This window comes from Ruegeria sp. BHSA191, from assembly GCF_059613325.1.
The window spans coordinates 55549-110821 of record NZ_JBXWSH010000002.1 but is presented as its reverse complement, the minus strand read 5'-3'; the positions used below and the strand labels follow the sequence as shown (position 1 = coordinate 110821).

Sequence of the window (55273 nt, the reverse complement as noted above, 5' to 3'; positions counted from 1 at the left end):
TGGCGGGCGGAGCCAACGGCATGGCGTTGGCCTGCGACCTGCGCATCGCGGTGCCGGAGGCCAAGATCTTCTATCCGGTGATGCGGCTGGGGTTTCTGCCGCAGCCGTCGGACGTGCTGCGCATGAAGGCGCTGATCGGGCCGGCACGGACCAAGCTGATCCTGATGGCCGGGCAGAAGATCACGGCCGACGAGGCCCTGGCCTTTGGTCTGGTCGACCGGGTGGTGGCCCGCGACATGCTGTTGCAGACCGCGCGTGAGCTGGTTTCCGACAGCCTGGCGGCAGATCCTGATGTCGCCTGCGGAATCGCCGGGATGTGCGCATGAGGCTGGCTGCCCTGCATCTGCGCGTGGCGGACCCGGCCGGGCTGGCGGAGTTCTACCGCCAAGCGCTGGGCATGGTGTCGCGCCGTGACGGGGCGGACTGGCGGGTCGGCTACCCTGGCCGGGGTGCGGAAATCGTGTTGCAGCCCGGCGGGGGCGGGTATGTCGCGGATCGTGGGCAGCGGTACTGGAAGATCGGCATCACCTTGCCTGACGTGGACCGGGCGGCGGACTGGCTGCGGCGAAGGGGGGTCAAGGTCAGCCTACCGGCGCAGTTTCTGGACATCGGCTATTTGAGCCATCTCACCGATCCCGAGGGGTTTGCGATCGAACTGCTGCAACATGATTTCGAATGCAACCGCCTGAAGGCCGGCCCCGTGCAGGCGCCGTTCGAACGGGCCTGCGTGGGCCAGATCACCCTACGCTCCGGCGACATCCAGGCCGAGGATGCGATCTGTCGCAGCCTTGGGATGCGGCTTCTGGCGATACAGGATGTAACCCCGCACGGGTTCGACCTGCACTTCTATGCCTTCACACAGGAGCGACCGCCCAGCCCTGACCTCTGGGCCGTCGGCAATCGCGAATGGCTGTGGCGACGGCCCTATACCACGCTGGAGTTTCAGCACATTCCCGGTGCCGTCATCGTACCCACGCCCGACCTGCGCGGGATCGGCATCGAAGGGCTGACCGAACCCGTCCGTGCCGCGCATGGCACGGTGTTCGTGCCCGCCTGATCAGCGGCTGCGGCGCTTTCCGGGCACTTTCGACTGGAACCCGGGCGGGCGTTTGCGCACCCAGTCCAGAAACCGCGACAGCCGGGGGTGGCCGCGCAATGCCGCGACCGAGTTGTAGCTGCGGGCCAGCTCGGCTTCGGTCAGGGTGGCGTGAATTTCCTTGTGGCAGATTCCGTGCAGCAGAACCGTGGGACCGCCCTTTCCCCCTTTGAGTTTTGGGATCAGATGGTGCAGGCTGCCGGTCCCGTCGGGGATCGGGCGGTCGCAGAGCGGGCAGATGGGGCAGTCCTCGGTCATGGCGAGGCTAGATTTATCCCGGGCCCGGCCCGGGACAAGAGGAAAGATATGGCGCAGGCATTGGTGATCGGGGCGGGTCCGGCCGGATTGATGGCAGCCGAGGAACTGGCGCGGGCCGGGCATGCTGTTCTGGTGGCCGAGGCCAAGCCATCGGTCGCGCGCAAGTTCCTGATGGCGGGCAAATCGGGCCTGAACCTGACGAAGGATGAACCGTTCGAGACTCTGCTGCCGGCCTATGGACAGGCGGCGGACTGGCTGCGTCCGATGCTTGCCGATTTCGATGCCGGAATGGTGCAGGACTGGGCGCGCGGTCTGGGGCAAGAGTTGTTTACTGGCTCGACCGGGCGGGTGTTTCCCCGCGCCAAGAAGGCCTCGCCGCTGTTGCGGGCCTGGCTGGAGCGGCTGGACGGGATGGGGGTTGTGATCCGCACCCGCTGGCGCTGGCTTGGCTGGGACGGCGCGACGGCGGTGTTCGACACGCCCGACGGCGGGCAACGGGTCGCGGCCGGGGCGACGGTGCTGGCGCTTGGCGGCGCTAGTTGGGCGCGGCTGGGCTCGGACGGGGCTTGGGCGCCGGTTCTGGCGGAAAAGGGGGTGCCGTTGGCGCCTTTCGCGCCGTCGAATGCCGCGCTGGCGATGGGTTGGAGCCCGCACATGACGCCGCATTTCGGCCGGGCACTCAAATCGGTGCGGTGGATGGCGGGCGATCGCATCAGCCGGGGCGAGGCGGTGATCTCGGAGAAAGGGCTTGAAGGGGGTGGGCTGTACCCGCTGACCCCGGCCCTGCGCGCGGGCTTGCCGTTACGTGTGGATCTGGTGCCGGACCTGCCGCAGGAAGAACTGCGCCGCCGCCTCGCTGCGACCAGCGCGAAAACCACGCTCAGCCGGTGGCTAAAAAACGGCTTGCGCCTGCCAGCGCAGAAAGTGGCGCTGTTTCACGAAATGACCAAAGGCGAGGTCGTGACCCGGGCCGACTGGGTCGGGCTGCTGAAAGCGCTTCCCGTGCGCCACGCGGGACTGCGCCCGATGGACGAGGCGATCTCGACCGCGGGCGGCGTCATGCGCAGCGGGCTGACCGATGGCCTGATGCTGAAGGCGCTGCCGGGCGTGTTCTGTGCCGGCGAGATGCTGGATTGGGAAGCACCGACCGGCGGCTACCTTCTGACCGGTTGTTTCGCCACCGGGCGATGGGCCGGGCGATCGGCCGCCGACTGGCTGAGCGCTCAGGCGGTTTTGGCCAGCTCGCCCAGTTTCTGATAGGCCGGCCGCGCGCGGAGGTCCTTGCCATAGGCTTTCAGCACATCCGAATTCATCGGAAAATCGGCGGTTTTGGCCCAGCTCATGCAATGGACGCACAGGATGTCGGCAATCGTCATCTTGTCACCTTGCAGGTACGGTCCCTTGAAGCGGCGGCCCATGCGCTGGAAGCTGCGGTCAAATTCCCATTTCGCGACCTCGACCACCTGCGGAACACGTTTGTCCTGCGGCAGGATGAATGCGTGCCGGGTGGCCAGCCACAGCGGCGCATCGAATTCCTCGAGCATGGCGTTGACCAGCGAATCCTGCTCGGCCCGTTCCAGGGTTCCGGCTGGATAGGTGAAGGCCCCGTGCTTGTCGGCCAGATAGGTCATGATCGCCACGCTGTCCGAGAGCACGGCATCGCCGACCTGAAGAACCGGCACCTTGCCGGATTCATGCAGGGCCAGAACCTGCGGATCATGCGGCCCTGCCGGGATCAAATCATAGGGCTGGCCCAATTCCTCGAGCAGCCAGATCACCCGCGAAGCGCGGCTGTGGACGCGTCCATAAAGTTTGTACATGCCGTGCTCCTGTCTTGGCTGACCTACAGGTTGGTGGCGCAGGGCGGTGCGTCAAGCCCGACGCCCCGTCACGTCAGCGTGACCGAGCCAGCATGGCGATGCGGATCATCGCCCGTTCGACCAGCGCCATGGCCGGCGCGGTCTGCCCGGCCGACCGCAGGGACAGGTCGGTATCGGTCAGCACGGTCAGTGCGGTCTGCAGTTTCTGCGCCCCCCAGGCCTGCGCCTGCCGCAGGATGCGGTCGCGCCGCTTGCCATAGATCGGCGGACGCAGCTTGCCGATGCCCTGGGCCGCGCCGCCCGGGTCCGAAGCGCAGGCATAGAGAGTACGGAAATGCCGCGTGGCGCCGATGCACAGCGTCACCGGGTTGGTGCCCTGCGCCTGCAGGCGTCGGATCAGCGGGCCGATCTCGGGCGCGCGGCCCTCGGCCACCACGTTCAGAACATCGTCCAGCGCGGCCTCGTTGGATTGCGGGGCGCAGGCCTCGATGTCCTCGACTGTCAGCGCGGTGCCGTCCCCGCGTTTGTACAGGGCCAGCTTTTCCAGCGTCTGCGCGAAATCGCCGGGGCTGAGCTCGGCTGCCAGATCCCCCAGCATCGCCATCGAATCGCGCGGGATATCGGTCAGGCCAGCCTGTGCCAATGACCGCTCGATCTCGGCGCGGCTGGGCGGGTCGTCATAGATGCCCACCGCATAGGCGCTGCGATGGGCCTCGAAGGCCTTGCGCAGCTTGGAACTGGCCTTGAGCTGGCCCGCGGTCACGATGATCTGCGCGTCGCCCGGGGCCCAGTCCTCGAGCGCGGTCAGAATCGCAGGGGCGACGGAGTCGGTTGCCTCCTCGACAAAGACGGCACGCGGGCCGGGAAAGAACCCGACCGCCTTGACCGCGTCCAGCAGCATGGCCGGGTCGCCGCGCAGATCGGCGCCGGGCATCCGGGTCAGGCGCATCTCTTCCTCTGCGGTAGGGCCAAGCAGCGCGGCCAGAACCTGCTGGCGTTTCAGCGCCACGCGCATCGCGTCGGCGCCGTAGATCAGCAAGCCCGTCTTGTCGGGGTCCGGTTTGGAAAAATACCCGTCAGCCTCGCGTGGCGAAAGCTTCATGAAGCCAGTTCCGGTGTGGAATACAAGCGGGTCACGATCTGATCGGCCAGGATGACCATCAGGCGATCCTTTGCGTCGCGCTCGTCGGCCAGGGTCGAGACCGTCGAACCCGATGCCGAGTAACCCACGAAATCGGTCACGGTGCCCGACGCGACGACCTGCCCGGTTTCAGCCGAGGTCAGGGTGAAATTCGCGCGCCCATCTATTGTGTAGCGGTTGGTCTCGTTGGTCGTGGTGATCGCTGCCCCGCGGGTTGCGGTGGTGACCTTCACGTTCAACCTATAATCCTTGGCCGAACCGGCGCCGCGCCCCAGCCGCTGTTCCAGATTCTGCACCAGCAGATAGCTTTCGACCGTGTCCGGGGCTGAAACCGCGACTCTGCCATAGAGAGCGGACCCCGCCGCCCCCGGCGCGTAGACGGGTTGAAACCCGCAGGCTGCCGCCAACGCACAGGCGGCCAGCGGCAGCATCAGTTTTCTGCGGTCAAACAACGACATTCACGATCCGGCCCGGAACAACGATCACCTTCTTCGGAGCAGCGCCATTCAGCGCCTTCTGCACAGCTTCGGTGCTGAGCGCGATTTTTTCAACCTGCGTCTTGTCCAGATCTTTGGCCACGCTGATTTCGGCGCGGCGTTTGCCGTTGATCTGGATAGGCAGGGTGACGGTGTCATCGACCAGCATCGACTCGTCCGCCACCGGCCAGGGCGCCAGCGCCACCAGCCCTTCGCCGCCCAGCATCTGCCACAGCTCTTCGGACAGGTGCGGGGTCATCGGCGACATCAGCTGCGCCAGCGTCTTGGCCGCCTGCCGCTTGGCCTGCGCGCCCGCCTTGGATTTGGCCAGCGTGTTGGTAAAGGCATAGAGCTTGGCGATCGAGGCGTTGAAGCCGAAGGATTCGACCCCGCCGGTCACGTCATGGATGGTCTTGTGCATCTCGCGCAGCAGCGCTTCGTCCTCGGCATTGGCCGGGGCGTCGGATGCGGCGATCTCGGACACGATGCGATGCACGCGGCTGAGGTGCTTGTGCGCGGCCTCGGCGCCGGCGGCGGTCCATTCCACGTCACGCTCGGGCGGCGAATCGGACAGCACGAACCAGCGCGCCGTATCCGCCCCAAAGGCTGAGATGATGCTGACCGGGTCCACCACGTTCTTCTTCGATTTCGACATCTTGGCCGAGGGGATGATCTCGACCGGCTCGCCCGTCGCCTTCAGCTTGCCGTCCTCGACTTCCTCGGGAAGGTGATAGACCGGGCGGCCCTTGTCGTCGCGGGTCTGATAGATTTCATGGGTGACCATGCCCTGGGTGAACAGCGCGTCGAACGGCTCGATCGCCTTTTTCGGCAGATGCCCCGTCAGATGCATGGCCCGGGCGAAGAACCGCGAATACAGCAGGTGCAGGATCGCGTGTTCGATGCCGCCGATATACTGGTCCACGTTCATCCAGTATTCGGCTTCGGCCAGATCGGTGGGCGTTTCCGCGCGTGGGGCGGTGAAACGGGCGAAATACCACGACGAATCGACGAACGTGTCCATCGTGTCGGTTTCGCGCTTGGCCGGCTTGCCGCAAGACGGGCAGGCACAGTCGCGCCAGGTCGGGTGACGGTCCAGCGGGTTGCCCGGTTTGTCGAAAGTGACATCGTCGGGCAGGCGAATCGGCAGGTTTTCCTTCTTTTCGGGCACCACGCCGCAATCGTCGCAATGCATCACCGGGATCGGACAGCCCCAGTAGCGCTGGCGCGACAGGCCCCAATCGCGCAGGCGGTACTTGGTCACGCCCTTGCCCCAGCCGGCTTTCTCGGCAAACTCGATGGTCGCGTCGATGGCTTCCTGTCCGGTGGCCTCGGTCAGACCGGCGAAATGGTTGACCCAGCGCACTTTCTGCTCTTTCGGCGGGACGAAAGCGATCTTGTCCACCGGCGTGTCGTCATCCAGAGCAAAGAAGGTGTCGATCACCGGCAGGTCATATTTGCGGCAGAAATCCAGGTCGCGCTGGTCATGCGCGGGGCAGGCGAAGATCGCGCCGGTGCCGTAATCCATCAGGATGAAATTCGCGATCCAGACCGGCAGTTCCCAGTTCGGGTCCAGCGGGTGCTTGACGCGGATGCCGGTGTCGAAACCCAGCTTCTCGCCGGTTTCGATGGCCTCTTCCGTGGTGCCGCCCTTGCGGCATTCCGCAACGAATTCAGCGACTTCGGAGTTCTCGGCCTCAAGCTGCTTGGCGATCGTGTGATCGGGCGAGATGCCCACGAACGAGGCCCCCAGCAGCGTGTCGGGCCGCGTGGTATAGACGGTGATGGGCGCGCCGCCGTCGGTGCGCTCGAATGCAAATTCCAGCCCGCGCGACTTGCCGATCCAGTTCTCCTGCATCAGGCGCACCTTGGCGGGCCAGTTCTCGAGCGTATCCAGCGCCTCAAGCAGCTCTTCGGCGAATGCCGAGATCTTGAAGAACCACTGGGTCAGCTCGCGTCGCTCCACCAACGCGCCCGAGCGCCAGCCGCGCCCGTTTTCAACCTGTTCGTTGGCCAGCACGGTCATGTCCACCGGGTCCCAGTTGACCACGGCGTTCTTGCGATAGACCAGCCCCGCATCCAGCATATCCAGGAACAGCGCCTGCTGCTGGCCGTAATATTCCGGGTCGCAGGTTGCGAACTCGCGCGACCAGTCGATCGACAGGCCCAGCGGCTTCATCTGCGCGCGCATGTCGGCGATGTTGCCATAGGTCCAGTCCTTGGGGTGGCCACCGATGGCCATGGCCGCATTCTCCGCAGGCATTCCAAAGGCATCCCAGCCCATCGGGTGCAGCACGTTGTGCCCGGTGCTAAGCTTGTAGCGGGCGATCACGTCACCCATGGTATAGTTGCGCACATGCCCCATGTGGATGCGCCCCGACGGATAGGGGAACATTTCCAGCACATAGTATTTCGGCTTGTCCGCCGTGCGTTTGGCGGTGAAGATCCCGGCCGTGTCCCAGGCTTCTTGCCATTTGGCTTCGATTTCGTTGGCGGAGTAGCGCGACATCATGCGGTCCTTCGTGAATGAAAACGCCGGGCAGGGGCCCGGCGTGGTAATATTGTGATTTTCTGCGGGTTGCTAGAGCTTGTTGTCCGCGATCCGCAGCTGGCGCGCCCGCGACAGGATCGCATCTTCGACCGCACGCGTGGTGGCGGCGCTGACCGGCGCGCCTCCGCTGGTCTGCAGCGCCACCGAAAGGGACCGCGCCGCCAGGGCCGGATCCTTGATGTGCACCGTTGCCCGATAGGACCGCCCGCCGCCCGGCGGTCTGCCGTAACCCGTTACGATCACGCCGGTAAACGGATCCACCTCTTCGATCGGCAGGAAATTCAGCACATCCAGCGAGGCCGCCCACAGGTACCGATTGACCTGTGTCACTTGTTCCGAGTTGTTGGGGCCGAACACATCCCAGATGGTCGAACGATTCGGATCGTTGAGTTCACGAGCCTCTGACGAACTGCCGTCGGTGGTTAGATAGTTCGGATTGGGCTGTGCCGAGCGATTCTGCCCGCAGGCCGCAACCGAGACGGTCAAAATCAACAAACCCGAAATCGTCTGCAGGCGCATCGTCGGCATGTCCTGTTCTGCTGGTTAGACTGTTGGGTGATACTCCTAGACAAGCTGTTGTGTTGCAACAAGCCCATTCTTTCCAAAGGCGCCATGGCGGTGCCGAAAACACGCCCTCAAACCAACTGTGGCATCCTTGCACCAATTCCGGGGCAATGACTGCAAAAGAATTAAGGCAAGCTTGCGCTGAGGGGGCAAAAAGAGCGAAACGGTCTGCGTGCTGAGACATGTGCAACAGGCATGTGTCGAGTAGAAATTACTGAAACCGAGGGAAACAAGATGAAAAAAGTTCTCTTCGCATCGACCGCACTGATCGCAACCGCATCGGTTGCCGCGGCCGAAGTTAGATTCAGCGGCTATGGCCGCTTTGGTATCGGCTACCAAGAAGACCGTACTGGCGTTGTGACCAACTTCACCACCACTGCCAGCGGCACCACCACCGGCACCGCTGCTGTCGCGACCGACGAAACCATCCTGGTTTCGCGCTTCCGTCTGAACATCGACGGCATCGCGGAAACCGACGGTGGCGTCCGCTTTGAAGCACGCGTCCGCCTGCAGGCCGACGAGAACGCCGGCACCGGTGAAGCCAACTCGGCTGGCCTGAACGGCGCACGTTTCTCGGTCATCTACGGTGGTCTGCGTGTTGACGCGGGCAACATTGCCGGCGCGTTTGACAACCTGGCCAACTACTACGGTAACGAACCGGGCCTGGAAAACTTCATCGGCCAGTACTCGGGCGTTGACTATGCCTTCACCGGCTATTCGTCGACCGGTTCGGGTGCGAACGGTGTGTTCTTCCAGTACGCAGTCGGCGACTTCGCCTTCGGTGCGTCGTATGACCAAGCCACCTTTGGTGTGAACGGCGTTGCAACCGATGCCGACCGTTGGGACATCAGCGCAACCTACACCTTCGGCAACATCACTGCCGCTCTGGCCTACGGTGAGACCGACGCTCTGGCAGGCAAAGATCCGAGCCTGACCGTCTTCACCCTGGGTGGCGAATTCGGTGACTTCTCGGGCACCCTGTTCGTTGCTGACGACGCAACCCAAGTTGCAGCAACCGACGGCACCGCCTACGGTCTGTCGCTGGCCTACAACGTTGGCTCCGCTCTGACCCTGACCGCCGCTTACGGTGACGGTTCGGCTGACGCCGACACCCAGCAGTACGGCATTGGCGCCATCTACGACCTGGGCGGCGGCGCATCGCTGCGCGGTGGTATCGGTGTGTCGGACTGCGACGTCTGCGCAGACTCGACCATGCGTGCCGACTTCGGTGCTCAGTTCAACTTCTAAGTTGATCTGAACCGCAAGGTTTGGGGCGGGTCTTCGGACCCGCCCTTTTCTTTTGCGCCGACATGGTGTTTTTCTGGCGCGAAACCGGAACAGGGGAAATCCATGTCGTTGCAGGAAATCAAAGATCGCATCGCAAAGGCCGAAGCCGCCGCCGGGCGGCAAGCCGGGTCCGTGACCCTGATTGCCGTATCCAAAGTTCAACCAAATGACAGGGTTCAGGCCGTGCTCGAGCAGGGCCACCGCTGTTTCGGCGAAAACCGGGTGCAGGAGGCCGCCGCGAAATGGCCCGCCTTCCGCGAGCGGTTTTCCGGCATCGACCTGCATCTGATCGGCCCGTTGCAGACCAACAAGGCGCGGCAGGCGATGGATCTGTTCAATGCCATCCATTCAGTGGATCGGCCCAAATTGGCAAAGACCCTGGCGCGGTTGGCGCAAGAGACGGGCGCCTGCCCTGATCTGTTCATCCAGGTGAACACCGGAGAGGAACCGCAGAAAGCCGGCGTTTTGCCCGCCGATGCGGATGCTTTCATCGCCGAATGCCAGGGGCTGGACCTTCCCGTGCGCGGCCTGATGTGCATCCCGCCGGTGCACGAGGAACCGGCGCTGCATTTCGCCCTTCTGGCCAAGATCGCCGCGCGCAACGGGCTGCAAGGTCTCTCGATGGGCATGAGCGGCGATTTCGAAACCGCGATCGCGTTGGGGGCCACCCATGTCCGGGTGGGGTCGGCGATCTTTGGCGAACGGGTCAAAGCGGGGGAATGATCACTCGGGTGCCCAGGGTGACCCTTTGCGCGATCCAGTGCAGGTGGTCACGGCGGAAGGCCAGGCAGCCCTCGGTCGGATAGCCCGTCCGGCGCCATTGGTGGATGAAGATGGCTGATCCGCGTCCAGGCACTGCATCGGGCCAGTTCCAGTCGGTGATCAGAACCAAATCGTACAGCGGATCGGCCCGCCGAAGGCGTTCATGGCTGAACCCGTGCGGCGCCCGCACATGCCGGTTGTAGTCCGGGTCAGCACCATCATCCGACCACAGGTCGCGCGGCCCGATCGGCAGCGCCCAGGGGGCGGGTGGCGCGATCCGGTCGGGCCGGTACAGCATGCCCACGATCCGCAGAACGCCGGTCGGGGTGGCGCCGTCGCCTTCGCGTTTGGCGTTGGTCAGGCCGCCTTTGCCGATCGTGCAGGGGAACGTCCTGCCGTGAAACCGCACGCCGCGCCAAGACAGGACCAGATCGTGCGGGCTCACAACAGATGGCCCGACTTGGCCGCCTTGGTCGCCAGATAGCCGCGATTGTGCGCCGTTTCCCCGACCTTGAGCGGCACACGTTCGGTGACGGCGATCCCGGTGCGCTCCATCATCGCGATCTTGGCGGGGTTGTTGGTCAGCAGTCGCACCGAACTGAAGCCCATTGACTTCAGGATGTCGGACCCGAGGCGGAAGTCGCGCTCGTCATCCTCGAACCCAAGCCGGTGGTTCGCTTCGACCGTGTCGAACCCCTGATCCTGAAGGAAATAGGCGCGCATCTTGTTGGCCAGGCCGATCCCGCGGCCCTCCTGGTTGAGATACAGCAGAACGCCGTGGCCCTCGGCTCCCATCTGCGCCAGGGCGCCGCGCAGCTGCGGGCCGCAATCGCATTTCAGGCTGCCCATCAGGTCGCCGGTGAAGCAGGCAGAATGCAGCCGCGCCAAAACCGGTTTCGAACGGTCGGGCCGGCCGATTTCGATGGCATAGTGTTCTTCACCGCCGTCCTCGGGGCGAAATACATGCAGCCGCCCGGCCTCGGAGACCTCCATCGGCAGGCGGGCGGCGACCACCTCGTGCAGGGGGCTGCGATCGGCCAGATGTGGGGCGGTGCGGGTATGGTCGATGCAGGTCAGCCCATGGGAGGCGGCAAAGGCGTGCCCGTCCTCGACGGGTACGACCACTGCCGCCGGCAGCAGGCGCGCGGTCTTGGCCAAGGCGATGGCGATGCGGTGCAGGTTGGTATTGCCGCTCCGCTGGGTCATCAGCGGACCCTTCATCGGGGAATCGAGGTCATCGGACGGGTCTGCCACGGCCTGCACCCAGGCAAGGTCGGCATCGGCGGGGATTACGACACGAGCCAGATCGCCGTCATAGGCGCGCGCCTTCAGGGTCTCGGCCCGGCGGTTGGTGATGGCAACCACGGGCTGATCGCCCAGACCGCGGAGATCGGACAGACGTTGCGGCCCCAAGGTCTCGGCCGCCGCGGCCACTACGCCACGGCCGCCGTCATCGACCAGCACTACAGGAACGCCCATGCGCAGATCCGCCCGCGCGCGCGCCAGCAATTCGGTGATGTCGGGAATCAGACTCATCGATGTTATCCTGTAACGTTTGTCTCGTCCTAGCCCGTTCGCCGCCGAATGTGAAACATTTCCCGTCCATCAGACACGAGGGCGTGAGAGCGTTGCAGCAAAACTTGTGGATTGCATATTCCAAGCTCAAGTGATGCAAAAGCAAAAGGAGGACCGGGACATGGCGCAACTCAAGAAAATCCTGCTGGTCGATGACGACGAGGACCTGCGCGAAGCGCTGAGCGAACAGCTGGTGATGACCGAGGATTTCGACGTGTTCGAGGCCTCGGACGGTCAGTCTGCTTTGGAGCGCGCGCGCGAGGCGATCTATGACCTGGTGATTCTGGATGTGGGCCTGCCCGACACCGATGGGCGCGAGCTGTGCCGGCTGATGCGCAAGCAGGGGGTCAAGAGCCCGATCCTGATGCTGACCGGCCATGACAGCGACGCCGACACGATCCTGGGGTTGGATGCCGGGGCCAATGACTACGTGTCGAAACCCTTCAAGTTTCCAGTGCTTCTGGCCCGCATCCGCGCGCAGCTGCGCCAGCATGAACAATCCGAGGATGCGGTTTTTGTTCTTGGGCCCTACACCTTCAAGCCGGCGATGAAGATGTTGATCACCGAGGATGACCGCAAGATCCGCCTGACCGAGAAGGAAACCAACATTCTCAAGTTCCTGTACCGGTCCACCGACGGTGTCGTGCCGCGCGATGTTCTGCTGCACGAGGTCTGGGGCTATAACGCAGGTGTCACCACGCACACGCTGGAAACCCACATCTACCGTCTGCGCCAGAAGATCGAGCCCGATCCCTCGAATGCGCGCCTTTTGGTCACAGAATCCGGCGGATATCGCCTGGTTTCCTAACGATTGGTGGATTGATGTGGATCAAAGTGATACTCTATAGACATCTTTAGGTTACTCGCAACCCGCGCATGTCCGGGTCATGACATGTACCTCCCTGTTGGACTGCCGGGCCTTTGGCCCGGCTTTTTTTCGGATGGCACCGCGGCAATTGCCGCGTTAGGTTGCCCCGGTCGCGACAAGGGAACCCCGATCATGCCTTTCACTCTGGCCACCTGGAACATCAATTCCGTTCGCCTGCGCGAGCCGATCGTGCAGAAACTGCTGCAGGAGGAGGCACCGGACGTGCTGTGCTTGCAGGAATGCAAATCGCCGGTCGACAAGATCCCGACCGAAGGTTTCGCGGAACTGGGTTACACCCACATGATTGCCCGCGGGCAAAAGGGCTACAACGGTGTGGCCATCCTGTCGCGCCTGCCGATCACCGACCTGGGTGACCGGGATTTTGCCGGGCTCGGCCATGCCCGCCATGTCGCAGGGCAACTGGAAAACGGTGTGATCATTCACAATTTCTACGTCCCTGCAGGCGGCGACGTTCCCGACCGGGAGGTGAACGAAAAATTCGGCCAAAAACTGGACTACCTGACCGACATGCGCGACTGGTTCCACGCCGAAAAGCCACAGAAATCCATTCTGGTTGGTGACCTGAACATCGCCCCGCGCGAGGATGACGTATGGTCGCACAAGCAACTGCTCAAAGTCGTGTCGCACACGCCAATCGAGGTCGAGCAGCTGACCGAAACGCAGGACGCGGGCGGCTGGGTCGACATTACCCGGCAGGACATCCCCGACGGGCAGCTGTACAGCTGGTGGTCCTATCGCGCCCGCGATTGGGATGCGGCTGACAAGGGGCGGCGCCTCGATCACGTCTGGGCGACGCCCGACATCTCTAACGCGGGTCATTCCAGCCGCATCCTGCGCGAAGCGCGCGGCTGGGAGAAGCCCAGCGACCACGCGCCGGTTTTTGCGACCTTTGATCTCTGATCCGCCCTGAACCGGTGCGACGGCTCTTGGTTTCCGCCGCGCCCGGTTGCATATAAGGGCCAAGACTGAATTCCGGAGAGTGAATGCCATGGAACTTCTGAACGGCGCAGGCAACCCCGCCGCCACCGATCTGATCAAGGACGGAACCGAGGCCACGTTCATGGCCGATGTCGTCGAAGCGTCGCAGGAAACCCCGGTGATCGTGGATTTCTGGGCGCCGTGGTGCGGCCCGTGCAAAACGCTGGGTCCGGCCCTTGAAGAGGCCGTGACCGCCGCCAAAGGCGCGGTGAAAATGGTCAAGATCAACGTGGACGAGGCGCAGATGATCGCTTCGCAGATGCGAATCCAGTCGATCCCGACCGTCTATGCCTTTTTCAAGGGTCAGCCGATCGACGGGTTCCAGGGCGCGCTGCCTGGCTCCGAGATCAAGGCGTTCATCGACCGCGTGATCGAGGCTGCTGGCGGCCAGAGCCCCGGCGGACAGCTGGACGAGGCAGTGGAGGCCGCCGAAGAGATGCTGGCCGAGGGCGCGGCAGTAGATGCGGCCCAGACCTTTGCCGCCATTCTGGGCGAAGACCCGAACCATGCCGCGGCCTATGGCGGACTGGTGCGGGCGCATATCGCGATGGGTGATCTGGAGCAGGCCGAGGCCATCCTGAACGGCGCTCCGGCCGAAATCTCAACGACGGCCGAGTTGGAGGCTGCCCATGCGCAGTTGGAGCTTGCCAAGCAGGCCGCAAATGCCGGCCCGGTGGCCGAGCTGACCGCTGCGGTCGAGACCGACCCCGACAACCATCAGGCCCGGTTTGACCTGGCGCAGGCGCTTTATGCCAACGGCAAGGCCGCCGAGGCGGTCGATCAGCTGTTGGAGCTGTTCCGTCGTGACCGCGAATGGAACGATGGTGCAGCCAAGACCCAGCTGCTGACGATCTTCGACGCGCTCAAGCCGAATGATCCGATCGTACTGAACGGACGGCGCAGGCTGACTTCGATGATATTTGCCTGATCGCATATCAGAGCTAGAACACATTACATGATGCATCCCGCCGATCTGCCGGACACGGTGTCCGTGTTCCCGTTGCCCGGGGCCCTTTTGCTGCCCCGGTCCCGGCTGCCGCTGCATATATTCGAGCCGCGCTATCTGCAGATGCTGGACGATGCCCTGAAAACCAAGGAACGGCTGATCGGCATGATCCAGCCGAATCCGGGCCCCGGCCATGGGACTCGATTGCACCGCATCGGCTGCGCCGGGCGCGTCACCCAGTTTTCCGAGACTGAAGACGGGCGCTATCTGATCACCTTGACCGGCGTGTCGCGGTTCCGCATTCAGTCCGAGGTCGAGGGCTTCACGCCCTATCGCCGCTGTGCCGTCACCTGGGAGGGGTTCGACCGCGACCTGGGTCAAGGCGAGCGGGATGCCGGGTTCGACCGGGCCGCTTTCCTGCGGTTGCTCGAAAGGTATTTCTCGGCCCGAGCGCTCTCGACGGATTGGGAGACGCTGAACGAGGCGGATGACGAATTGCTGGTCAATTCCCTGTCGATGCTTCTGGATTTCGATCCCGAGGACAAGCAGGCCCTGCTTGAGGCACCCTGCCTGCGAACCCGGCGCGAAACGCTGGTCACACTGATCGAATTCTCGCTGCGCGGGGGTTCAAACGAGGAACAACTGCAATGACTGAGACGGAACCGGGTTTCGACCGCCATATGCTCGAGGCGCTGATCTGTCCCCAGACTCATACCACGCTGGAATATGACGCCGAGCGGCAGGAACTGGTCTCGAAAGCCGCTGGTCTGGCCTTTCCGATCCGCGACGGGATTCCGGTGATGCTGGTGGATGAGGCGCGCAAACTCGACTAGATCGGGCGGCCCTGCAACAGCCTAGGCAGGTCGCCTGTCAAACCGGCGGCCTCGCGCACGAAGCCGCGGCGCAGACCGGGCAGGGACCCGACAATGCCCATGCCGATGTCGCGCCCGAGGCGCAGGATAGGATTGTCGTTCGAAAACAGCTTGTTGAACACATCCGTCGCCATTGCCAAGGCCGCCGTGTCAAAGCGGCGCCATTCCTGATAGCGCTCCAGAACCAGAGTCGAGCCGATGTCCTCGCCGCGTCGACCGGCCAGCGTCAGCACCTCGGCCAGAGCGCCTACGTCGCGCAGCCCGGCGTTGAGCCCCTGACCGGCGATCGGGTGCATGCCATGGGCCGCATCACCCACCAGAGCCAGCCGGTCCGCGATGAATGAATTGGCGATGGTCAGGTTCAGCGGATAGGTGAACCGGTCGCCCTGTAGGCGGATGTCACCCAGAAAATCGCCGAACCGGGGCCGCAGGACCTGAAGGTAATCGGCCTCGTCCAGCGCGTTGATGCGCTGTGCGGTCTCGGTGCGTTCGCTCCAGACGATCGAGCTGCGGTTACCGGTCAACGGCAGGATCGCCAGCGGGCCGGGGGGCATGAAGAACTGATGTGCAATGCCGTGATGGGGCAGGTCGTGCTCGATCGCGCAGACCAGCGCAGTCTGGCCGTAGTCCCATCCGGTCCGCTTGATCCCGGCGCGGGAGGCGGTGCCGCTGCGGCGGCCGTCGCACCCCACCAGAAGCCGACCGGACAGCGCCGATCCATCATCCAGCGTCACGGTCACGCCGCCTGGCCCGGTTTCCTGCGCAACCACGGTTTTGCCATCCACCCGGGTGATCGCCGGTTCCGCCTGCATCGCCGCAAGAAATGCGCGCCGCAGGTGACGGTCCTCGACCATATAGCCCATCGGGCCTTCCTCGATCTCGGCATGGTCGAAATGCATGAAAAACGGCGACGGACCTGTGCCTGCGTGGCCATCGGTGACCTTGATCTCCAACATCGGCTGGGCGTGGTCCGCAACCCGTTCCCAGACGCCGATCGCGGCCAGCAACCGTTGCGAGGCCAGCGCCAGTGCATAGGCACGCCCGTCGAACGCCGCGTTCTTGCGCAGCTTCTCGGCCAGCGCGTCTATCACGGTGACGCTGTGTCCGGTCTGCGCCAGCGCCAGCGCCAAGGCGGGACCGTTCAGCCCGCCGCCCACGATCAAGATATCGGAAACCTGTGTCATGCGGTGCAATATGCGCGCCCTTTCGGGATTGTCCATGTGCAGTCCTGTCGCTACCGTCGCCGAAATACGAATTTTTCCAACAAGGGGGCAAAGATGCAGGACTGGCTGACCATGACGGCATGTGACCTGGGCCGCGGGATCGGCATGGGTCAGATCGATCCCGAAGAGCTGACCGAGGTCTATCTGGCGGCCATCGATTCCCATCCGCATCGGGACGGCATCTATGCCCGCGTCACGCATGACCGCGCCCGCGCCGAAGCCCGCGCGGCCAAGGAGCGGGCGGCCCAAGGTCTGCGCCGGTCACTGCTGGATGGGGTGCCTATCAGCTGGAAGGATCTGTTCGACACCGCCGGGATCGGAACCGAGGCCGGATCGGCCCTACTGCGCGGCCGGGTGCCCGAGCATGACGCAACCGTTCTGCGCAACGCGACGGCCATGGGCGCGGTCTGTCTGGGCAAGACGCATATGAGCGAATTGGCCTTTTCGGGCCTTGGTTTGAACCCCGTGACCGCGACGCCGCCCTGCGTGAATGACGAAAAGGCGGTTCCGGGCGGGTCGTCCTCGGGCGCGGCGGCGTCGGTGGCCTTTGGTCTGGCGGCCTGCGGAATCGGCTCGGACACGGGCGGATCGGTGCGCATTCCGGCCGCATGGAACGATCTGGTAGGGCTGAAAACCACCCCGGGGCGGCTGAGCCTTGAAGGCGTGGTGCCCCTGTGCCTGCGGTTCGATACAGTCGGCCCGCTGACTCGGTCGGTCGAGGATGCGGCGCAGATGCTGGCGCTGTTGGAGGGCGGAACGCCGGCCGATCTGCGGGGCGCCAGCCTGAAGGGGCGGCGGTTTGCGGATCTGCAGACCATCGCGCAGGACGATCTGCGCGACGCGCCACGCCAGGCCTATGCCGACGCGCTGGACCGCTTGCGTGATGCAGGGGCCGAGATCGTGCCGTTGGAGGTGCCGGAACTGGCCGAGGCGATAGGCCTGTCCGGTGTCCTTTATACCACGGAAGCCTATGGCCTGTGGCGCGACGTGATCGAGGCCAACCCCGAGGCGATGTATCCCGAGATCCTTGAGCGGTTCCGCGCGGGCAAGGCGCATTCCGGACCGGATTACGTGGCGGCGTGGTCGCGGTTGAAGGCCTGCCGATCGGCCTGGGACTCGGCCACCGCCGGGTTCGACGCGGTTCTGGCGCCGACGGCCCCGATCCTGCCGCCGGATCTGGACCGACTGATGAACGACCATGACTATTACGTCACCGAGAACCTTCTGGCCCTGCGCAACACCCGGATCGGCAACCTGATGGGGCTGGCGGCGCTGTCGTTGCCCACCAAGACACCGTCCTGCGGGCTGATGATGTTGGGTTATCCGGGCTCGGAAGAGGCGCTTTTGCGGCTGGGTGCGGCGGCCGAGGCGGTTCTGACCTGAATGCCACAATCCCCTGATTCGGAACCTCTTTGTCTGGACGCGCGGGGGCTCGGCCTGTAATCTGCTGGAAAACCGGGGCGCCAATGATCCCGGTATCGAGGCAGCAGTCATGAATTTTCCCGAGCGGTTTTCGAACCTACCGGCCTATGCTTTTCCGCGTCTACGCGCCCTGCTCGACCATCACGCGCCGGGCGGCGATGTCGTGCATATGACGATTGGCGAGCCCAAGCATGACTTTCCGGCCTGGGTGACCGATGTCATCGTGGAAAACGCAGCAGGGTTTCAAAAATACCCGCCGAACGAGGGGTCGGACGCGCTGCGCGGGGCCATCGCCGACTGGATCGACCGCCGCTATGGCGTGCGGATGGACCCCGAAACCAACATCATGGCGCTGAACGGCACGCGCGAGGGGTTGTACAACGCCGCCATGGCCCTGTGCCCCGAGCAGAAGAACGGCCAGCAGCCGATCGTGCTGTGCCCCAACCCGTTCTATCAAGTCTACATGGTCGCCTCGATCTCGGTCGGGGCGCAGCCGTATTTCGTGCCGGCCACCGCGGCCACGGGGCATCTGCCGGACTATGCCGGCCTGCCAGAGGATGTGCTGAACCGCACCGCTGTGGCCTATATCTGTTCGCCCGCCAACCCGCAGGGTGCCGTCGCCTCGCGCGGCTACTGGGCCGAGTTGATCCGGCTGGCCGAGAAGTATGACTTCCGCATCTTCGCCGACGAGTGCTATTCCGAGATCTACCGAGACGCGCCGCCCACCGGCATCCTGACCGTCGCGCAGGAGCTGGGCGCCGACCCCGAGCGGATCACGCTGTTCAACTCGCTGTCGAAACGCTCGAACCTGGCGGGGCTGCGGTCGGGGCTGATCGCGGGCGGGCCGGAAAGCATCAAGCGGGTCAAGCAGTTGCGCGCCTATGCCGGGGCGCCCTTGCCATCGCCGTTGCAGGCCGCCGCGGCCAAGGTCTGGGCCGATGAGGCGCATGTTCAGGAAAACCGCGCGCTGTATCAGGAAAAATACGCCATCGCGGATGAGGTGTTTGCGGGCGTTCAGGGCTATATGCCGCCCGAGGCGGGGTTCTTTCTTTGGCTGCCCGTCGAAGATGGCGAGCAGGCCGCATTGAAGCTGTGGCAGGAAACCGGGGTTCGGGTCCTGCCGGGCGCCTATCTTTCGCAAGGGGAGCCGGGGCAGAACCCGGGCAAGGGCTTTATCAGGGTCGCTTTGGTGGCCCCAAAAACAGAGATGCAGCGCGGGCTGGTCACGCTCCGCGACTGCATCTATTTGTGAGGTACGAGGGCACATGGCATCTTACAACGCGCGCAACCGCGACCCATTGTTGGACAGCACCACCCAGGCCGCGATCGAGCGGCGCAGCAAGGAACTGATCGGGATCGCCCTGATCTTGGCCGGCCTGGCGGCTGCTGCGATGATCTGGTCCTACACGCCGGATGATCCGAACTGGATGGTCTCGACCGACGCGCCGGTGCAGAACTGGCTGGGCCGGTTCGGCGCCTCGATCGCCGCGCCATTGTTCATGATCGTAGGCTGGGGCAGCCTTGGCATCGCGCTGGTGCTGGTCGGCTGGGGCGTGCGGTTTGCCGGCCATTTCGGCGAGGATCGCGCCGTGGCCCGCCTAATTTTCGCGCCGATCTGGATCGCCGTCCTTTCGGTCTATGCCGCAACGCTGGTGCCCGGTGCCGAATGGCGCGCGACGCACAGCTTTGGCTTGGGCGGACTGTTTGGCGATACGGTGATGGGCGCTCTGCTGACGCTGTTGCCGATTTCGTCGCATTTCATGGTCAAGTTGATGTCGCTGGCCATGGCGGCCGGCATGCTGGCGCTGGGCGTCTTCGTGCTGGGCTTCACCAAGTCGGACGTCCGGCGCGGGGTCCGGGCTTTCCTGCTGGGTCTCGTGATGGCCTATGACATGCTGATGACCGCGCTGGGGCAGGGGGCCTCGGCCACCGCCCGTGCCGCGCAGGCGCGCCGGGAAAAGTGGCAGGACCGCAAGACAACCCGGGCCGCCGGTGCCGAATTTGAGGATGAGCTGGCCTATGCCGATCCGGTCTTTGAAGAGCCCGAGATCGCAGCCCCAGAACCGGTCAAGACGGGCCTGCTTGCACGTATGCCCGGCTTGATCCGCCGCCCCGAGCCGATGCCCGAACCCGAGCTGGTCGACCCCGAACCCGTCACCGGATATGACGAGATGCCGGGCGAAGACCGGATCCGCTCGAAGATTTCTGCGGTGATCCGGAACCGCAAGGTCGCCACCGGTGAAATCGCGCCCGAGCCCGATCCGAACCGCCCTCTGACCAAAGGGCGCGGCCGTGGCCCCGACCCGCTGATCCTGAACGCGCCGCGTGCGGGAACCCTCCCGCCCGAGCCTCCGCTGACTGCAGGCGGGCTTCCGCCCGAGCCGCCGTTGACAGGTCACCCGGCGCAGTCGTCTGCGGAAATGGAGACGTTAACGGAAGACCCGCTCTCGGCGTATGCGCCTGAAGATATCGACGAAGATCAGGTGTTCGAGGATGTCCCGGAACCGATCGCCCCGCCGCGCCCGGCAATGAAGATCCCGGTTGCCGAACCGCGCAAGCCGGTTGTAGCGCAACCCGTCCGGCGCAACGTTCTGCCGTCGCGCCGCGCCCAGGCCGAGGCCCAGCCCAGCCTGTCCTTCGAAGAGCGTCATTCGGATTTCGAACTGCCGCCGCTCAGCCTGCTGACCAACCCGGCCGGCATCCCGCGTCATCACCTGAGCGACGAGGCGTTGGAGGAAAACGCGCGGATGCTGGAAAACGTGCTGGATGACTATGGCGTCAAGGGCGAGATCGTCAGCGTCCGCCCCGGCCCCGTCGTCACCATGTACGAACTGGAACCCGCGCCGGGCCTGAAGGCCAGCCGCGTCATCGGCCTGGCCGATGACATCGCCCGGTCGATGTCGGCGCTGTCGGCGCGGGTGTCGACGGTCCCCGGACGCTCGGTCATCGGCATCGAATTGCCCAACGAGAACCGCGAGATGGTGGTTCTGCGCGAAATCCTGGCCAGCCGCGATTTCGGCGATGGCAACCACGCGCTGCCGCTGGCGCTGGGCAAGGATATCGGCGGTGAATCCGTGGTCGCGAACCTGGCCAAGATGCCCCACTTGCTGATCGCGGGGACGACCGGCTCGGGCAAGTCGGTGGCGATCAACACGATGATTCTGTCGCTGCTCTACAAGCTGACGCCGGACGAATGCCGCCTGATCATGATCGACCCAAAGATGTTGGAACTCAGCGTCTATGATGGCATCCCGCATCTGCTGTCGCCGGTCGTGACCGACCCGAAAAAGGCGGTGGTCGCCCTGAAATGGGTCGTCGGCGAGATGGAGGACCGCTATCGCAAGATGTCCAAGATGGGCGTGCGCAACATCGCCGGCTACAACGGTCGAGTGAAGGACGCGCTGGCCAAGGGCGAGATGTTCAGCCGCACGGTCCAGACCGGGTTCGACGACGAAACCGGAGAGCCGATCTTCGAGACTGAGGAATTCGAACCCAAGGCCATGCCGTATATCGTCGTCATCGTCGACGAGATGGCCGACCTGATGATGGTGGCGGGCAAAGAGATCGAGGCCTGTATCCAGCGCCTGGCGCAGATGGCGCGGGCCTCGGGCATCCACCTGATCATGGCTACGCAGCGGCCCTCGGTGGACGTCATCACCGGCACGATCAAGGCCAACTTCCCCACCCGGATCTCGTTCCAGGTGACGTCCAAGGTCGACAGCCGCACCATCCTGGGTGAGATGGGGGCCGAGCAGCTGCTGGGGCAGGGCGACATGCTGTACATGGCCGGTGGCGCCAAGATCACCCGCTGCCACGGGCCGTTCGTGTCGGATGAAGAGGTCGAGGAGGTCGTGAACCACCTCAAGCAGTTCGGCCCGCCCGATTATGTCGGCAGCGTGCTGGATGGTCCGTCCGAGGACAAGGCCGACAATATCGACGCGGTTCTGGGTCTGAATACCGGCGGCAACACCAATGGCGAGGATGCGCTGTACGATCAGGCGGTCGCCATCGTGATAAAGGATCGCAAGTGTTCGACCTCGTACATCCAGCGGAAACTTGCCATCGGCTACAACAAGGCTGCACGGCTGGTCGAGCAGATGGAGGAGGAAGGTGTTGTTTCGGCGGCAAATCACGTGGGCAAACGCGAAATCCTCGTCCCGGAGCAGTAGGATATTTAATAACAAGGGCAAAGCGCATATCTGAGTGTCATGAAACAGATTGCCTTTGCCCTTGCCCTCGCTTTGACCGCCCCGGCAGCCTGGGCCGCCGACAAGCTGCCTTTGTCACAGATCTCGAACTACCTGAACGGTCTGAAAACCGTTCAGACGACGTTTACCCAAGTCAACGATGACGGATCGCTGAGTACCGGCAAGCTGTGGTTGCAGCGCCCCGGCAAGATGCGGTTCGAATACGACCCGCCCAACAGCGCGGTGGTGCTGGCGAACGCCGGCACCGTGATGGTGTTCGACCCCAAGTCGAACCAGCCGCCCGAGCAGTATCCGCTGAAGCGCACGCCGCTGTCGCTGGTTCTGGCGCGCAACGTGAATCTGTCGCAGGCCGATATGGTGGTGGGGCATACGTTCGACGGCACTGCCACGGTCGTAACCGCTCAGGATCCCAAGAACCCCGAGGCCGGGCGGATCGAACTGATGTTCACCAGCGATCCGATCGAACTGCGGAAATGGGTCATTCACGACAACGCAGGCAGCCAGACCACCGTACTGCTGGGGCCTTTGGACGACAATGTGCGTGTCGACAGTGATCTGTTCTCGAACAAGGCGCGGCGCGGGTCAGACAACCGCTGACCCGCGGCGAGGTTCAATACCGGCAGCTCGACAACTGAGCCTGGTACATCTGCGCGCGTGCATCCACGTCATTGGCGACGTTCAACAGCCAAGTCTTGCCATAATGGCTGCCGCGGGAGTATCCGGTGTGCCCTTCGTGATAGGCGAGGTACTGGTTGCGCGCGTCTGCGGGCGAGATCCCGTTCCGTTCGCGGCTTTTGTTCATGTACCAGCCCACGAAATCCGACGCGTCGCGGATGCGGTCCCGCTTGGCGCGGCGCTTGCCGGTTTCACGTTGATATTGCTCCCACGTGCCATCCAGCGCCTGGCTATAGCCGTATGCGCTGCTTTGACGACCCATCGGGATCACGCCCAGCACGTATTTGTGCGGGGTCCGCGCGTCATGGCGATAGCGGCTTTCCTGATAGATGGTGGCCATCTGGACATGAACGGGCACGCCCCATTTGCGCTCGGTGCTTTTGAACGCCTTGATCATGTCGGGCCGCTCGCGCGCGATGGCGCAGGCGTCGTTCAGATTTGTCGGCGGACGCTGCCCGCCGCCACAGGATGCCAAAAGCAGCACCCCGAAGAGTACGAGAAGTTTTCTGCTCATGTGCCTCGTGCCTTTTTTGCGTATTCTAGCGCAGATTGAAGGCCGAGGAAATGACAATCGTTGCGGAATCTCCGCTGGAAATGGGCGCTGGTCGACGCGCGAGGTGGGTGTTCAGCCACTTTGTGGGGAGGGACTGTCACTATTGCCGCCACAAACTGTTTCTTGCAAATTTGGATCAATTATTGGCATTTCGGCCCCGAAACGGGTAAAAAGGTTTGTGGGGGCAAAAGAAATGTTGAAGACGCAAGCCAAGTACAGTCTGGGCCAGGTGGTGCGCCACCGGAAACATCCCTTTCGAGGGGTGATTTTCGACGTGGACCCCGAGTTTTCGAACACCGAGGAGTGGTATCAGGCCATTCCCGAGGAAAGCCGCCCGGTCAAGGATCAGCCATTCTATCACCTGCTGGCCGAGAACGACCAATCCTTTTATGTTGCTTACGTTTCTGAGCAAAATCTGGTGGAGGACCAGTCGGGAGAACCGGTGGATCACCCCGATATCCCCAATATGTTCGGGCCATTCCAGGATGGCGCCTACCCGCTGCATTTCCAGCTGAACTAGGTTGCGTCGGCGGTTGCGCCAAGGGGCTTCAAACGTCAGAATCCCAGGGCGCACCCATCTTTTCGCGGGTCGCTTGCGCCTTCCAGAATGCCGTCGCTTCGGATCCTGATCGCTTGGGCGCCTCCCAATGGCGTTTCTGTCAGCACTACATTGTGCCCAAGCTCTGCCAATTGTTTCCTTGCGCTGTCTTTATATCCCGGCTCCACTTTCAGAACGCCGCCGTCTGCAAAGGCTCTGGGTGCGTCGATGGCGGCTTGAAGATCCAGCCCGAAATCGGTCAGGTTGGACACAAGCCTGGCGTGCCCGGTCGGTTGATAGGCGCCGCCCATCACGCCGAAGGGCATGGCGGGCTCACCGTCGATGCGCAGCATGCCGGGGATGATCGTGTGCATGGGGCGTTTCCCGCCGCCCAGTTCGTTGGGGTGACCGGACTGCAGGGTGAAGCCGGCTCCTCGGTTTTGCAGCAGGATGCCGAACTTTTCCGAAGCGATCCCCGAGCCGAAACCGTGGAAGATGGAATAGATCAGCGAAACGGCCATCCGGTCGCGATCCACGACCGTGACATAGACCGTGTCCTTGTGAACGGCCTCGACGATCGGGGCGGCTGACGGCATGGCCCGCTTCGGGTCGATCCGGGCGGCCAGGTCTTCGGCGGTCTTCGGGTTCAGCATCCAGTCCAGTTGCTGGGATCGCTCGGGGTCCGCGATGAAGCGGTTGCGCGCCTCGTAGGCCAGTTTGGCTGCCTCGGCCTCGATGTGAACGCGCGCGGCCCCCCACGGGTCCATTTTGGCGATATCGAAATGCCGAAGAATGTTCAGCAGCAGAATGGCCGTCGCGCCCTGCCCGTTGGGCGGATGCTCCAAAAGTTCGACGTCCTTGTAGGTGCCGCCGATGGGCAGGGTCGGAACGCAGGCCGTCCGTTCGAAGTCTTCACCCGTGTGGACGCCGCCGAGGTCTTGCAGCGTGGCCAGCATGTCGTCGGCGATTTCGCCGGTATAGAAGGCATCTCTTCCGTCGCGGGCGATCCGGCGCAGAACTTCGGCCTGGCCGGGGGCACGGAACATTTGCCCCACCTGCGGGGCCTTGCCGTCGATCAGAAAATGGCTCCGGGCGGCTCCTTGAAGGGTCCCGGCGTCGCGTGCCCAATCGTGGGCGACGCGCGGCGCAACCGGTACGCCGGCCTCGGCATAGTGTATGGCGGGCTCCAGAACCGCACCGAGACCCAATCGACCCTCTGTGCGGGAGAGATGACAGAATGCATCCACGGCCCCGGGTATCGTAACCGCATGCGGGCTGGTCAGCGGAACGGCGTCAAACCCCTGTTGCCGCAGGTGCTCGGCCGAAGCGGCCGCCGGCGCGCGGCCCGACCCGTTCAATGCGCGGACTTCGCTCTCGCCGGCGCGGTTGTACAGAACAAAGCAGTCGCCGCCCAAACCCGTCATCTGAGGCTCGCAGATGCCCAGAAGCACGGCGGCGGCAATGGCCGCATCCATGGCGTTTCCGCCCTGGCCCAGTATGTCCAGGGCGACCTTGGCGGCCAAGGGATGCGAGGTCGCGCACATTCCGTCGGTTGACAGAACCTCGGACCGGCCGGGAAAATGAAAGTCGCGCATGATACCCCCTGCGGTTGTCACGACGACACTAGATGGCTGTGCGTCTTTGTCCATAGGGAGGGGAGCGGAGGAAGTCCTCGGCGCCATACACTGGGTGGGGGCTGTGACAGTGGCGCCGAGGGAAGCTATCTGAGCTACCCTTTCTGTATGATCCCGCTTTTGGGCGCAACAATGGTTCGATCTGGGCTTTATTGTGGCCGCTTTTCAGTGGAGGAGAAGGCGAAGGACAGCCTCAGGCGGTTTTCTCCGTCGGTCCGATCGTACCGAACATTGTCGCAAAGCTGGCGGATCAAGAACCAGCCGAATCCGCCTTCGGGCAGATCCTCGCGTGCTGTCTCGACGCTGGCCGGGATGCCGTCAGGGACGCTCAGTCCGGGCAGAGGCCGGCCACGATCGGTGATCAGGATGCTCAGGCCGTTCCGATCCATCGTGGCCTGCACCTGTACGCGGCCTTCGGGATTGTCCGAATAGGCGTGTTCGACGACGTTGTTGATGGCCTCGGCCAGGGCGATCTTCACGTCGCAGTTGCGTTGATGCGGCACCCCAAGCGCAACGAGACTGCCATGTAGACAGGCGATTGCGGTGCTTGCATCGGCCTCGTTGGCGGCGAAGCTCAGGTCCATTCCGCCGTTCTTGCAGTTGACAGTCACGCAATCTCACCCAATGTGCCGTTTCACTCCGCTTGTGCGGCCAGCGCGTCGTCCAGGTCGGGAAACAGCCGAAAGACGGTATCCATTCGGGTCAGCCGAAAGACCTTCTCGACCACAGGCTGAAGCCCGGCCAGATCCAGCCTTCGGTCGCCGCCCAGTTGCTTCATGGATGCGACGATCGCGCCCAGCCCGCTCGAGTCGATGAACTCCACCGCCGACAGGTCCAGGATCACACGCCGCGCGCCGGAGTCGGTTTCAAGGCGCATGTTCTCCTTGAACTGAATCGCCATGGCAGCATCGATTCGGTCTGCATCGACCCGGATCACCTGAGTTTCGCCGGTCGTATTGCTGCTCAATGCCAAAAGGCCACCCTCCACAATTGAAAGTCGATCGTAGAAATACGCTAGACGGCAATTCTTACGATTCTGTATCCAAGGCCCGAACACAGGAGGAGTCGCATGAAAGAGGTCGTGATTGCCGGGGCCGCCCGGACCCCGATGGGGGGTTTCCAGGGAATGTTTGACGGGGTGCCCGCGGCCGAGTTGGGCGGTGTTGCCATCCGTGCCGCGTTGGACAATGCCAACACGCAGACCGTGGACGAGGTCCTGATGGGCTGCGTCCTGCCCGCCGGGCAGGGCCAAGCGCCGGCGCGTCAGGCCGGGTTCGCGGCGGGGCTGGGCGAAGACGTTCCGGCCACGACGCTGAACAAGATGTGCGGGTCGGGCATGAAGGCCGCCATGATGGCGTTTGACCAGATCGCGCTGGGTCATGCCGACCTCATGGTCGCCGGCGGCATGGAGAGCATGACCAACGCGCCTTACCTGCTGCCCAAGATGCGCGGCGGCGCGCGGATCGGACATTCCCAGGTGATCGACCACATGTTCCTGGACGGGCTCGAGGACGCTTATGACAAGGGCCGCCTGATGGGCACCTTTGCCGAGGATTGTGCCGAAGCCTATCAGTTCACCCGCGAGGCGCAGGACGAATACGCGCTGAAATCACTGTCGAACGCGCTTGAGGCGCAGGCCAGCGGTGCGTTTGACGGTGAAATCGCGGCGGTGACGGTCAAGACCCGCAGGGGCGAAGTCACTCAGGACGCGGATGAACAACCCAAATCGGCCCGCCCCGAGAAAATCCCGACGCTCAAGCCCGCCTTCCGCAAGGACGGCACCGTGACGGCGGCCAATTCTTCGTCGATCTCGGACGGCGCCGCGGCGCTGGTTCTGGCGTCGGCGGATGTGGCCGAGGCTCGCGGCCTGAACGTGCGCGCGCGCATTCTGGGCCATGCCAGCCACGCCCAGGCTCCGGGCCTGTTCACTACCGCCCCGGTTCCGGCCGCGCAGAAGCTGCTGGAGCGGATCGGCTGGAGCAAGGATGAAGTGGACCTGTGGGAGGTGAACGAGGCCTTTGCCGTTGTTCCCATGGCCTTCATGCACGAAATGGGGCTGCCACGCGACAAGGTGAACGTGAATGGCGGGGCCTGTGCCCTGGGTCACCCCATCGGAGCCTCGGGTGCGCGGATCATGGTCACGCTGCTCAACGCATTGGAAAAACGCGGCCTGCGGCGCGGTGTGGCGGCCATCTGCATCGGCGGGGGCGAAGGCACCGCGATTGCCATCGAACGGGTTTGACCCTTCTCCCGTTTGCAAATAGTGCGTAGGTGATTTGAGCCGCAGGCTCGGCAGGGGGCGGCGCCCCCTGCAGTTCGTTTACGACAGGCCCGACCATGACCGCAGATTATGACACTCTTGCCAAGACCATCGCCGCGCTGACCGAAGGCGAGACCGATCCGATCGCGCTGATGGCCACGGTCGCCTGCGAGGTTCATCATGCCGACGACCGCTTTGATTGGACCGGTTTCTACCGCGTCACCGAACCCGGAGTGCTGAAGATCGGGCCTTATCAGGGCGGCCACGGATGCCTGGTGATCCCGTTCTCGCGCGGGGTCTGCGGGGCCGCGGCGCGCACCGGCGAGGTGCAGCTGGTTCCGGATGTGGACGCGTTCGACGGGCATATCGCCTGTGCGTCCTCGACCCGGTCGGAACTGGTTCTACCGGTGCGGGACGGCGCGGGCCGGATAATCGCGGTGTTCGATATCGACAGCGACCAGCCCGATGCGTTCACCCAGGCCGATGCGGATGCGCTGTCGCAAATCCTCGCGCAGGTCTTCGGGCGGATCTGAGGCTTACTCCGGCTCGATGCCCGTCGCTTCCAGTTTGGTGTCCGGCTCCACGTGGATGATAGTGCGGGCCTCGGGCAGCTTCTCGGCGATGGCGTCCTCGATCGCGTCGCAGATGTCATGCGCCTCGCCCACGGACATGTTGCGGTCCACCACCAGGTGGAATTCGATGAACACCGCCTTGCCGGCCCGGCGCGTGCGCAGGTCGTGGATCTGCAACGCGCCTTGGGACGAGTTGCGCACGGCCTCTTTGATGATGTCCGTGTCGTCGCTGTGCGCGGCCGAATCCATCAGGTCGCCGGCTGAATGAAAGATGACCTTCCAGCCCTCGCGCAGGATGTTGGCGGCGACCAGAATGGCCAACAGCGGATCGAGAACGACCCAGCCGGTCAGCAGCACCAGCACAAGCCCCAGCAAGACCCCGGCCGAGGTCCAGACATCGGTCATCAGGTGGCGTCCGTTCGCCGTCATGGCCGGTGACCGCCGCTGCTCGCCCGCTGCGATCAGCACCCGCGCCCAGATCAGGTTCAACACCATGGCCGCGGCGTTGACCGCCAGCCCGACCGGCCCAAGCTGATCGAGATGTGGGGCGAACAGCGCGCCCCATGCCTCTTGCAGGATCAGGATCGCGGCCAGCACGATCAGGGTGCCCTCGGCGATGGCCGAGAAATTCTCGGCCTTGTGGTGCCCGAACGGGTGGTTGGTGTCGGCCGGGCGCTCGGCCATGCGGATGGCAAACCAGGCCAGCAGTGCGGCCACGACATTGACCAGCGACTCCATCGCGTCGGAATACAACGCGACCGAACCGGTCAGTCGCCAGGCCCAGATCTTGAGCGCCAGCACCAGCAATGCAACGGCCACCGACCCGATGGCCAGCGACTGGGAGGATGTTCTGTCGATCATGCCGCAGCTTTGCCCGATCCGGCCCGCGATTGCCAGTTCAAGCCGCGCCCTGCGTCATATACAGCCACGCCGCGGCGACCTGCAGCAGCACGATGGCATACAGGCTGACCCTGATCCGCGATTTGCGGGTCTTGTGGTTGAACACCCAACTGCCCAGCAGCGCACCCGGACCGCCGCCCAGCAGGGCCAGCCGCAGCAACCACCGCTCGGGCACACGCCGCCTGCGCCGGCGCGCCTGCAGCTTGTCCCAGCCGAAAACCACCAAGGTCAGCCCGTTGATGGCCCAGAGATATGCGATAGCGATCCACATGTCCGCGCTTTACCCGAGTGGCCACATGTTCGGAAGTGAAAAACCGCTTGGTTTTTTCATCGATTCGGGTCATCGTGAAAATATGCGCAAAAATTTCACGAGGGTGACGTGGACGATCAGGGTCAGACCGGGGCGACATTGGGGGCTGACATCCGGGCCTTGCGCAAATCGCGCGGGCTGACGCTGACGGATGTGGCCAAGCGGCTGGATCGGTCGGTCGGCTGGCTCAGCCAGGTCGAGCGCGATCTGTCCGAGCCGTCGATTTCCGCCCTGCGCCAGATCGCCGAGTGCCTCGGCGTGCCGATGTCGATGCTGTTCGCGCACACCGGCGTAACGCCGGACGAACTGGGCTATGTCGTACGCGCCGGATCGCGCCGCCCGATGGGCTCGGGCGAGGAGGGGCTGATCGAGGAACTGCTCTCGCCCGATCTCACCGACGATTTCGAGATGGTGCATTCCACCTTTCAGCCTCGCTCGCGGATGCAGACCCCGGCCGACCGACCCACGCAAGAGGTGGGCTACATGATCTCGGGCTGCCTCGACCTGACGATTGGCGGGCGCAGCTTCACCGTCGGGCCGGGCGACAGTTTCCGCATCAAGCACGAACCCTATCACTGGTCGAACCCGTATGATGAGCCAGCGGTGGCCATCTGGGTCATCGCCCCGCCGGTCTACTGATGAGCTTCGAGGCCTTGACCATATTCGCGCTGTTCTGGGTGGTGTTCGTGACCACGCCGGGGCCGAACGCGGTCAACTGCATCTCGAACGGGATGAGCCTGCCCTTTCCCAAGGCGATGCTGGGGGTGCTGGCGATCCTGACGCAGGCCAGCGCCTTTCTGATCCTCTCGGCGCTGGGGGTGACGGCGCTGATCGCGGCCTCGCCCACCGGGTTCTTCATTGCCAAGCTGATCGGGGCGGGGTTCCTGATCTGGCTCGGCGTGCGCGGTTGGATGAATGCCGGCAAGCCCGCGCCCGCCGCCGAACGTCCGGCGCGGCATGTCTTCCTGCACGCGCTGGCGGTGGCGACGATCAACCCCAAAAGCGTCGCGGGCTATCTGGCCGCGTTTTCGCAATTCGTGCAGCCCGACGTGCCGATCTGGCAGCAGATGGTGGTGATCATGCCCACGGCGCTGACCATCACCACGCTCAGCTACACGGGCTTCACCCTGCTGGGCGCGCTGATGGGCAAGGCGGCGCTGGGGGCCGTGTTCAACACCTGGGTGCGCCGGGTCATGGCCACCTGCTTCATCATCTACGGGGTCTTGCTGGGCACCAGCGCGACCCCGGCGGGAAAAACGTGATGCCGCTCGCGGCAGTCTGACAGGGAGCAAAAACCTATGAGTGATTTTCCGACAAAGGCCCGCGTGGTCATCATCGGCGGCGGCGTGGTGGGGACCTCCTCGCTGTATCATCTGGCCAAGAAGGGCTGGACCGACTGCGTTCTGCTGGAAAAGAACGAGCTGACCGCCGGTTCGACCTGGCACGCGGCGGGCAACGTGCCGACCTTCTCGACCTCGTGGGCGATCATGAACATGCAGCGCTATTCGACCCAGCTGTATTCGCGCCTGGCAGACGAGGTCGATTACCCGATGAACTACCACGTCACCGGCTCGATCCGGTTGGCCCACAGCAAGGAGCGGATGCAGGAATTCGAGCGCGCCGCCGCCATGGGCCGCTATCAGGGCATCCCGATGGAGATCTGGACGCCGGAACAGGCCAAGGAGCGGTATCCGTTTCTGGAACTGCACGATCTGGTCGGGGTTCTGTATGACCCGACCGACGGCGATATCGACCCGGCGCAGCTGACGCAGGCGCTGGCCAAGGGCGCGCGCGACATGGGGCAGAAGATCATCCGGTTCTGCCCTGCCACCGGCGTGACCCAGCATGACGACGGCACCTGGACCGTGCATACCGAGAAAGGCGATATCGACTGCGACTATGTCGTCAACGCCGCCGGTTATTACGCGCAGCGCGTGGGCGAATGGTTCAAGTCCTTTGGCGGCCGCACCGTGCCCGCGATGGTCATGAGCCACCAGTATCTGCTGACCGAGGAAATCCCAGAAATCGAGGCCTGGTCCAAGAAAAACGGTGGCAAGTTGCCACTGCTGCGCGACGTGGATGTTTCCTACTACCTGCGGCAGGAAAAGAACGGCTTCAACCTCGGCCCCTACGAGCCCAACTGCAAGGGCCACTGGATGACCGAGGACGACCCGATGCCCGAGGATTTCAGCTTTCAGCTGTGGAACGACGATCTGGACCGGATCGAGGACATCGTGACCGACGCGATGGAACGGGTGCCGCTGATGGCGACCTCGGGCGTGGGGCGGGTGATCAACGGGCCGATCCCCTATGCGCCCGACGGCCTGCCGCTGATCGGCCCGATGCCCGGCGTCAAGAACGCGTTCGAGGCGCATACCTTCACCTTCGGCATTGCCCAGGGCGGCGGTGCAGGCAAGGTGCTGGCCGAGTGGATCGTGGATGGCGCCACCGAATGGGACATGTGGGCCGTCGATCCGCGCCGCTATACCGACTACACCGATCAGGACTACTGCAACCAGAAAGGCATGGAGGTCTATGGCAACGAATACGCCATGCACTTCCCCCGTCACGAATGGCCCGCCGCGCGCGACAAGAAGCTGTCGCCGGTGCATGCCAAGGTCAAGGAACTGGGCGGCGTCATGGGCGTCTACAACGGCTGGGAGCGCGCCAACTGGTTCGCGCAGCCGGGCGACGACACTTCCGAGGAAAGCACCCACACCTGGGGCCGCTCGGGCCCGTGGGAGCAGCGGATCAAGGAAGAATGCGAGGCCGTGCGCGACCATTGCGGCGTGCTCGACCTGCCGGGTTTCTCGCGCTTTGTCGTCAAGGGCGAAGGCGCGGCCGAGGCGCTGCGCGGGCTGGTCACCGGCAGCCTGCCCAAGGTGGGGCGGATCAACCTCGTCTACATCGCCGACGATCGCGGCCGCATCCTGACCGAGATGTCCTGCATGCGCCTGGGCGAGGATGACTTCGTGATGATCACCGCCGCCACCGCGCAATGGCACGACCGCGACATCCTGAGGAATGCGATGCCCGCGGGCGTCACGGTCGAGGACGTGACCACCACCCGCGACACGTTGATCGTGACCGGGCCAAAATCGCGCCAGATCCTGTCGGGCCTGACCGATGCCGACCTCTCGCTGGGCTGGCTGACCCATCAGGCGGCCACCGTGGCCGGGCAACCCGCCCACCTGATCCGCGTGTCCTTCGCCGGTGAGCTGGGCTGGGAGGTGCATGCGCTGAACGAGCACATGCCCGCGATCTATGATGCGATCTTGGCCGCCGGGGCCAAGCCGTTCGGCATGTATGCTCTGAACAGCCTGCGCATCGAAAAGGGGTATCGCGCGTGGAAGGGCGATCTCAGTACCGACTACTCGCTGCTCGAAGGTGGGCTTGAACGTTTCATCAAGTTCGACAAGCCGCAGGATTTCCCGGGCAAGGCCGCGTTGCTGGCGGAAAAGCAGCAGGGCGTCAAGAAACGCTTCGTCACCCTGATCGTCGAGGCCGGAGACTGCGACGCGCCCTACATGTCCTGCATCTGGAAGGATGGCGAGATCGTGGGCGAGACCACCTCGGGCGACTGGGGCTATCGCGTGAACGCCTCGATCGCGCTGGGCATGGTCCGCAGCGATCTGGCGGTGCCGGGCACCGAGCTCGAGGTCGAAATCTATGGTGAGAAGTGCCGCGCCGTGGTTCAAGAGGACAAACCCCTCTGGGATCCCGAGAACGAACGCCTGCGGGCCTGACCCCTGGCCCGGCCCGCCATTGCCGAAAGGACACGACCAATGAGCAAGACCATGCAGGGTGTCTATCTGACCCGGCACGGCGGGCCCGAGGCGCTGGAATGGCGCGAAGACATCCCTGTTCCGGCCCCCGGGCCGGGGCAGGTGCTGGTCCGCGTCGCCGCGGCCGGCGTCAACAACACCGACATCAACACCCGCATCGGCTGGTATGCGCCCGAGGTGACCGGGGCGACCGATGCGTTCGATCAGGATGTTCAGGCCGGTGGCTGGGGCGGTGCCCTGGCCTTTCCGCGCATTCAGGGCGGTGACCTGTGCGGCATCGTCGAACAGGTCGGCCCCGGCGTCGCCTTCAAACCGGGCCAGCGCGTGACCTGCCCGATCAACCTGCCGCGTCCGCGCCCCGGCAATCCGACTGGATTCATTGCGTTGGGGTCCGAGATCGACGGGGCCTTTGCGCAATACTGCCTGCTCGAGGCCGATGACCTCTACGATGTCACCGCCTCGCCACTGTCGGACGTTGAAATCGCCGCCATTCCTTGCGCGTTCGGCACGGCCGAAAACCTGCTGACCCGCGCGGGCGTGACCGCCGGGCAGAAGGTTCTGATCACCGGCGCCTCGGGCGGCGTCGGGCTGGCGGCGGTGCAACTGGCCGCCTTGCGCGGGGCCTCGGTTGCGGGTGTCACCAGCGCCGCCAAGGCGGATACCGTCCGGGCGCAGGGGGCCTCAGAGACCTTCGAGCGCGACGCGCCGCTGCCGCGCGACGCTTTTGACGTGGTGATCGACGTGGTCGGCGGCCCGGCCTTTCCCGGCCTGATCCGGGCGCTGAAACCGGGCGGCCACTATGCCGTCTCGGGCGCCATCGCCGGGCCGATCGTGCAGGCCGACCTGCGCGAGATCTACCTGCGCGACATCACCATCCACGGCTGCACCCATCAGGCCTTCGAGGTCTTTGGCCGGCTGGTCGAGATGATCAACGCAGGCCGGATCCGGCCGCTGGTGGCAAAAACCTACCCCTTGCGCGACATCGCCAAGGCGCAGGAGGATTTCCAGTCCAAGGCCTTTCCGGGCAAACTGGTGCTAATACCCTAAGGAGTTGCATATGACCGATATCACGCTTCTGGATGGCTCGATCGGGCAGGAACTGGTGAAACGCAGCGGCGACCGGGCGACGCCGCTCTGGTCCACGCGGGTGATGATCGACCACCCCGACCTTGTGGGCGAAGTCCATGCCGACTATTTCCGGCGCGGCGCCACTATCGCGACCACCAACACCTACGCCGTGCACCGCTCGCGCCTTGTGAGGGTGGACATGGAAGACCAGCTGCCCGCCTTGATCGACACCGCGCTGGCCCAAGCCGAACGCGCCCGCGCCGGGTTCCCGCAGGGCCGCATCGCGGGCTCTCTCGGCCCTTTGCTGGCCTCGTACCGCCCAGATCTGAACCCCGACCCGGCCGAGGCGGCGGAAAAATTCCGCGAGATCGTGCAGATGATGGCCGATCGTATCGATCTGTTTCTGATTGAAACCGTCTCGTCAGTGCAAGAGGCTGAGGGCGCGCTGCGCGGCACCGAAGGCTGCGGTAAGCCGGTCTGGCTGGCGCTGACCGTGATGGATGACGACGGCGCCCGCCTGCGCTCGGGCGAGCCGTTGGGCGACATCGCGCCCCTGGTGGACCGCTACGACCCCGAGGCGGTTCTGATCAACTGCTCGCGCCCCGAGGCGATCCCGGCCGCGCTCGAGATCATCAAGGACTTCGGGCGGCCCTTCGGCGCCTATGCCAACGGCTTCACCCGCATCTCCGAGGGGTTCCTTCAGGACGCGCCCACCGTGGACGCGCTGGAACAGCGGCAGGATCTGGGCCCAGAGGCCTACGCCGATCACGCGATGGGCTGGGTCGCGCAGGGGGCCACGATCGTCGGCGGCTGCTGCGAGGTCGGCCCCGATCACATCGAGGCACTGGCGGGCCACCTGCGCGCGGCGGGTCACCGGATCGTCTGAGGGGGAAGGCTTGGCAGAGCGGACGGCACCCTATCCCGAACGGCAATGGCAGGTGGACATCCTCGTCGCCGACGGGTTTGTGCTGACTGAACTGGCCGGGGTGGCCGACGTGCTGCGCATCGCCAACCGGGTCTGCCCTGTGCCGCCCTTCACCTATACCTACCGCTCGCTCCGGGGCGGCACGGTCGCCTGCCGCGCCGGGGCTTATGTCGAGACCGAGCCGGTGATCCGGCAGCCCACTGCGGATTACCTCTTCGTCATCGGCAACACCGACCCGGACCACCCCGACCTGTCGCTGGCGCGGGTGATCTCGGACTATACCCACCGCGGCGCGCAGGTCTTTCTGCTGGCCGAGGCCGCCAGCCGCTACATCAAGGACAAGGGCGCCGAGGATCACGCGACGCATTGGGAAAACGCCTCGTTCCTGCGCGAACGCGGGGCGGGATTCAACGCCAAGTTCTCGATCGCGACGGAACATGGCCCCGTCGTCACCTGTGCCGGAATGGGCGCGACCGTGGATGTGACGCTGGCGCTGATCGGCCGGCATGTCTCGGGCGCGGCCAAGATGACCGTCGCCGACATCATGCTGCATGAAAACATCCGCGATTTCGGCTCGATGCAGCCCTTCTCGGGCGTCAATGCGACCACCACCGGCGACGACAAGCTGGACCAGTGCATCAAGATCATGCAGGCCAATATCGAAGACCCGGTGCCGATCAACGAGATCGTCGCGGCCCTCGGCCTGTCGAACCGCTCGCTGGAGCGCAAGTTCAAGACCTATCTCGGCGCCACGCCTAACGGGTTCTATCGCGAAATGCGGCTGGCAAAGGCCAACAACCTGCTGCTGAACACCACCATGAGCGTGCGCGAGATCGGGCTGGCCTGCGGGTTCCCGAACGGGTTCTCGACCATCTACAAAAGCGTCTACGGCGTTACCCCCTTCGTCATGCGCCGTCAGAGGCGCACGCCCGGCTCACGGTGATTATCGCCGGTTTCGTGACGTTTTTGATGGATTTCCTGCCGCCTTCCCGTGGCAGACTTCGCGCAAGACCCAAGATTCGGAGACATCGGAATGGTTGATCTTCCCAGCAAGGCCCGCGTGGTCATCATCGGCGGCGGCGTGATCGGATGCTCGGTCGCCTATCACCTGACCAAGAAAGGGTGGAAAGACGTGGTGCTGCTGGAACGCAAGCAGCTGACCAGCGGCACCACCTGGCACGCGGCGGGCCTGATCGCCCAGCTGCGCGCCACCGCCAACATGACCAAGCTGGCGAAATACAGCCAGGAACTCTACGGCTCACTCGAAGAGGAAACCGGCGTCGCCACCGGCTTCAAACGCTGCGGCTCGATCACCGTGGCGCTGACGGGGGAGCGCAAGGAAGAGATCTATCGCCAGGCCGCAATGGCCCGCGCCTTCGGAGTCGAGGTCGAGGAGATCTCGAACGAGCGGGTGGCCGAACTGTATCCGCATCTCAATCTGGGTGGGGTCAAGGGTGCGGTCTATCTGCCGCTGGACGGGCAGGGCGACCCGGCCAACATCGCGCTGGCGCTGGCCAAGGGCGCGCGTCAGCGCGGCGCCATCGTCAAGGAGCGGGTAAAGGTCACCGACATCGCCAAACAGGGCCGCCGCGTTACGGGTGTGGACTGGGTGGCTGATGATGGCAGCGCCTCGGGCCATATCGAGTGTGACATGGTGGTCAACTGCGCCGGCATGTGGGGGCATGAGGTCGGCCGCATGGCGGGCGTCAACGTGCCGCTGCACGCCTGCGAGCACTTCTACATCGTGACCGAGAATATCGAGGGCCTGACCCAGCTTCCGGTGCTGAGGGTGCCGGACGAATGCGCCTATTACAAGGAAGACGCCGGGAAAATCCTGCTGGGCGCCTTCGAGCCCAACGCCAAGCCCTGGGCGATGGACGGCATCCCCGACAGTTTCGAGTTCGACCAATTGCCCGAGGATTTCGACCATTTCGAACCGATCCTCGAGGCCGCCTGCAACCGCATGCCGATGCTGGCCGAGGCGGGGATCCACACCTTCTTCAACGGCCCCGAGAGCTTCACGCCCGACGATGCCTATCACTTGGGCCTTGTGCCCGAGATGGACAATGTCTGGGTCGCCGCTGGCTTCAACTCGATCGGGATCCAATCGGCGGGCGGCGCGGGCATGGCGCTGGCCGAATGGATGGACAGCGGCGAGAAACCTTTTGACTTGGGCGATGTGGACATCAGCCGGATGCAGCCCTTCCAGGGCAACAGGAAATACCTGTTCGAACGCTCCAAGGAAACGCTGGGTCTGCTTTATGCCGACCACTACCCCTATCGTCAGAAGGCCACAGCGCGCGGTTTGCGCCGGACGCCGTTCCACCACCACCTGAAAGAACACGGGGCAGTGTTCGGTGAACTGGCCGGGTGGGAGCGCGCCAACTGGTTCGCGAACGAAGGGCAGGAGCGCGAATACCGCTACAGCTGGAAGCGCCAGAACTGGTTCGAGAATTCGGCCGCGGAACACCGCGCGGTGCGCGAGAACGTGGGCATGTACGACATGTCCTCCTTCGGCAAGATCCGGGTCGAAGGCCCTGATGCCGAAAAGTTCCTGAACTATGTCGGCGGCGGCGACTATGCGGTGCCCGTGGGCAAGATCGTCTATACCCAGTTTCTCAACCGCCGCGGCGGGATCGAGGCCGACGTGACCGTCACCCGCCTTTCCGAGACAGCCTATCTGGTGGTCACCCCGGCGGCGACGCGTCTGGCGGACCAGACGTGGATGATGCGCCACGCAGGGAACTACAACGTGGTCATCACCGATGTCACCGCGGCCGAAGGCGTTCTGGCGGTGATGGGGCCGAATTCACGGGCCTTGCTGGAAAAGGTATCGCCCAACGACTTCTCGAACGCGGCAAACCCCTTCGGCACCGCGCAGGAGATTGAGATCGGCATGGGCCTCGCCCGCGCCCACCGCGTCACCTATGTGGGCGAGCTGGGCTGGGAGATCTACGTCTCGTCCGACATGGCGGGCCACGTCTTTGAAACGCTGCACGAAGCGGGGCAGGAGATGGCGCTGAAACTCTGCGGCATGCACATGATGGACAGCTGTCGGATCGAAAAGGGTTTCCGCCATTTCGGCCATGACATCACCTGCGAGGATCACGTGGTGGATGCCGGGTTGGGCTTTGCCGTCAAGGTGGACAAGGGTTGTAACTTCATCGGCCGCGAAGCGGTGATCGCCCGCAAGGAAAGCGGCCCGAAATCGCGCCTGGTGCAATTCCGCCTGACCGATCCCGAGCCGCTGCTTTTCCACAACGAACCGATCATCCGGGATGGCGAGTATGTGGGCTATCTCAGCTCGGGCAACTATGGCCACACGCTGGGCGGTGCCATCGGTTTGGGCTACGTGCCCTGCGAGGGGGAAAAGGCTGCGGACGTGCTGGCTTCGACCTACGAGATCGACGTGTGCGGAACGAAAGTCCGGGCCGAGGCGTCGCTCAAGCCGATGTATGACCCGAAATCCGAACGGGTGAAGGTGTGACCTGCCGGATTGGTGGGGGCTCTGCCCCCGCCGCCTTCGGCGTCTTCCCCGGGATATTTTCAGCCAGATGAAGTGGGCTCTCCCCTTCTTCATCTGGCCCCAAATATCCCGGAGCGCGAGGCAGAGCCTCGCAAAATATTCTTCAAACAAGGCGGGACGTGTCGTGTCCGATCAAGACCCGTGATGGCCGACGCAACAGAAATCCGTATTCCCTTCGCCGCGCAACCTGCCATATGAACCGGGTACAACGCTCGGAGAACCTGAATGGCGCAGCCCGCATTCACCACCGACTCTGGGGACACGCCCAAGGGGCTGGCCCTCGCCGTCACGGCCTATCTGCTGTGGGGGTTCCTGCCGCTTTACATGAAGGCCATGGCGCATATTTCTCCGGTCGAAGTGGTGGCCCATCGGATTATTTGGTCGGTGCCTGTTGCGGGGCTGCTGCTGATCGCGCTGGGCCGGACTGGCGATCTGAAGGCTGCTCTGCGTGATCCGGGCATGCTGGGAATGGCTTGCCTGACTGCTGCGCTGATCTCGGTGAACTGGGCTATCTATGTCTGGGCCATTGCCAGCGGCAACGCTTTGGATGCGGCGCTGGGGTATTACATCAACCCACTGTTCAGCATTGCGCTGGGGGCGATCCTGTTGCGGGAATCTTTGACGCGCACTCAAAAGATCGCTGTTGGTCTGGCGGCCCTGGGCGTGCTGGTTCTTATCCTCGAGGCCGGGCGCCTGCCTTGGGCCGCCTTGGGTCTGATGATCAGCTGGGGGTTCTATGCCTTTCTCAAGCGGTCTCTGCCCATCGGGCCGAACCAGGGTTTTCTGCTCGAGGTGCTGATCCTGTTGGTGCCGGCGCTGGCCTATGTGACCTGGCTGGGTGCCATGGGCGAAGGGCATTTTGGTTTGGTGGCCAGCGACACTTTGCTTCTGGCGGGCGCAGGAATCGTCACGGCGGTGCCTCTGCTGGTCTATGCCAACGGGGCCAAGATGGTGCGGCTGTCGACCATGGGCATCCTTCAGTACATCGCGCCAACGATGATCTTCATCACCGCGATCACCGTTTTCGGCGAGCAGGTCGACCGGGGACGGATGATTGCATTTCCGCTGATCTGGTCGGCGCTGGTGGTGTATTCACTGCCGATGATCCGGCAGGTGCGCGGTCAGGCCTGATCGAGGATCAACCGAGCCACCTGATGGGCCCAGAGAGCATAGGCCTTGGGGCTGGGGTGGTACCCGTCCGGTGCGGCCAGGGCCGGATCGTCCGGCAGAGTCAGGGCCAGGTGTCGCGCTTGCGGATACCGGCTCATGGCCTTTTGCAACCCGGTGTCCAGACGCGCCGCTTGTCGGCCCAACACCCAGGCTAAAGGCTGCGGCAAGGCCGGAAACCGCTCCATCTGTGGGACGCCGGTTGCGATGATACGACGGACACCCAGGTCGCGGGTGAGGCAGTCAAACAGATCGGATTGGTGTTTCTGGAACTGTTTGACCGTCGCACCACGGGTCACGTCATTCACCCCAAGCGCGGTGACGGCAACGTCGAAGGAATCGGTCATGTCACTCAGTGCCTCGATCGTGTCCCGCGTGGTGTGACCGGTGGTCGCGATCAGGCACCACTCGACGCTGAAATGCGGTGCAAGCTGGCGGATCAATTGCCCCGAGAGCGCCTGATCCTGGGTGCCGGCGCCGACGCCCGCCGCCGAGCTGTCGCCGGCAATCAGCAGGCGTAGTCGGGGGCCTTTTCCATGACGCCCCTCGCGCGGGCCGGATGGCTCGGGCAGTCGCAGCGCGCGTTGGCGCACCAGTAAGGCCTGCACCGCCAGCAGCGGAAGCAGAGGCAGTCGGGCGATCTGGTCCACGCCGACGGGGGCAGCCATGGTCAGCCCAACGCTGACTTGAATTCCAGGAAACGGGCGTCGGTCATCACGCGCGCCATCATCGCCTCGCGCAGCGCGCCGATGGTCTTGTAGGGGCGCATGACTACCTCGAAGGTCTGGATCAGCCCGTCGTCGTTCAGAGTGATCAGGTCCACGCCCACCGCGTCCAGATCGCCGACCTTGCACTGAAACTCCAGCGCCCAGTCCTTGCCCGCGCCCATGATCCGGCGATAGCGGAACTGGGAAAACACCTGGCCTACATGGGCCAGCACCGCCGCCACCGGCGCGCGTCCCGTCCAAGTGCTGTAGTAGGTCGGCGGCATGAACCGCACATCTTCGGCCAGCAATTCGTGGATCAGGCTCTCGTCGCCCTTGGCAACCACCTCCTGTATGCGTTCGATCGTCGGGTGCATCTCGTCTCCTCCGCTTGGGGGTGAGAGTTGCGCGAACAGCACCCCCATCGCAAGGACGACGTTGCGAGAACCCACGCCCTGCGATAGGCAGCGCGCATGAGCGATACCTATGATCCGCCCCAAACCCCGCTGGACGTGCTGCACGAGGACGCGCAGGTAATCGTCGTGAACAAACCGGCGGGTTTGCTGTCGGTGCCCGGGCGGGGGGCGCATCTGGCCGATTGCCTCCTGACCCGCGTTCAGGCGGCCTTTCCCCAGGCGCTGCTGGTGCATCGGCTGGACCGCGACACATCGGGGGTTATGATCTTTGCCCAGACGCCGCATGCGCAGAAATACCTGGGCCAGCAGTTCGAGAACCGGCAGACCCGCAAGACCTATATCGCGCGGGTCTGGGGGCGGGTCGAACCCAAGGCCGGAACCGTCGATCTGCCATTGATCGTGGATTGGCCGAACCGGCCGCGGCAGATGGTCTGCCATGAAACCGGCAAGCCTGCGTTGACCGATTGGCGCGTGGTCCGGCACGACGGCGACACGACCCGCATCCGCCTGTATCCCAAGACCGGGCGCTCGCACCAACTGCGGGTCCACATGCAGACGCTTGGCCATCCCATTCTGGGCGATCCGTTCTATGCCGAAGGGCCCGCGCGGAATTTTCCGCGCCTGATGCTGCATTCCGAGGAGTTGCGCGTCAAACACCCCGAGGATGGCGTGTCGATGAAATTCCGCTCCGCGCCAGATTTCTGACCCTCTTTGCCCCGGCGGGCAGGTATTCGCCGATCTCGCCATTTTGTCGCTTGAGCCGTATTGCTGCTGGCATGATAAAATGTCGTCAACGAAGTAGCCCGAAAAACGGGTACAGGAGCAGAAGGTGATTCCATGACGATTTCCAGATTCGCGCTGCCGCTGGGACTGAGCGCTGCCCTTATTCTGGGCGCGTGTACCGATCCGGGGACCCTGCGAGTGCAGGACGACCCGAACCAGAACGCCAGGCAGGGAGCCATTCTGGGTGGCCTGATCGGGGCTGGTGTGGGGGCCATCGCCAATGATTCCAACCCAGGACTGGGCGCGTTGGCCGGGGCGGCCATCGGTGCTGCTGGGGGCGGGTTGATCGGCAACCAGTTGGACAAACAGGCCGCCGAGCTGCGCCAGCAACTGGCCAATGACGGCATCACCATCGTGAATGCCGGTGACCGGCTGATCGTCACCGTGCCCAACGACATCACCTTCGACACCGACAGCGCCACTGTTCGTCCGGCGCTGCGGGCCGATCTGGTACGGGTCGGTCAGAACCTTGTGAATTACCCCAAGTCCAATGTGCAGATCATCGGCCATACCGACAGCGACGGCGATGCGGGCTACAACCAGGCCCTGTCGGAACGTCGCGCCAATGCGGTCGCCGACATCCTGCAGGCCAACGGGGTCAGCTATGCGCGCATCACGACCATCGGGCGGGGTGAAAATCAGCCGATCGCCTCGAACCTGACGCCCGAGGGCAAGGCACAGAACCGACGGGTCGAGATCGTGATCGTGCCCAGCGGGAACGCCTGACACGCGACAGACAACACGATGGGGTCGCGGCGCGCGACCCCTTCTTTTTGCACATTGACTGCGCGTCAAGCGCGCTATGGTTAGCGGCTGGAACGGCTAAACTGCAACCAGACACGATGATGGAGTTTCCCCATGTCCGACCCTATCCTTCTGGGCCTGTCCGGCTCGTTGCGGCAGAACGCCACGAACCGCAGGCTGCTGCGAGAGGCCGCCCGGTTGTTCAATCCTGGGACGTTCATCGAGGCTGATCTGAACCTGCCGCTCTATGATGGCGACCTCGAAGACAGCGCCGGGATACCGGACAAGGTGCAATTGCTGGCGGATCAGATCACCCAGGCGCATGCGGTGGTCATCTCGACGCCCGAATACAACAAGGGGCCGTCGGGCGTGCTGAAGAACGCGCTGGATTGGGTCAGCCGCACCAAGGGGCGGCCCTGGGCCGACAAGCCTGTGGCGGTGATGTCGGCGGCGGCAGGCCGGGCCGGGGGCGAACGGGCGCAGATGATCCTGCGGGCGTTCATGGTGCCGTTTCAGCCGCGCGTTCTGGCAGGGCCGGAACTGCACCTGGCCGACAGTTCGAACGAATTCGACGATCAGGGACGACTGATCAGCGACCGATACGAGGCGACGCTGCGCGAGTTGATGCAGAAGTTGCGGGCCGAAGCCGGGTTTTAGGCCGATGGGCCATCTTGCCGGCCGGATGGGCGCGGCCTAGGGTGCCGCCATGACCGACCGTTCCGCCGAAACCCAAACCGACGTGATGGACCCTGCCCGCGCCGCGGCCTTGCAGATTGCGTTGGGTCAAACCGCATCGATCGAGGCCGGCTCAGCACTGCCGCCCTTCTTTCACCAGCTGTATTTCTGGTCCCCGCGCCCGCCGGCCGAGCTTGGGCGCGACGGGCACCCGGCCGTAGGGGATGGGCTGATCCCCGACCTTGGGCTGCCGCGCCGGATGTGGGCGGGCGGGCGGCTGCGTTTTCACTCGCCGCTGCGCGCAGGCGTGATGGCCGAGCGCCGCTCGGTACTTGAGCAGGCTACCACGAAAACTGGACGCACCGGGCCTTTGGGCTTCGTCACCCTGCGCCACGAGATCCGTCAGGGCGGAACCCTGTGCCTGACCGAATGGCAGGATCTGGTCTATCGCCAGGACCCCGCAGCGGATGCGCGTAAGCCGATTCCGCCTGTCGCGCGGACCGACGAGACCGATGCGCGCACCGTCAGGTTCGATTCGACGCTGCTGTTCCGCTACTCGGCGCTCACCTTCAATGGCCACCGCATTCACTATGATCTGGACTATGCCCGCGATGTCGAAGGCTATGACGGGCTGGTCGTGCATGGCCCGTTGCTGGCGCAGCATCTGATGCTGCTGGCGACCGATCTGCTGGGGCCGCTGGCCGAGTTCTCGTTTCGGGCCTCGTCGCCGCTGATGCATTTCGAACCGGCCACGTTGTGCCGCAACGGGAATGACCTCTGGGTGCGTGGGCCGGACGGACGGCAGTGCATGCAGGCCTGCGCCGTCGCGCAGTCAGAGTGACGCGTCGGGTCGGAAACCCTCGGGGATGGTGTCGCGGTCTTCCAGAACCAGATCGGCCATGACTTGGGCCACTTTGGGGGCCATGCCGAACCCGATCTTGAACCCGCCATTGGCGATGAACTGACCCTTGTGCAGTGGATGCGCGCCCAGCATCGGCGCGCGGCTTTTGCTGCGGGGGCGCACACCGGCCCAGCGTTCGATCACCTCGGCCCCGTGCAGCACCGGCACCGCGCGCAGGGCGCGTTCGATCACGTCGTCCAGGGCAGCATCGGTGCTGGTGGGGTCATCATAGTCGCGCTCGGACGTCGATCCGATTGCCAGCGTCCCGTCGGCATGGGGCACGATGTGGATCGCATCGGCAAACAGCTGCGGCACGTCGCCCGCGTTGAAGCGCAGCAAGGCCGCCTGCCCCTTGACGCCAGATCCGACGGTCCTGCCGAAGGCCCGCGACAGCTCAAGCAGCCCGGCCACGCCGGTGGCATGGATCACCCGGCCCCGGTCGGGCGCTTCGGCAGCGACCTCGACCCCCATCGTGGCAAGGGCGGCCACCAGCGCGGCACAGGCCCGGCGCGGGTGCATCCGCGCGCTGAGCGTGTCGTGAATGACAAATCCAGTGGGGCTGGGCGGGCACCAGGCGCCGACCTCCTCGACCCGCCGCACCGTCCAATCGGCGCGGCCCTGCCACAGGCTGCGGGCGGTCTCGGCGCGTTGATGCGCCAGGTCCAGCCCGCGCTGATCGGCGATCGGCTGCAGCCGCCCCAACCGGGCGTAGCCGGGCGACACGCCGCCGGTGGCCTCGACTTGTGTCCAGAAGGGTTCGGCCATCAGCAGGCTTTCGAACTGAAACGCCTTCTTGTCGTTCCAGTTTTCCGGCACATGCGGCGCCAGCGCCCCAACCAGCCCGCCGCTGGAGCCGGCGCCCGGTCCGAACGGGTCCACGACCTGAACCCTGGCCCCGCGCCGGGCGCAGGTCCAGGCGATGGACAGGCCGAAAATCCCGGCGCCGCGGATCGTAACATCGACCATTGCCAAACCTCTTTCCCTTGTTCAGTGTCGCGCCGCCTAGCTACAGGATTCCCTAATGGCAGACCAGCGCGCCGAATTGTCGTGGACGGACGAAACCATCCCGGTGTCGAACCGGTTCGACGACCCTTATTTCAGCCTGCAAAACGGGCTGGAGGAGACCCGCCACGTCTTTCTGGCGGGCAATGACCTGCCGGCCCGGTTCGCCCCCGGCTTTCACATCGCTGAGCTGGGCTTTGGCACTGGGCTGAACATGCTGACGGCCTGGGCCGCGTGGGAGACCTCGGGGCAGAGCGGCCCGCTGACCTTCACCAGTTTCGAGGCGTTTCTGATGGACCCGTCCGACATGGCGCGCGCGCTGGCGGCTTTTCCCCGGATCTCGCCCTGGGCAGGCCGGTTTCTGGACGCGTGGCAGGGCGGGACCTGTGACCTGGGGTCGTTGCGCCTGACGGTGATCGAAGGGGATGCCCGCCAGACGCTTCCGGGGTGGAGCGGCCAGGCGGATGCGTGGTTTCTCGATGGGTTTTCACCGGCCAAGAACCCCGAGTTGTGGCAGCCGGACCTGATGCGGCAGGTGGCCGATCACACCGCCCCCGGCGGCACGGCGGCCACCTACACGGCGGCCGGATTCGTGCGCCGCGGCCTGCAGGAGGCCGGGTTCGAGGTTGCCCGCGCACCGGGCTATGGCCGCAAGCGGCACATGACCCGGGCGGTCAAGCCATGAGCCAGCAGAACAACGTGAAGGCCGGCATTGCCCTGATGGTCGGCGCGACCATCGTGTTTGCCCTGCAGGACGGGATCTCGCGTCACCTGGCGGGCACCTACAACACCTACATGGTGGTGATGATCCGATACTGGTTCTTCGCGCTTTTCGTGCTGGCGCTTGCGGCGCGGGCGCCGGGTGGTCTGGCCGCTGCGGCGCGGACCCGGCAGCCGGGGTTGCAGATCCTGCGCGGCCTTCTGCTGGCGGGCGAGATCTGCGTGGCGGTCTATGGGTTCACCATCCTAGGCCTGATCGAAAGCCAGGCGGTGTTCATCTGCTATCCGCTTCTGGTGGCCGCGCTCAGCGGGCCGGTTCTGGGCGAGACGGTCGGCTGGCGCCGGTGGGCCGCGATCGGGGTGGGGTGCATCGGCGTTCTGATCATCCTTCAGCCGGGGATGGGCGTGTTCAACCCTTGGGCGGTAATCCCGCTGATCTCGGCGTTTATGTTCGCGGTTTACGGGTTGCTGACGCGCTATGTGGCGCGTCAGGACAGCACCGCCACCAGTTTTTTTTGGACCGGCGTGGTGGGCGCCGTGTTCATGACCGCGATCGGCCTGTGGTTCTGGGAGCCGATGGTGCCGCGCGACTGGCTGTGGATGGGCCTGCTGTGCGTGACCGGGGTTCTGGGGCACTGGCTGCTGATCAAGTGCTATGAGATGGCCGAGGCCAGCGCGGTGCAGCCCTTTGCCTATTTCCACCTGATGTGGAGCGCCATCCTGGGGATCACGATCTTTGACGAAACCCTGCGCCCTGCCGTGGTGGCGGGCGCTGCGCTGGTGGTGGCCGCGGGGCTGTTCACCCTATGGCGCGAACGCCGCCAGGGTTGATCCGTTCAGTTCCCTCGAAAACGGGATAGGCAGCGCCGGCTTGCCCAGCCGCGCGCGATAGACGGGCAGGCTTTCCGTCACCCGCATCACATAGTTGCGGGTCTCGGAAAACGGGATGGTCTCGATCCAGTCGATCATGTCCACCTCGCCGCGCAACGGGTCGCCGTAGCGTTCCCTCCACGAGATCGGCCGGTTCGGTCCGGCATTGTAGCCGGCGGCCATCATCACGACGTTTCCGTCGAAATCGGCCGCCAATTTGGCAAGGTAATTGGCCCCCAGCTTGGCGTTGTACTGCCAGTCTGCGGTCAGCCGAGGGGTCTTGTGCCCGCTTAGAATGCCCAATTCCTGCGCCACCAGCTTGGCGGTGGCGGGCATCACCTGCATCAGGCCGCGCGCACCCGCGCCGCTGACCACTACCGGGTCGAACTCGCTTTCTCGGCGGGCGATGGCCAGAACCATCTCTTCGGCCATCGGCAGGCGCATGTCGGCCACGGGGTGCATCGGGTAATAGGCCGCGGGCAGAACGACCCCTTCGGTCGCCGCGCGCTTGGCGATCATCACGGCCAGGTGCGGCTCGTTCAACTCGATAGCCAGGTCGCCCAATTGGCCGGCCTGTACCGGGTCCAGCCCCTCGACCAGATGGGTCAGGAACCGTTCGGCAAGGTCGCGTTCGCCCGCGCGCAGCAGCAGCAACCCGGCCTTCAGAACGCTGGAATTCGCAAAATCGGCCTGTTTCCAATGTGGCGCCCGGCGCGGGTTGGCCAGATCGTCGTCGAACGGGCGGCCGATTTGTTCGGCCGCCAGCAGCCCGTAGAACGACGTCTGATAGTCTGCCCCCAAGGCAAAGGCTTCATAGGCTTTCTCGGCGTTGCCCTGCGCGGCATAGGCCCGGCCCAGCCAATACCCGCCCCGACCCATCGAGATCGGCGATTGAACCGCGCCGAGGAAATTCTGGAAATGCCGCACCGCCGTGTCGGGATCGTTCAGCCTGCGCAGGGCCAGAAACCCCGACAGCCACTCGAGGTCGGCATAGCCATAGCCCATCTCGGGGGTCATGTGGTGGTTGGCGGCAATGGCATAGGCGCGGTTCGCATCGCCCTGACGCATCTCCAGCCGCGCCAGCCGACGCCGCCCCTCGGCCCATTTGTCGGGCTCGCCCAGGGCCTCGGGGCTGGTCGAGCGGGTCAGCATCAGGTCGATGGCGCTGTCGTCCAGTTCCTTGCGGTCACGCCATACGAAACGGTCGAAGGCCAGCCCCGGATCATCGGCAAGCGCCTTGGGCACCGCGGCGATCTTGGCATCCACGCCGGGCGCGCGTTTTTGCAGCGCGATCCGGGCCTCGGCCAGTTTGCGATAGTCGCTGCCCACCAGCGGCAGCATCTGAGCCGCGCTGATCAGGTGCCCGTCCCACAGCATCCGGTCCAGCCGGGCCTGATGATGCGGTTTCAGCAGTTTGCCGAAGTTTTCAACGTAGTCCTTTTGCAGGCCCTCTCCCATCGGCATGGTGCGCCACGCAGTCACGATATCGGCCTGCGCGTCGCCGACCCGTCCCTTCGCCATCAATGCGATGGCATGGTTCAGGGCGCCTTCGGCCGTTTGCGGAGGGGTGTCCCGGTAGAATTTAAGAACCCGGTCGGGGTCGGCGCCGGTGAAGGTCGGCTCGCTTTTGCGGCGCAACCAGGCCAGTCCGGGCCAGTCGGGCCGCCGGTCAAGAAATACCAGAACGTCGCCCGAACTGCCGAATCCCTGGCGCAGCCAGTGCCACACGATGATGTCGCGCGAAACCGAGCCGCGCGCGCCTGCGACGCGTAGGGCTTCGTTCCAATCTCCGGCACGCATTTCCGCCAGTCCGGCCCGCAGGTCGGCCACGCTGTCGGCGCGCGCGTTTCCGATCTGCATCGTCATCGCCAGAATCGCCGTGGCAATCAGCGCCAGAATCCGTGTCATCCCTTGCATTTCCCGACCAACCGTGGATACAGCCATTCAGGATAAACCTTGCGCCGCCGGGATCAACTCAAGAAACCTAAATTCGTGTCGGCCCGCGACGCACATCACACGATTGAACCTCAAGGAGCGTTCCATGTTCAAAGGCTCGATGCCAGCTCTTGTCACCCCGTTCCGCAACGGCGAGTTGGACCTGGATACGCTCAAACAATTGGTGGAATGGCAGATTGCCGAAGGGTCGACCGGTCTGGTGCCGGTGGGCACGACCGGCGAGAGCCCGACGCTGAGCCACGAGGAACACGAAACCGTGGTGGCCGAGGTGGTCAAGGCCGCCGCGGGGCGCGTGCCGGTAATTGCCGGGGCCGGGTCGAACAACACGGTCGAGGCGATCCGCTTCGTGCGATTCGCGCAGAAGGTCGGCGCCGATGCCGCTCTGGTCGTGACGCCCTATTACAACAAGCCCACCCAACGGGGGTTGTTGACCCATTTCCGCGCCTTGCACGACTGCGCCGACATTCCGATCATCATCTACAACATCCCCGGCCGGTCGGTCATCGACATGACCCCGCAGACGATGGGCGAACTGGCCCAGCTGCCGCGGATCGTCGGCGTCAAGGACGCCACCGGCGATCTGGCCAGGGTCAGCCAGCAGCGCGCCACCTGCGGTACCGATTTCATCCAACTGTCGGGCGAGGACGCGACGGCGCTGGGCTTCAACGCCCATGGCGGGGTCGGCTGCATCTCGGTCACCGCGAACGTGGCGCCGAAACTGTGTGCCGAGTTCCAGCAGGCAACACTGGCGGGCGATTACGCCACGGCGCTGGAGTACCAGGACCGCCTGATGCCGCTGCACGAGGCGATCTTCATCGAACCCGGCCTTGTCGGTGCCAAATATGCCCTCAGCAAGCTGGGCCTGTGCTCGGAAGAGGTGCGCTCGCCGCTGACGACGCTGGAGGACGGCACAAAGCAGGCCATCGACGCGGCGATGTGCCACGCGGGCCTTCTCTGATCCGGCGCGGGCGGTCCGCCCGCCTGCCTCCGGGAGTGAGCGGCCGGGGGTCTCTCGTCAGCGCTTGCCGTAGTACAGGCCGACCACATGTTCGGCCTGGGCAAAGAACAGCCATCGGGAAACGGCCACGCCAGCAAGGTGCGACAGCACCGCCAGCGCGGCGAACAGGTGGTTGAACGGTAGCGCCAGCAGAAGCACGGGCAGCACGAAGGCCAGACCAAAGGAAATCACCCGCAGCTTTTCGGCATGTTTGCGTCCGACGACGTGCACGAACTCCCGCAGCAGATAGTTGGTGCCCGTATGCGGGGGCTCGAAGGCGCGCACGGTGCCGCGGTCGCCCAGACCGGTGGCCGTGGCGAGCGTGGTGCCCGCATTCGCGAAAGCCTGGTCGCCCTGACGCCAGTACAGGATCTGGATCAGGGCCGCGATCAGCAGCAGTGGAATGGCCAGGGCCGTCTGCCCCGCCAAAAGCGCCCCGCCCGCCAGGCTGAAACTGAGAAACATGGCCGGGGTCAGCTTCATGTTCCAGCGCGGGATCGTCTTGAGCTGCGTGTAGATCATCGCAGTCGTGAATACGGTCGCCAGCGACAGCAGCGATCCCAGCAGGCCCAGCCCGGCCCAACGCTGGCCGAGGAAAATCACGCCGATAGCATAGAGCCCCATGACCATCAGGGCCAGAACCGCGCACCAGCCCTCGCGACTGAGCCAACTGGTCTTCCATTGGGTGAACGCCTTGAGCGCGCGTTCGGGATGGCCGAGGTGAAAGGTCGAGGCCAGAAGCCCGCCCACCGCCAGCGCATAGGCGATGGCGAAGAACACGAACGCCACCCAACCCGAGACATTCGGCAAGCCCAGCCCCAGAAAAAACATCAGGCCGAAGCCCAGCCCCGACAGGGTTGTGAACACGATGACAGAGGGTGCGGGATGCATGTCAGAGCTTCTCCAATGCCTTGTCCAGCCAGCCAAGGAAGCCCTTCGGCTCGTCGGCGACCGGCGCCAGCAGGGGCGCCAGGATGTCGATCTGGTCTTCGACCGTGTCCTTGGGGCGGGGTGGCAGGTATTTGTTGACGGGTTTGGTGCCCATTTCAGGCATCAGATCCATGCCGCCGCGCTCGGACACCAGTTGGCTGACCTCGCTGTCGGGGTCGCCCAGGTCGCCGAAATGACGGGCGCCCGCGGGGCAGGTCCGCACGCAGGCGGGAACGCGGTCTTCCTCGGGCAGGTTGTCGTTGTAGATGCGATCGACACACAGGGTGCATTTCTTCATGACGCCCTCTGCGGCGTCCAGTTCGCGCGCGCCATATGGGCAGGCCCAGGCGCACAGGCCGCAACCGATGCAGTCGCTTTCATTGACCAGCACGATCCCGTCCTCGACCCGCTTGTAGCTGGCGCTGGTTGGGCAGACGGTGACGCAGGGCGCATCCTCGCAATGCAGGCAGGATTTGGGGAAATGGATCAGTTGGGCGGCACCTTCCGCCGGCTGCACCTCGTAGGAGTGCACCCGGTTCAGAAATGTGCCCGAGGGGTCGGCTCCATAGGCGTCCTGATCGGACAGGGGGGCGCCGTAATTCTCGGTGTTCCAGCCCTTGCAGGAGATCACGCAGGCATGACAGCCCACGCAGGTGTCCAGGTCGATGACCAGGCCCATCTTTCGTTCGGTGGATTGGGGGAGTTGGGTCATAGTGTCTGCTCGTGTTCCGGGCCGGGAGAGGTGAGGGTGCCAGCCCCCTCTTGAGCCTGGCGGCTCAATTCACCCCCGGGATATTTCGGGCCAGATGAAGGACGGGGCAGGGTCATTTGCCGACCTTCCACGCAAGATCCTTGGGGCCGGTGCCGACCGGAGATTTGATTAGCGGGAATTCCGGTTGGCTTTGGGCGTCTGCCGGTGTTTCGGCTTTTTCGATCTTGACCTTCAGGTCAAACCAGGCGGCCTGTCCCGTGATCGGGTCGGAATTTGCCCAGCGCAGGCCGTCGCCCTTGGGCGGCAGCAGTTCGTGGATCAGGTGGTTGAGCAGGAAGCCCTTGTTCGCCTCGGGCGCGTCGGGCTGCAGGGCCCAGGCGCCCTTGCGTTTGCCGATGGCGTTCCATGTCCAGACGGTGTTTTCGTTGAGCGCGGCCATCTCCATGACCGGCACAGTGATTTCGCCGTGTGGGGAGGTGACGCGAGCCCAGTCGCCGTCTTTCAGCCCGTGCTCCCGCATCAGTTTGGTGGGGACATAAAGCGGGTTGCGTCCATGCAGTTGGCGCAGCCACGCGTTCTGGCTGCCCCAGCTGTGATACATTGCCATCGGGCGCTGGGTCAGGGCGTTGATGGTATAGCCATCGTTGCCGGTCTGGTCGGTTTCGTACCAGATGGGCAGTGGATCCATTTTGTGTCTGATCTGGTCGCGCAGGTGGTCGGGCGGCTGGCGGTCGCCGTGACCTTCAGCGGCCAGCTGGAATTTGCGCATCGGCTCGGAATAGAGTTGGAACAGGTAGGGTTGAGGGCTGTCATACAGGCCCATTCCCACCGCCCAGTCCTGATACGCAGTGTTCCAGGGTTTGTAGTAGAGCGCCGCATCGGGAATGTGCTCGACGAAAAACCCACCGTTTTCGATGTAGCGGTTCAGCTGGTCGGGGTTCACATCGCCGCGCCCCACCTGCGAGCCATCGGCGCCGCGGAAGCCGGCCAGCGGGCCGATGCCTGGTTTGCGCTGGTGGTTGACCATGTAGTCGGCATAGTCGGTCCATTTCGGGCTTCCATCCTCGTTGGTGAAGCCCGGCAGTTTCATGCGGTTGGCCAGTTCGATCAGAACCGATTGAAAGCCACGCACGTCGCGGTCGGGTTCGATGACCGGCCAGCGGATCGCGTCGGCGGCGGCGTCGGCCTCGCAGATCGGGCGGTCGAGCAGCGAAATGCAGTCGTGACGCTCGAGATACGTGGTGTCGGGCAGGATCAGGTCGGCATAAGCCACCATTTCCGAGGAATAGGCATCGGAGTAGATGATGCGCGGGATGGCATATTTGCCGTCTTCGTTCCGGCGGGTCAGCATCTCGATCACGCCGCTGGTGTTCATGGTCGAGTTCCACGACATGTTCGCCATGTACATGAACAACGTGTCGATCTTGTAGGGATCACCCGCCGCCGCATTCGATATCACCATGTGCATTAGCCCGTGGGCTGACATGGGGTTTTCCCAAGTGAAGGCCTTGTCGATGCGCTGCGGCGTGCCGCAGTCGTCCAGCAGAAGGTCCTCGGGGCCGCGGGGAAAGCCAAGATGCGGACCATCCAGCGGTCGGCCGGGGCGGCGATCGCCATGTGGTGTAGGGTGGGCCTCGACGGGTTTGGGATAGGGCGGTTTGAACCGGAAGCCGCCGGGAACTTCGACCGTGCCCAGCAGGATCTGCAGGCTGTGCAGCGCACGACAGGTCTGAAACCCGTTGGCATGGGCCGAAATGCCGCGCATGGCATGGAAACTGACCGGCCGCCCCACCATTTTGCTGTGCGTCTCGCCGCGGAAGTCGGTCCATTCTTGGTCCAGCTCGAACGCCTCGTCAAAGGCGACGCGGGCCAGTTCGGCGGCGATGGCCCGGATGCGTTGGGCCGGGATGCCGCATGTGTCGGCAACGGCTTCCGGCGCGTATTCGTCGCTGAGGTAACGTTCGGCCATCAGGTGGAAGACCGGCCTGTGGGTGACGCCATCGCGTGTGTATTGCGCCGACAGGTCGGGGCGCACGCCGGGTTTGTCGAATGCCGCAGGCTGCCCGGTAATGCGGTCGATCACAAGCGGCTTGCCGTCAGCGTCGCGCAGAAACAGACCCTTTTCCGGGCCTTCCTGGGCATTCACCAGAACGGGTGCGTTGGTATAGCGGCTAAGATAGTCCAAATCGATCTTGCCGGCTTTCATCAGCACATGGATCAGCGACAGGATGAAAAGCCCGTCGGTGCCCGGAGTTATCCCCACCCAGTCGTCGGCAACCGCGTTGTACCCCGAGCGGACCGGGTTCACGCCGATCACGCGTGCGCCGCGCGCCTTGATCTTGCCGATCCCCATCTTGATGGGGTTGCTGTCGTGATCCTCGGCCACCCCGAACAGCATGAACAGCTTGGTATGGTCCCAGTCGGGCTGTCCGAATTCCCAGAAAGCACCCCCCATCGTATAGATTCCGCCTGCCGCCATGTTGACCGAACAGAACCCACCATGCGCGGCATAGTTTGGTGTGCCGAAATTCTGGGCCCAGAACGAGGTGAAGCTTTGGCTTTGGTCGCGACCCGTGAAGAACGCCAGTTTCTGAGGTGCGGTTTCGTGCAGTTCGTGCAGCCAGCCGACGGCGGTGCTGATCGCTTCGTCCCACTCGATTTCGCGGAATTCACCCGAGCCACGCGGCCCGACGCGACGCAGCGGTTTGCGCAGCCGGGACGGGGCGTTCACCTGCATGATCCCCGCGCTGCCCTTGGCGCACAGCACGCCCTTGTTCACGGGGTGGTCGCGGTTGCCCTCGATATAGGCGACCTTGCCATCCTTGAGGTGCACGTTGATCCCGCAGCGGCAGGCGCACATGTAGCAGGTGGTCTTGCGGACCTCGTCCGAAACTTCGGGTGACGTATCCAGCTTTGGTTGGCTCATGTGTTTCCCTGTGGCTCATGGCCGCCAATGTTGCGCAGGCGGTTCTATCTTGACGCTACTCTAGGCAATTCCCCGTCCCGATCCAGAGGCTTGCGCCGTTCGGGCCGGTGCGTCGACGTGCGGATCACCGCCCGTGGCCCGGGCGATGATCGGGTTTCAGGCGCCCGGTCGCGTCAGGCGCCGGTCTGCGGCCGCATGTCGTCGCGGCTGATGCCGGCCACCGCCACCGGCTTTTTCATCGCATCGCGGCGGAACGGTTCGCCCAGTTCCTGGTTGATCAAGGCTTCGATCAGGGTGGTGATGCCGTTTTTCTGATCTTCGATCGCTTGTGCCAAGGCTGCGGTCAGTTCATCCATGGTGCGGGCCACCACGCCCTTCAGGCCGCAGGCCTGCGCGATGCCGGCATACGAGACCTTGGTGTCCAACTCGGTCCCCACGAAGTTGTCGTCAAACCACAGGGTCGAGTTCCGCTTCTCGGCGCCCCACTGGTAGTTGCGGAACACGATCTGGGTCACGGCGGGCCATTCCTCGCGGCCGATCGCGGTCAGTTCGTTCACCGCGATGCCGAATGCGCCGTCACCGGCAAAGCCCACGACCGGCACGTCCGGGCAGCCGATCTTGGCGCCGACGATGGCCGGCAGGCCATATCCGCAGGGGCCGAACAGGCCCGGCGCGAGGTATTTGCGGCCCGCCTCGAAGGACGGATAGGCGTTGCCGATGGCGCAGTTGTTGCCAATGTCCGAGCTGATGATGGCCTCTTTCGGCAGGGCGGCCTGAATGGCGCGCCAGGCCATGCGGGGGCTCATCCAGTCGGGCTTGGCGGCACGGGCGCGCTCGTTCCAGGTGGTGCCCGGGTCGTCGTCCTCGTGGTCCATGCTGGTCAGCTGCTGGGCCCAGCGCGATTTCTTTTCGGCGATCTTCGCCTTGCGTTCGGCGCGACCTTCGTCGCCCGCGGTGTC

General features: G+C 64.4%; 55 protein-coding genes (2 of these 55 running past the window's edge). 32 read left to right on the top strand and 23 right to left on the bottom strand.

Annotation, left to right across the window (positions count from 1 at the left end; translation table 11 throughout):
* Both AC2FNS_RS02430 and AC2FNS_RS02425 read left to right on the top strand, forming a co-directional pair.
* On the top strand, positions 1–326 hold the 3' portion of the coding sequence (locus AC2FNS_RS02430; RefSeq protein WP_496680327.1) for an enoyl-CoA hydratase/isomerase family protein. Its footprint begins 283 nt before the window's first position; only the last 326 of its 609 coding nucleotides appear in the window; its start codon lies off the left edge, out of view; the stop codon is at positions 324–326.
* Positions 323–1057 (top strand): VOC family protein, encoded by a 735-nt coding sequence (locus tag AC2FNS_RS02425; RefSeq protein WP_496710759.1) that lies wholly within the window; start codon positions 323–325, stop codon positions 1055–1057. Before AC2FNS_RS02430 ends, AC2FNS_RS02425 begins: the two co-directional genes overlap by 4 nt.
* Here AC2FNS_RS02425 and AC2FNS_RS02420 read toward each other — a convergent pair whose 3' ends face one another.
* Positions 1058–1354: an HNH endonuclease gene (locus AC2FNS_RS02420; RefSeq protein ID WP_496680331.1), complete on the bottom strand. Its 297-nt coding sequence runs from the start codon at positions 1352–1354 to the stop codon at positions 1058–1060.
* A 48-nt stretch (positions 1355–1402) separates the two neighbouring features.
* Here AC2FNS_RS02420 and AC2FNS_RS02415 point away from each other — a divergent pair, with 48 nt between their 5' ends.
* The gene (locus AC2FNS_RS02415) at positions 1403–2611 is read left to right on the top strand and encodes a TIGR03862 family flavoprotein (protein ID WP_496710758.1); all 1209 of its coding nucleotides are present in this window, start codon (positions 1403–1405) and stop codon (positions 2609–2611) included.
* Here AC2FNS_RS02415 and AC2FNS_RS02410 read toward each other — a convergent pair.
* The 5 genes from AC2FNS_RS02410 to AC2FNS_RS02390 form a co-directional block, all read right to left on the bottom strand.
* Complete coding sequence (locus tag AC2FNS_RS02410; RefSeq protein WP_496688657.1) at positions 2578–3174, bottom strand: glutathione S-transferase family protein; 597 nt, start codon at positions 3172–3174, stop codon at positions 2578–2580. The genes AC2FNS_RS02415 and AC2FNS_RS02410 overlap by 34 nt on opposite strands.
* A 73-nt stretch (positions 3175–3247) precedes the next feature.
* Positions 3248–4276 (bottom strand): DNA polymerase III subunit delta, encoded by a 1029-nt coding sequence (gene holA / locus AC2FNS_RS02405; protein WP_496797559.1) that lies wholly within the window; start codon positions 4274–4276, stop codon positions 3248–3250.
* Entirely contained in the window at positions 4273–4773 is a 501-nt protein-coding gene (gene lptE, locus AC2FNS_RS02400; RefSeq protein ID WP_496796151.1) for an LPS assembly lipoprotein LptE, read from the bottom strand. Before lptE ends, holA begins: the two co-directional genes overlap by 4 nt.
* Entirely contained in the window at positions 4760–7297 is a 2538-nt protein-coding gene (gene leuS, locus AC2FNS_RS02395; protein WP_496797558.1) for a leucine--tRNA ligase, read from the bottom strand. The genes lptE and leuS overlap by 14 nt, the downstream gene beginning before the upstream one ends.
* Positions 7298–7369: 72 nt before the next feature.
* Positions 7370–7858, bottom strand: coding sequence for a DUF3576 domain-containing protein (locus AC2FNS_RS02390; RefSeq protein ID WP_496680340.1), 489 nt, complete (start codon positions 7856–7858; stop codon positions 7370–7372).
* Between the two features lie 279 nt (positions 7859–8137).
* On the opposite strand from AC2FNS_RS02390, the gene AC2FNS_RS02385 reads away from it, so the two are divergent.
* Positions 8138–9151, top strand: coding sequence for a porin (locus AC2FNS_RS02385; RefSeq protein ID WP_496710755.1), 1014 nt, complete (start codon positions 8138–8140; stop codon positions 9149–9151).
* 102 nt (positions 9152–9253) lie between these two features.
* Entirely contained in the window at positions 9254–9913 is a 660-nt protein-coding gene (locus AC2FNS_RS02380; protein WP_496710754.1) for a YggS family pyridoxal phosphate-dependent enzyme, read from the top strand.
* On the opposite strand, the gene AC2FNS_RS02375 is transcribed toward AC2FNS_RS02380, so the two are convergent.
* Together AC2FNS_RS02375 and ribA are read right to left on the bottom strand one after the other, a co-directional pair.
* A complete protein-coding gene (locus AC2FNS_RS02375) occupies positions 9897–10397 on the bottom strand; it encodes a L,D-transpeptidase family protein (RefSeq protein WP_496710753.1) in 501 nt (166 codons plus the stop codon). The genes AC2FNS_RS02380 and AC2FNS_RS02375 overlap by 17 nt on opposite strands.
* Positions 10394–11488, bottom strand: coding sequence for a GTP cyclohydrolase II (gene ribA, locus AC2FNS_RS02370; protein WP_496710752.1), 1095 nt, complete (start codon positions 11486–11488; stop codon positions 10394–10396). Before ribA ends, AC2FNS_RS02375 begins: the two co-directional genes overlap by 4 nt.
* Positions 11489–11648: 160 nt before the next feature.
* On the opposite strand from ribA, the gene AC2FNS_RS02365 reads away from it, so the two are divergent.
* The 5 genes from AC2FNS_RS02365 (at position 11649) to AC2FNS_RS02345 (ending at position 15173) form a co-directional block, all read left to right on the top strand.
* Positions 11649–12335 (top strand): response regulator transcription factor, encoded by a 687-nt coding sequence (locus AC2FNS_RS02365; protein WP_149775464.1) that lies wholly within the window; start codon positions 11649–11651, stop codon positions 12333–12335.
* Positions 12336–12527: 192 nt separating this feature from the next.
* A complete protein-coding gene (locus AC2FNS_RS02360; protein ID WP_496710751.1) occupies positions 12528–13316 on the top strand; it encodes an exodeoxyribonuclease III in 789 nt (262 codons plus the stop codon).
* An 88-nt stretch (positions 13317–13404) separates the two neighbouring features.
* A complete protein-coding gene (gene trxA, locus AC2FNS_RS02355; RefSeq protein WP_496680350.1) occupies positions 13405–14322 on the top strand; it encodes a thioredoxin in 918 nt (305 codons plus the stop codon).
* 27 nt (positions 14323–14349) lie between these two features.
* A complete protein-coding gene (locus AC2FNS_RS02350) occupies positions 14350–14991 on the top strand; it encodes an LON peptidase substrate-binding domain-containing protein (protein WP_496710750.1) in 642 nt (213 codons plus the stop codon).
* Complete coding sequence (locus tag AC2FNS_RS02345; protein ID WP_496680352.1) at positions 14988–15173, top strand: Trm112 family protein; 186 nt, start codon at positions 14988–14990, stop codon at positions 15171–15173. Before AC2FNS_RS02350 ends, AC2FNS_RS02345 begins: the two co-directional genes overlap by 4 nt.
* On the opposite strand, the gene AC2FNS_RS02340 is transcribed toward AC2FNS_RS02345, so the two are convergent.
* Positions 15170–16396 carry an FAD-dependent monooxygenase gene (locus AC2FNS_RS02340; RefSeq protein ID WP_496680354.1) on the bottom strand — a complete coding sequence of 409 codons (1227 nt, stop codon included), beginning with the start codon at positions 16394–16396 and terminating at the stop codon, positions 15170–15172. The two genes, AC2FNS_RS02345 and AC2FNS_RS02340, sit on opposite strands and share 4 nt — an antisense overlap.
* A 93-nt stretch (positions 16397–16489) precedes the next feature.
* On the opposite strand from AC2FNS_RS02340, the gene AC2FNS_RS02335 reads away from it, so the two are divergent.
* The 4 genes from AC2FNS_RS02335 to AC2FNS_RS02320 all read left to right on the top strand — a co-directional run bounded on the left by AC2FNS_RS02335 (position 16490) and on the right by AC2FNS_RS02320 (position 22662).
* Positions 16490–17818 (top strand): amidase, encoded by a 1329-nt coding sequence (locus tag AC2FNS_RS02335; protein ID WP_496710749.1) that lies wholly within the window; start codon positions 16490–16492, stop codon positions 17816–17818.
* Positions 17819–17927: 109 nt separating this feature from the next.
* Positions 17928–19109 carry an aminotransferase class I/II-fold pyridoxal phosphate-dependent enzyme gene (locus AC2FNS_RS02330; RefSeq protein WP_496710748.1) on the top strand — a complete coding sequence of 394 codons (1182 nt, stop codon included), beginning with the start codon at positions 17928–17930 and terminating at the stop codon, positions 19107–19109.
* Positions 19110–19122: 13 nt separating this feature from the next.
* Complete coding sequence (locus AC2FNS_RS02325; protein ID WP_496710747.1) at positions 19123–22026, top strand: DNA translocase FtsK; 2904 nt, start codon at positions 19123–19125, stop codon at positions 22024–22026.
* A 39-nt stretch (positions 22027–22065) separates the two neighbouring features.
* The gene (locus AC2FNS_RS02320; protein WP_496680358.1) at positions 22066–22662 is read left to right on the top strand and encodes a LolA family protein; all 597 of its coding nucleotides are present in this window, start codon (positions 22066–22068) and stop codon (positions 22660–22662) included.
* Positions 22663–22675: 13 nt separating this feature from the next.
* On the opposite strand, the gene AC2FNS_RS02315 is transcribed toward AC2FNS_RS02320, so the two are convergent.
* Positions 22676–23254, bottom strand: coding sequence for a transglycosylase SLT domain-containing protein (locus AC2FNS_RS02315; RefSeq protein ID WP_496680359.1), 579 nt, complete (start codon positions 23252–23254; stop codon positions 22676–22678).
* A 232-nt stretch (positions 23255–23486) separates the two neighbouring features.
* On the opposite strand from AC2FNS_RS02315, the gene hspQ reads away from it, so the two are divergent.
* A complete protein-coding gene (gene hspQ / locus AC2FNS_RS02310) occupies positions 23487–23813 on the top strand; it encodes a heat shock protein HspQ (protein ID WP_490361479.1) in 327 nt (108 codons plus the stop codon).
* Positions 23814–23848: 35 nt separating this feature from the next.
* On the opposite strand, the gene AC2FNS_RS02305 is transcribed toward hspQ, so the two are convergent.
* The 3 genes from AC2FNS_RS02305 to AC2FNS_RS02295 all read right to left on the bottom strand — a co-directional run bounded on the left by AC2FNS_RS02305 (position 23849) and on the right by AC2FNS_RS02295 (position 26438).
* Complete coding sequence (locus AC2FNS_RS02305) at positions 23849–25426, bottom strand: gamma-glutamyltransferase family protein (RefSeq protein ID WP_496710746.1); 1578 nt, start codon at positions 25424–25426, stop codon at positions 23849–23851.
* 188 nt (positions 25427–25614) lie between these two features.
* A complete protein-coding gene (locus tag AC2FNS_RS02300) occupies positions 25615–26076 on the bottom strand; it encodes an ATP-binding protein (protein ID WP_496710745.1) in 462 nt (153 codons plus the stop codon).
* Between the two features lie 23 nt (positions 26077–26099).
* Positions 26100–26438 (bottom strand): STAS domain-containing protein, encoded by a 339-nt coding sequence (locus AC2FNS_RS02295; RefSeq protein ID WP_496680363.1) that lies wholly within the window; start codon positions 26436–26438, stop codon positions 26100–26102.
* 96 nt (positions 26439–26534) lie between these two features.
* Between AC2FNS_RS02295 and AC2FNS_RS02290 the strand changes: the two genes are divergently transcribed.
* On the top strand, positions 26535–27707 hold the full coding sequence (locus AC2FNS_RS02290; protein ID WP_496797431.1) for a thiolase family protein: 1173 nt from the start codon (positions 26535–26537) through the stop codon (positions 27705–27707).
* A gap of 95 nt (positions 27708–27802) precedes the next feature.
* On the top strand, positions 27803–28258 hold the full coding sequence (locus AC2FNS_RS02285; RefSeq protein ID WP_496710743.1) for a GAF domain-containing protein: 456 nt from the start codon (positions 27803–27805) through the stop codon (positions 28256–28258).
* 3 nt (positions 28259–28261) lie between these two features.
* Here the strand turns inward: AC2FNS_RS02285 and AC2FNS_RS02280 are convergent, their stop codons facing one another.
* Both AC2FNS_RS02280 and AC2FNS_RS02275 read right to left on the bottom strand, forming a co-directional pair.
* Entirely contained in the window at positions 28262–29158 is an 897-nt protein-coding gene (locus AC2FNS_RS02280; RefSeq protein WP_496688682.1) for a cation diffusion facilitator family transporter, read from the bottom strand.
* A gap of 37 nt (positions 29159–29195) precedes the next feature.
* On the bottom strand, positions 29196–29468 hold the full coding sequence (locus AC2FNS_RS02275; protein ID WP_496680369.1) for a DUF1294 domain-containing protein: 273 nt from the start codon (positions 29466–29468) through the stop codon (positions 29196–29198).
* A gap of 108 nt (positions 29469–29576) precedes the next feature.
* Here AC2FNS_RS02275 and AC2FNS_RS02270 point away from each other — a divergent pair, with 108 nt between their 5' ends.
* From AC2FNS_RS02270 to rarD, 8 genes are all read left to right on the top strand, one after another.
* Positions 29577–30146: a helix-turn-helix domain-containing protein gene (locus AC2FNS_RS02270; RefSeq protein WP_496710742.1), complete on the top strand. Its 570-nt coding sequence runs from the start codon at positions 29577–29579 to the stop codon at positions 30144–30146.
* Positions 30146–30769: a LysE family translocator gene (locus tag AC2FNS_RS02265; protein WP_496710741.1), complete on the top strand. Its 624-nt coding sequence runs from the start codon at positions 30146–30148 to the stop codon at positions 30767–30769. The genes AC2FNS_RS02270 and AC2FNS_RS02265 overlap by 1 nt, the downstream gene beginning before the upstream one ends.
* Positions 30770–30805: 36 nt before the next feature.
* Complete coding sequence (locus AC2FNS_RS02260; RefSeq protein WP_496803766.1) at positions 30806–33253, top strand: GcvT family protein; 2448 nt, start codon at positions 30806–30808, stop codon at positions 33251–33253.
* A 39-nt stretch (positions 33254–33292) separates the two neighbouring features.
* Entirely contained in the window at positions 33293–34339 is a 1047-nt protein-coding gene (locus AC2FNS_RS02255) for an alcohol dehydrogenase family protein (protein ID WP_496797434.1), read from the top strand.
* A gap of 10 nt (positions 34340–34349) precedes the next feature.
* Positions 34350–35246 (top strand): homocysteine S-methyltransferase family protein, encoded by an 897-nt coding sequence (locus tag AC2FNS_RS02250; RefSeq protein WP_496710738.1) that lies wholly within the window; start codon positions 34350–34352, stop codon positions 35244–35246.
* Between the two features lie 10 nt (positions 35247–35256).
* Positions 35257–36228, top strand: a complete 972-nt coding sequence (locus tag AC2FNS_RS02245; RefSeq protein WP_496710737.1) for a GlxA family transcriptional regulator — start codon at positions 35257–35259, stop codon at positions 36226–36228.
* A 90-nt stretch (positions 36229–36318) separates the two neighbouring features.
* Positions 36319–38772, top strand: a complete 2454-nt coding sequence (locus AC2FNS_RS02240; protein ID WP_496797435.1) for a GcvT family protein — start codon at positions 36319–36321, stop codon at positions 38770–38772.
* A 264-nt stretch (positions 38773–39036) separates the two neighbouring features.
* Positions 39037–39942 (top strand): EamA family transporter RarD, encoded by a 906-nt coding sequence (gene rarD, locus AC2FNS_RS02235; protein ID WP_496710735.1) that lies wholly within the window; start codon positions 39037–39039, stop codon positions 39940–39942.
* Here rarD and AC2FNS_RS02230 read toward each other — a convergent pair.
* Together AC2FNS_RS02230 and AC2FNS_RS02225 are read right to left on the bottom strand one after the other, a co-directional pair.
* Positions 39933–40646 (bottom strand): SGNH/GDSL hydrolase family protein, encoded by a 714-nt coding sequence (locus tag AC2FNS_RS02230; RefSeq protein WP_496710734.1) that lies wholly within the window; start codon positions 40644–40646, stop codon positions 39933–39935. The genes rarD and AC2FNS_RS02230 overlap by 10 nt on opposite strands.
* Before the next feature lie 2 nt (positions 40647–40648).
* Positions 40649–41059 carry a nuclear transport factor 2 family protein gene (locus tag AC2FNS_RS02225; protein ID WP_496680383.1) on the bottom strand — a complete coding sequence of 137 codons (411 nt, stop codon included), beginning with the start codon at positions 41057–41059 and terminating at the stop codon, positions 40649–40651.
* A gap of 96 nt (positions 41060–41155) precedes the next feature.
* Between AC2FNS_RS02225 and AC2FNS_RS02220 the strand changes: the two genes are divergently transcribed.
* The 4 genes from AC2FNS_RS02220 to AC2FNS_RS02205 all read left to right on the top strand — a co-directional run bounded on the left by AC2FNS_RS02220 (position 41156) and on the right by AC2FNS_RS02205 (position 44141).
* Positions 41156–41803 (top strand): RluA family pseudouridine synthase, encoded by a 648-nt coding sequence (locus AC2FNS_RS02220; protein WP_496710733.1) that lies wholly within the window; start codon positions 41156–41158, stop codon positions 41801–41803.
* Between the two features lie 132 nt (positions 41804–41935).
* Positions 41936–42607: a YiaD family glycine zipper/OmpA-like lipoprotein gene (locus tag AC2FNS_RS02215; RefSeq protein ID WP_496710732.1), complete on the top strand. Its 672-nt coding sequence runs from the start codon at positions 41936–41938 to the stop codon at positions 42605–42607.
* A gap of 132 nt (positions 42608–42739) precedes the next feature.
* Entirely contained in the window at positions 42740–43282 is a 543-nt protein-coding gene (locus AC2FNS_RS02210; RefSeq protein ID WP_496680388.1) for an NADPH-dependent FMN reductase, read from the top strand.
* A 49-nt stretch (positions 43283–43331) separates the two neighbouring features.
* The gene (locus tag AC2FNS_RS02205; RefSeq protein WP_496710731.1) at positions 43332–44141 is read left to right on the top strand and encodes an HTD2 family dehydratase; all 810 of its coding nucleotides are present in this window, start codon (positions 43332–43334) and stop codon (positions 44139–44141) included.
* On the opposite strand, the gene AC2FNS_RS02200 is transcribed toward AC2FNS_RS02205, so the two are convergent.
* Positions 44133–45167, bottom strand: coding sequence for an NAD(P)/FAD-dependent oxidoreductase (locus tag AC2FNS_RS02200; protein ID WP_496680391.1), 1035 nt, complete (start codon positions 45165–45167; stop codon positions 44133–44135). The genes AC2FNS_RS02205 and AC2FNS_RS02200 overlap by 9 nt on opposite strands.
* Positions 45168–45222: 55 nt before the next feature.
* Between AC2FNS_RS02200 and mnmC2 the strand changes: the two genes are divergently transcribed.
* Both mnmC2 and AC2FNS_RS02190 read left to right on the top strand, forming a co-directional pair.
* Positions 45223–45888 carry a tRNA (5-methylaminomethyl-2-thiouridine)(34)-methyltransferase MnmC2 gene (mnmC2, locus tag AC2FNS_RS02195; RefSeq protein WP_496710730.1) on the top strand — a complete coding sequence of 222 codons (666 nt, stop codon included), beginning with the start codon at positions 45223–45225 and terminating at the stop codon, positions 45886–45888.
* Complete coding sequence (locus AC2FNS_RS02190; protein WP_496710729.1) at positions 45885–46754, top strand: DMT family transporter; 870 nt, start codon at positions 45885–45887, stop codon at positions 46752–46754. The genes mnmC2 and AC2FNS_RS02190 overlap by 4 nt, the downstream gene beginning before the upstream one ends.
* Here the strand turns inward: AC2FNS_RS02190 and AC2FNS_RS02185 are convergent.
* A complete protein-coding gene (locus AC2FNS_RS02185; RefSeq protein WP_496710728.1) occupies positions 46728–48701 on the bottom strand; it encodes a lytic transglycosylase domain-containing protein in 1974 nt (657 codons plus the stop codon). The genes AC2FNS_RS02190 and AC2FNS_RS02185 overlap by 27 nt on opposite strands.
* A gap of 133 nt (positions 48702–48834) precedes the next feature.
* Between AC2FNS_RS02185 and dapA the strand changes: the two genes are divergently transcribed.
* Positions 48835–49707, top strand: coding sequence for a 4-hydroxy-tetrahydrodipicolinate synthase (gene dapA, locus AC2FNS_RS02180; protein WP_496803765.1), 873 nt, complete (start codon positions 48835–48837; stop codon positions 49705–49707).
* A gap of 57 nt (positions 49708–49764) precedes the next feature.
* Here the strand turns inward: dapA and AC2FNS_RS02175 are convergent, their stop codons facing one another.
* From AC2FNS_RS02175 to xsc, 4 genes are all read right to left on the bottom strand, one after another.
* Complete coding sequence (locus AC2FNS_RS02175) at positions 49765–50637, bottom strand: dimethyl sulfoxide reductase anchor subunit family protein (RefSeq protein ID WP_496680401.1); 873 nt, start codon at positions 50635–50637, stop codon at positions 49765–49767.
* A gap of 1 nt (position 50638) precedes the next feature.
* Positions 50639–51388, bottom strand: coding sequence for a 4Fe-4S dicluster domain-containing protein (locus AC2FNS_RS02170; RefSeq protein WP_496803764.1), 750 nt, complete (start codon positions 51386–51388; stop codon positions 50639–50641).
* A gap of 112 nt (positions 51389–51500) precedes the next feature.
* Positions 51501–54314, bottom strand: coding sequence for a molybdopterin oxidoreductase family protein (locus AC2FNS_RS02165; protein ID WP_496710725.1), 2814 nt, complete (start codon positions 54312–54314; stop codon positions 51501–51503).
* Between the two features lie 173 nt (positions 54315–54487).
* Positions 54488–55273, bottom strand: partial view of a sulfoacetaldehyde acetyltransferase gene (xsc, locus tag AC2FNS_RS02160; protein ID WP_496710724.1) — the 3' portion only. Its footprint extends 993 nt past the window's final position; 786 of the gene's 1779 nt are visible here — the last part of the coding sequence; its start codon lies beyond the right edge, outside the window — the gene reads right to left on this strand; its stop codon occupies positions 54488–54490.

What these genes read in the sequence shown, in the direction of transcription:
- AC2FNS_RS02425 (WP_496710759.1), top strand. Translation starts at nt 323, where the DNA reads ATGAGGCTGGCTGCCCTGCATCTGCGCGTGGCGGACCCGGCCGGGCTG.
- AC2FNS_RS02420 (WP_496680331.1), bottom strand. Translation starts at nt 1,354, where the DNA reads ATGACCGAGGACTGCCCCATCTGCCCGCTCTGCGACCGCCCGATCCCC.
- AC2FNS_RS02415 (WP_496710758.1), top strand. Translation starts at nt 1,403, where the DNA reads ATGGCGCAGGCATTGGTGATCGGGGCGGGTCCGGCCGGATTGATGGCA.
- AC2FNS_RS02410 (WP_496688657.1), bottom strand. Translation starts at nt 3,174, where the DNA reads ATGTACAAACTTTATGGACGCGTCCACAGCCGCGCTTCGCGGGTGATC.
- holA (WP_496797559.1), bottom strand. Translation starts at nt 4,276, where the DNA reads ATGAAGCTTTCGCCACGCGAGGCTGACGGGTATTTTTCCAAACCGGAC.
- lptE (WP_496796151.1), bottom strand. Translation starts at nt 4,773, where the DNA reads ATGTCGTTGTTTGACCGCAGAAAACTGATGCTGCCGCTGGCCGCCTGT.
- leuS (WP_496797558.1), bottom strand. Translation starts at nt 7,297, where the DNA reads ATGTCGCGCTACTCCGCCAACGAAATCGAAGCCAAATGGCAAGAAGCC.
- AC2FNS_RS02390 (WP_496680340.1), bottom strand. Translation starts at nt 7,858, where the DNA reads ATGCGCCTGCAGACGATTTCGGGTTTGTTGATTTTGACCGTCTCGGTT.
- AC2FNS_RS02385 (WP_496710755.1), top strand. Translation starts at nt 8,138, where the DNA reads ATGAAAAAAGTTCTCTTCGCATCGACCGCACTGATCGCAACCGCATCG.
- AC2FNS_RS02380 (WP_496710754.1), top strand. Translation starts at nt 9,254, where the DNA reads ATGTCGTTGCAGGAAATCAAAGATCGCATCGCAAAGGCCGAAGCCGCC.
- ribA (WP_496710752.1), bottom strand. Translation starts at nt 11,488, where the DNA reads ATGAGTCTGATTCCCGACATCACCGAATTGCTGGCGCGCGCGCGGGCG.
- AC2FNS_RS02365 (WP_149775464.1), top strand. Translation starts at nt 11,649, where the DNA reads ATGGCGCAACTCAAGAAAATCCTGCTGGTCGATGACGACGAGGACCTG.
- AC2FNS_RS02360 (WP_496710751.1), top strand. Translation starts at nt 12,528, where the DNA reads ATGCCTTTCACTCTGGCCACCTGGAACATCAATTCCGTTCGCCTGCGC.
- trxA (WP_496680350.1), top strand. Translation starts at nt 13,405, where the DNA reads ATGGAACTTCTGAACGGCGCAGGCAACCCCGCCGCCACCGATCTGATC.
- AC2FNS_RS02350 (WP_496710750.1), top strand. Translation starts at nt 14,350, where the DNA reads ATGATGCATCCCGCCGATCTGCCGGACACGGTGTCCGTGTTCCCGTTG.
- AC2FNS_RS02345 (WP_496680352.1), top strand. Translation starts at nt 14,988, where the DNA reads ATGACTGAGACGGAACCGGGTTTCGACCGCCATATGCTCGAGGCGCTG.
- AC2FNS_RS02340 (WP_496680354.1), bottom strand. Translation starts at nt 16,396, where the DNA reads ATGACACAGGTTTCCGATATCTTGATCGTGGGCGGCGGGCTGAACGGT.
- AC2FNS_RS02335 (WP_496710749.1), top strand. Translation starts at nt 16,490, where the DNA reads ATGCAGGACTGGCTGACCATGACGGCATGTGACCTGGGCCGCGGGATC.
- AC2FNS_RS02330 (WP_496710748.1), top strand. Translation starts at nt 17,928, where the DNA reads ATGAATTTTCCCGAGCGGTTTTCGAACCTACCGGCCTATGCTTTTCCG.
- AC2FNS_RS02325 (WP_496710747.1), top strand. Translation starts at nt 19,123, where the DNA reads ATGGCATCTTACAACGCGCGCAACCGCGACCCATTGTTGGACAGCACC.
- AC2FNS_RS02320 (WP_496680358.1), top strand. Translation starts at nt 22,066, where the DNA reads ATGAAACAGATTGCCTTTGCCCTTGCCCTCGCTTTGACCGCCCCGGCA.
- AC2FNS_RS02315 (WP_496680359.1), bottom strand. Translation starts at nt 23,254, where the DNA reads ATGAGCAGAAAACTTCTCGTACTCTTCGGGGTGCTGCTTTTGGCATCC.
- hspQ (WP_490361479.1), top strand. Translation starts at nt 23,487, where the DNA reads ATGTTGAAGACGCAAGCCAAGTACAGTCTGGGCCAGGTGGTGCGCCAC.
- AC2FNS_RS02305 (WP_496710746.1), bottom strand. Translation starts at nt 25,426, where the DNA reads ATGCGCGACTTTCATTTTCCCGGCCGGTCCGAGGTTCTGTCAACCGAC.
- AC2FNS_RS02290 (WP_496797431.1), top strand. Translation starts at nt 26,535, where the DNA reads ATGAAAGAGGTCGTGATTGCCGGGGCCGCCCGGACCCCGATGGGGGGT.
- AC2FNS_RS02285 (WP_496710743.1), top strand. Translation starts at nt 27,803, where the DNA reads ATGACCGCAGATTATGACACTCTTGCCAAGACCATCGCCGCGCTGACC.
- AC2FNS_RS02280 (WP_496688682.1), bottom strand. Translation starts at nt 29,158, where the DNA reads ATGATCGACAGAACATCCTCCCAGTCGCTGGCCATCGGGTCGGTGGCC.
- AC2FNS_RS02275 (WP_496680369.1), bottom strand. Translation starts at nt 29,468, where the DNA reads ATGTGGATCGCTATCGCATATCTCTGGGCCATCAACGGGCTGACCTTG.
- AC2FNS_RS02265 (WP_496710741.1), top strand. Translation starts at nt 30,146, where the DNA reads ATGAGCTTCGAGGCCTTGACCATATTCGCGCTGTTCTGGGTGGTGTTC.
- AC2FNS_RS02260 (WP_496803766.1), top strand. Translation starts at nt 30,806, where the DNA reads ATGAGTGATTTTCCGACAAAGGCCCGCGTGGTCATCATCGGCGGCGGC.
- AC2FNS_RS02255 (WP_496797434.1), top strand. Translation starts at nt 33,293, where the DNA reads ATGAGCAAGACCATGCAGGGTGTCTATCTGACCCGGCACGGCGGGCCC.
- AC2FNS_RS02250 (WP_496710738.1), top strand. Translation starts at nt 34,350, where the DNA reads ATGACCGATATCACGCTTCTGGATGGCTCGATCGGGCAGGAACTGGTG.
- AC2FNS_RS02240 (WP_496797435.1), top strand. Translation starts at nt 36,319, where the DNA reads ATGGTTGATCTTCCCAGCAAGGCCCGCGTGGTCATCATCGGCGGCGGC.
- rarD (WP_496710735.1), top strand. Translation starts at nt 39,037, where the DNA reads ATGGCGCAGCCCGCATTCACCACCGACTCTGGGGACACGCCCAAGGGG.
- AC2FNS_RS02230 (WP_496710734.1), bottom strand. Translation starts at nt 40,646, where the DNA reads ATGGCTGCCCCCGTCGGCGTGGACCAGATCGCCCGACTGCCTCTGCTT.
- AC2FNS_RS02225 (WP_496680383.1), bottom strand. Translation starts at nt 41,059, where the DNA reads ATGCACCCGACGATCGAACGCATACAGGAGGTGGTTGCCAAGGGCGAC.
- AC2FNS_RS02220 (WP_496710733.1), top strand. Translation starts at nt 41,156, where the DNA reads ATGAGCGATACCTATGATCCGCCCCAAACCCCGCTGGACGTGCTGCAC.
- AC2FNS_RS02215 (WP_496710732.1), top strand. Translation starts at nt 41,936, where the DNA reads ATGACGATTTCCAGATTCGCGCTGCCGCTGGGACTGAGCGCTGCCCTT.
- AC2FNS_RS02210 (WP_496680388.1), top strand. Translation starts at nt 42,740, where the DNA reads ATGTCCGACCCTATCCTTCTGGGCCTGTCCGGCTCGTTGCGGCAGAAC.
- AC2FNS_RS02205 (WP_496710731.1), top strand. Translation starts at nt 43,332, where the DNA reads ATGACCGACCGTTCCGCCGAAACCCAAACCGACGTGATGGACCCTGCC.
- AC2FNS_RS02200 (WP_496680391.1), bottom strand. Translation starts at nt 45,167, where the DNA reads ATGGTCGATGTTACGATCCGCGGCGCCGGGATTTTCGGCCTGTCCATC.
- mnmC2 (WP_496710730.1), top strand. Translation starts at nt 45,223, where the DNA reads ATGGCAGACCAGCGCGCCGAATTGTCGTGGACGGACGAAACCATCCCG.
- AC2FNS_RS02190 (WP_496710729.1), top strand. Translation starts at nt 45,885, where the DNA reads ATGAGCCAGCAGAACAACGTGAAGGCCGGCATTGCCCTGATGGTCGGC.
- AC2FNS_RS02185 (WP_496710728.1), bottom strand. Translation starts at nt 48,701, where the DNA reads ATGACACGGATTCTGGCGCTGATTGCCACGGCGATTCTGGCGATGACG.
- dapA (WP_496803765.1), top strand. Translation starts at nt 48,835, where the DNA reads ATGTTCAAAGGCTCGATGCCAGCTCTTGTCACCCCGTTCCGCAACGGC.
- AC2FNS_RS02175 (WP_496680401.1), bottom strand. Translation starts at nt 50,637, where the DNA reads ATGCATCCCGCACCCTCTGTCATCGTGTTCACAACCCTGTCGGGGCTG.
- AC2FNS_RS02170 (WP_496803764.1), bottom strand. Translation starts at nt 51,388, where the DNA reads ATGACCCAACTCCCCCAATCCACCGAACGAAAGATGGGCCTGGTCATC.
- AC2FNS_RS02165 (WP_496710725.1), bottom strand. Translation starts at nt 54,314, where the DNA reads ATGAGCCAACCAAAGCTGGATACGTCACCCGAAGTTTCGGACGAGGTC.